Annotated in this window: 54 protein-coding genes (1 of these 54 running past the window's edge); 29 read left to right on the top strand and 25 right to left on the bottom strand. The window is 71.5% G+C overall.

Features of this window, described 5'->3' with window-relative positions; genetic code table 11:
- From VGX25_RS22170 to VGX25_RS22145, 6 genes are all read right to left on the bottom strand, one after another.
- On the bottom strand, nucleotides 1–1,407 hold the 5' portion of the coding sequence (locus VGX25_RS22170) for an APC family permease (protein WP_326919783.1). 9 nt of this gene lie to the left of the window's left edge; the window shows 1,407 of its 1,416 coding nt (coding positions 1–1,407); its start codon is at nucleotides 1,405–1,407; its stop codon lies off the left edge, out of view.
- Between the two features lie 41 nt (nucleotides 1,408–1,448).
- A complete protein-coding gene (locus VGX25_RS22165) occupies nucleotides 1,449–2,627 on the bottom strand; it encodes a THUMP-like domain-containing protein (RefSeq protein ID WP_326919782.1) in 1,179 nt (392 codons plus the stop codon).
- Nucleotides 2,624–3,580, bottom strand: a complete 957-nt coding sequence (locus VGX25_RS22160) for a class I SAM-dependent methyltransferase (RefSeq protein WP_326919781.1) — start codon at nucleotides 3,578–3,580, stop codon at nucleotides 2,624–2,626. Before VGX25_RS22160 ends, VGX25_RS22165 begins: the two co-directional genes overlap by 4 nt.
- The gene (locus tag VGX25_RS22155; protein ID WP_326919780.1) at nucleotides 3,570–4,349 is read right to left on the bottom strand and encodes an enoyl-CoA hydratase/isomerase family protein; all 780 of its coding nucleotides are present in this window, start codon (nucleotides 4,347–4,349) and stop codon (nucleotides 3,570–3,572) included. The genes VGX25_RS22160 and VGX25_RS22155 overlap by 11 nt, the downstream gene beginning before the upstream one ends.
- Nucleotides 4,350–4,378: 29 nt before the next feature.
- Nucleotides 4,379–5,152, bottom strand: a complete 774-nt coding sequence (locus VGX25_RS22150) for an ABC transporter ATP-binding protein (protein WP_326919832.1) — start codon at nucleotides 5,150–5,152, stop codon at nucleotides 4,379–4,381.
- Between the two features lie 81 nt (nucleotides 5,153–5,233).
- Nucleotides 5,234–7,438, bottom strand: coding sequence for an ATP-binding domain-containing protein (locus VGX25_RS22145; RefSeq protein WP_326919779.1), 2,205 nt, complete (start codon nucleotides 7,436–7,438; stop codon nucleotides 5,234–5,236).
- Between the two features lie 199 nt (nucleotides 7,439–7,637).
- Here VGX25_RS22145 and VGX25_RS22140 point away from each other — a divergent pair, with 199 nt between their 5' ends.
- The 7 genes from VGX25_RS22140 (at nucleotide 7,638) to VGX25_RS22110 (ending at nucleotide 14,393) form a co-directional block, all read left to right on the top strand.
- Nucleotides 7,638–8,009 carry a hypothetical protein gene (locus VGX25_RS22140; protein WP_326919778.1) on the top strand — a complete coding sequence of 124 codons (372 nt, stop codon included), beginning with the start codon at nucleotides 7,638–7,640 and terminating at the stop codon, nucleotides 8,007–8,009.
- 5 nt (nucleotides 8,010–8,014) lie between these two features.
- A complete protein-coding gene (locus tag VGX25_RS22135) occupies nucleotides 8,015–9,286 on the top strand; it encodes a hypothetical protein (RefSeq protein ID WP_326919777.1) in 1,272 nt (423 codons plus the stop codon).
- 4 nt (nucleotides 9,287–9,290) lie between these two features.
- Nucleotides 9,291–9,893 carry a hypothetical protein gene (locus VGX25_RS22130; protein ID WP_326919776.1) on the top strand — a complete coding sequence of 201 codons (603 nt, stop codon included), beginning with the start codon at nucleotides 9,291–9,293 and terminating at the stop codon, nucleotides 9,891–9,893.
- Nucleotides 9,894–9,903: 10 nt separating this feature from the next.
- Nucleotides 9,904–12,021, top strand: a complete 2,118-nt coding sequence (glgX, locus tag VGX25_RS22125; protein WP_326919775.1) for a glycogen debranching protein GlgX — start codon at nucleotides 9,904–9,906, stop codon at nucleotides 12,019–12,021.
- A 168-nt stretch (nucleotides 12,022–12,189) separates the two neighbouring features.
- Nucleotides 12,190–12,696, top strand: a complete 507-nt coding sequence (locus VGX25_RS22120; protein ID WP_326919774.1) for a cysteine dioxygenase family protein — start codon at nucleotides 12,190–12,192, stop codon at nucleotides 12,694–12,696.
- Complete coding sequence (locus VGX25_RS22115) at nucleotides 12,693–13,091, top strand: rhodanese-like domain-containing protein (protein WP_326919773.1); 399 nt, start codon at nucleotides 12,693–12,695, stop codon at nucleotides 13,089–13,091. Before VGX25_RS22120 ends, VGX25_RS22115 begins: the two co-directional genes overlap by 4 nt.
- Nucleotides 13,092–13,247: 156 nt before the next feature.
- Entirely contained in the window at nucleotides 13,248–14,393 is a 1,146-nt protein-coding gene (locus tag VGX25_RS22110) for a hypothetical protein (protein ID WP_326919772.1), read from the top strand.
- Here VGX25_RS22110 and glgP read toward each other — a convergent pair.
- Nucleotides 14,390–16,960 carry an alpha-glucan family phosphorylase gene (gene glgP, locus VGX25_RS22105; RefSeq protein ID WP_326919771.1) on the bottom strand — a complete coding sequence of 857 codons (2,571 nt, stop codon included), beginning with the start codon at nucleotides 16,958–16,960 and terminating at the stop codon, nucleotides 14,390–14,392. The two genes, VGX25_RS22110 and glgP, sit on opposite strands and share 4 nt — an antisense overlap.
- 132 nt (nucleotides 16,961–17,092) lie before the next feature.
- Between glgP and VGX25_RS22100 the strand changes: the two genes are divergently transcribed.
- Nucleotides 17,093–19,060 (top strand): alpha-1,4-glucan--maltose-1-phosphate maltosyltransferase, encoded by a 1,968-nt coding sequence (locus VGX25_RS22100; protein ID WP_326919770.1) that lies wholly within the window; start codon nucleotides 17,093–17,095, stop codon nucleotides 19,058–19,060.
- A 3-nt stretch (nucleotides 19,061–19,063) separates the two neighbouring features.
- Here VGX25_RS22100 and VGX25_RS22095 read toward each other — a convergent pair whose 3' ends face one another.
- Together VGX25_RS22095 and VGX25_RS22090 are read right to left on the bottom strand one after the other, a co-directional pair.
- Complete coding sequence (locus tag VGX25_RS22095; protein ID WP_414635912.1) at nucleotides 19,064–20,257, bottom strand: cytochrome P450; 1,194 nt, start codon at nucleotides 20,255–20,257, stop codon at nucleotides 19,064–19,066.
- Between the two features lie 66 nt (nucleotides 20,258–20,323).
- Nucleotides 20,324–21,517 (bottom strand): cytochrome P450, encoded by a 1,194-nt coding sequence (locus tag VGX25_RS22090; protein WP_326919769.1) that lies wholly within the window; start codon nucleotides 21,515–21,517, stop codon nucleotides 20,324–20,326.
- Between the two features lie 244 nt (nucleotides 21,518–21,761).
- On the opposite strand from VGX25_RS22090, the gene treS reads away from it, so the two are divergent.
- Genes treS through VGX25_RS22060 form a run of 6 tightly spaced genes read left to right on the top strand, consistent with a single transcriptional unit; the run spans nucleotide 21,762 to nucleotide 30,591 of the window.
- Entirely contained in the window at nucleotides 21,762–23,579 is a 1,818-nt protein-coding gene (gene treS / locus VGX25_RS22085; RefSeq protein WP_326919768.1) for a maltose alpha-D-glucosyltransferase, read from the top strand.
- 5 nt (nucleotides 23,580–23,584) lie between these two features.
- On the top strand, nucleotides 23,585–24,928 hold the full coding sequence (locus tag VGX25_RS22080; protein WP_326919767.1) for a maltokinase N-terminal cap-like domain-containing protein: 1,344 nt from the start codon (nucleotides 23,585–23,587) through the stop codon (nucleotides 24,926–24,928).
- Nucleotides 24,929–24,985: 57 nt separating this feature from the next.
- Nucleotides 24,986–25,414, top strand: coding sequence for a CBS domain-containing protein (locus VGX25_RS22075; RefSeq protein ID WP_326919766.1), 429 nt, complete (start codon nucleotides 24,986–24,988; stop codon nucleotides 25,412–25,414).
- Between the two features lie 52 nt (nucleotides 25,415–25,466).
- Nucleotides 25,467–27,674 (top strand): 1,4-alpha-glucan branching protein GlgB, encoded by a 2,208-nt coding sequence (gene glgB / locus VGX25_RS22070; RefSeq protein ID WP_326919765.1) that lies wholly within the window; start codon nucleotides 25,467–25,469, stop codon nucleotides 27,672–27,674.
- A gap of 27 nt (nucleotides 27,675–27,701) precedes the next feature.
- Nucleotides 27,702–29,081, top strand: a complete 1,380-nt coding sequence (locus VGX25_RS22065; protein ID WP_326919764.1) for a neutral zinc metallopeptidase — start codon at nucleotides 27,702–27,704, stop codon at nucleotides 29,079–29,081.
- Nucleotides 29,082–29,124: 43 nt separating this feature from the next.
- Nucleotides 29,125–30,591: a neutral zinc metallopeptidase gene (locus VGX25_RS22060; RefSeq protein WP_326919763.1), complete on the top strand. Its 1,467-nt coding sequence runs from the start codon at nucleotides 29,125–29,127 to the stop codon at nucleotides 30,589–30,591.
- Between the two features lie 171 nt (nucleotides 30,592–30,762).
- Here VGX25_RS22060 and VGX25_RS22055 read toward each other — a convergent pair whose 3' ends face one another.
- The 5 genes from VGX25_RS22055 to VGX25_RS22035 form a co-directional block, all read right to left on the bottom strand.
- The gene (locus tag VGX25_RS22055) at nucleotides 30,763–31,713 is read right to left on the bottom strand and encodes a tetratricopeptide repeat protein (protein ID WP_326919762.1); all 951 of its coding nucleotides are present in this window, start codon (nucleotides 31,711–31,713) and stop codon (nucleotides 30,763–30,765) included.
- Between the two features lie 46 nt (nucleotides 31,714–31,759).
- Entirely contained in the window at nucleotides 31,760–32,179 is a 420-nt protein-coding gene (locus VGX25_RS22050; protein WP_326919761.1) for a hypothetical protein, read from the bottom strand.
- 13 nt (nucleotides 32,180–32,192) lie between these two features.
- Nucleotides 32,193–32,333 carry a hypothetical protein gene (locus VGX25_RS22045; RefSeq protein WP_326919760.1) on the bottom strand — a complete coding sequence of 47 codons (141 nt, stop codon included), beginning with the start codon at nucleotides 32,331–32,333 and terminating at the stop codon, nucleotides 32,193–32,195.
- A 65-nt stretch (nucleotides 32,334–32,398) separates the two neighbouring features.
- Nucleotides 32,399–33,292: an SCO6745 family protein gene (locus VGX25_RS22040; protein WP_326919759.1), complete on the bottom strand. Its 894-nt coding sequence runs from the start codon at nucleotides 33,290–33,292 to the stop codon at nucleotides 32,399–32,401.
- Nucleotides 33,289–33,588: an MTH1187 family thiamine-binding protein gene (locus VGX25_RS22035; RefSeq protein ID WP_326919758.1), complete on the bottom strand. Its 300-nt coding sequence runs from the start codon at nucleotides 33,586–33,588 to the stop codon at nucleotides 33,289–33,291. The genes VGX25_RS22040 and VGX25_RS22035 overlap by 4 nt, the downstream gene beginning before the upstream one ends.
- A gap of 41 nt (nucleotides 33,589–33,629) precedes the next feature.
- Here VGX25_RS22035 and VGX25_RS22030 point away from each other — a divergent pair, with 41 nt between their 5' ends.
- Both VGX25_RS22030 and VGX25_RS22025 read left to right on the top strand, forming a co-directional pair.
- Complete coding sequence (locus VGX25_RS22030) at nucleotides 33,630–34,133, top strand: MarR family transcriptional regulator (RefSeq protein WP_326919757.1); 504 nt, start codon at nucleotides 33,630–33,632, stop codon at nucleotides 34,131–34,133.
- A gap of 119 nt (nucleotides 34,134–34,252) precedes the next feature.
- The gene (locus VGX25_RS22025; protein ID WP_326919756.1) at nucleotides 34,253–35,398 is read left to right on the top strand and encodes a hypothetical protein; all 1,146 of its coding nucleotides are present in this window, start codon (nucleotides 34,253–34,255) and stop codon (nucleotides 35,396–35,398) included.
- Here VGX25_RS22025 and VGX25_RS22020 read toward each other — a convergent pair whose 3' ends face one another.
- Genes VGX25_RS22020 through VGX25_RS22010 form a run of 3 tightly spaced genes read right to left on the bottom strand, consistent with a single transcriptional unit; the run spans nucleotide 35,399 to nucleotide 38,828 of the window.
- Nucleotides 35,399–36,445 (bottom strand): ABC transporter permease, encoded by a 1,047-nt coding sequence (locus VGX25_RS22020; protein WP_326919755.1) that lies wholly within the window; start codon nucleotides 36,443–36,445, stop codon nucleotides 35,399–35,401.
- A complete protein-coding gene (locus tag VGX25_RS22015; protein WP_326919754.1) occupies nucleotides 36,442–37,356 on the bottom strand; it encodes an ABC transporter ATP-binding protein in 915 nt (304 codons plus the stop codon). Before VGX25_RS22015 ends, VGX25_RS22020 begins: the two co-directional genes overlap by 4 nt.
- A 20-nt stretch (nucleotides 37,357–37,376) precedes the next feature.
- Nucleotides 37,377–38,828 carry a glycoside hydrolase family 47 protein gene (locus VGX25_RS22010; protein ID WP_326919753.1) on the bottom strand — a complete coding sequence of 484 codons (1,452 nt, stop codon included), beginning with the start codon at nucleotides 38,826–38,828 and terminating at the stop codon, nucleotides 37,377–37,379.
- Nucleotides 38,829–39,033: 205 nt separating this feature from the next.
- On the opposite strand from VGX25_RS22010, the gene VGX25_RS22005 reads away from it, so the two are divergent.
- From VGX25_RS22005 to VGX25_RS21985, 5 genes are all read left to right on the top strand, one after another.
- Complete coding sequence (locus tag VGX25_RS22005; protein WP_326919830.1) at nucleotides 39,034–40,017, top strand: LacI family DNA-binding transcriptional regulator; 984 nt, start codon at nucleotides 39,034–39,036, stop codon at nucleotides 40,015–40,017.
- 100 nt (nucleotides 40,018–40,117) lie between these two features.
- Nucleotides 40,118–41,116 (top strand): class I mannose-6-phosphate isomerase, encoded by a 999-nt coding sequence (locus tag VGX25_RS22000; RefSeq protein ID WP_326919752.1) that lies wholly within the window; start codon nucleotides 40,118–40,120, stop codon nucleotides 41,114–41,116.
- The gene (locus tag VGX25_RS21995) at nucleotides 41,109–41,876 is read left to right on the top strand and encodes an ATP-binding cassette domain-containing protein (protein ID WP_326919751.1); all 768 of its coding nucleotides are present in this window, start codon (nucleotides 41,109–41,111) and stop codon (nucleotides 41,874–41,876) included. The genes VGX25_RS22000 and VGX25_RS21995 overlap by 8 nt, the downstream gene beginning before the upstream one ends.
- Nucleotides 41,873–42,967 carry an ABC transporter permease gene (locus tag VGX25_RS21990; protein ID WP_414635910.1) on the top strand — a complete coding sequence of 365 codons (1,095 nt, stop codon included), beginning with the start codon at nucleotides 41,873–41,875 and terminating at the stop codon, nucleotides 42,965–42,967. Before VGX25_RS21995 ends, VGX25_RS21990 begins: the two co-directional genes overlap by 4 nt.
- 38 nt (nucleotides 42,968–43,005) lie before the next feature.
- On the top strand, nucleotides 43,006–44,007 hold the full coding sequence (locus VGX25_RS21985) for an ABC transporter substrate-binding protein (protein WP_326919750.1): 1,002 nt from the start codon (nucleotides 43,006–43,008) through the stop codon (nucleotides 44,005–44,007).
- Here the strand turns inward: VGX25_RS21985 and VGX25_RS21980 are convergent.
- The 3 genes from VGX25_RS21980 to VGX25_RS21970 form a co-directional block, all read right to left on the bottom strand.
- Nucleotides 43,989–44,453, bottom strand: coding sequence for a hypothetical protein (locus VGX25_RS21980; RefSeq protein ID WP_326919749.1), 465 nt, complete (start codon nucleotides 44,451–44,453; stop codon nucleotides 43,989–43,991). The two genes, VGX25_RS21985 and VGX25_RS21980, sit on opposite strands and share 19 nt — an antisense overlap.
- A gap of 77 nt (nucleotides 44,454–44,530) precedes the next feature.
- Nucleotides 44,531–45,493 carry a methylmalonyl Co-A mutase-associated GTPase MeaB gene (meaB, locus tag VGX25_RS21975; RefSeq protein WP_326919748.1) on the bottom strand — a complete coding sequence of 321 codons (963 nt, stop codon included), beginning with the start codon at nucleotides 45,491–45,493 and terminating at the stop codon, nucleotides 44,531–44,533.
- Nucleotides 45,493–46,680, bottom strand: coding sequence for an acetyl-CoA C-acetyltransferase (locus tag VGX25_RS21970; protein ID WP_326919747.1), 1,188 nt, complete (start codon nucleotides 46,678–46,680; stop codon nucleotides 45,493–45,495). The genes meaB and VGX25_RS21970 overlap by 1 nt, the downstream gene beginning before the upstream one ends.
- Nucleotides 46,681–46,813: 133 nt before the next feature.
- Between VGX25_RS21970 and mce the strand changes: the two genes are divergently transcribed.
- Nucleotides 46,814–47,272 (top strand): methylmalonyl-CoA epimerase, encoded by a 459-nt coding sequence (mce, locus tag VGX25_RS21965; protein ID WP_326919746.1) that lies wholly within the window; start codon nucleotides 46,814–46,816, stop codon nucleotides 47,270–47,272.
- Here mce and VGX25_RS21960 read toward each other — a convergent pair.
- Nucleotides 47,226–47,837: a TetR/AcrR family transcriptional regulator gene (locus VGX25_RS21960; RefSeq protein ID WP_326919745.1), complete on the bottom strand. Its 612-nt coding sequence runs from the start codon at nucleotides 47,835–47,837 to the stop codon at nucleotides 47,226–47,228. The genes mce and VGX25_RS21960 overlap by 47 nt on opposite strands.
- 97 nt (nucleotides 47,838–47,934) lie before the next feature.
- Entirely contained in the window at nucleotides 47,935–48,312 is a 378-nt protein-coding gene (locus VGX25_RS21955; RefSeq protein ID WP_326919744.1) for an SPW repeat protein, read from the bottom strand.
- A gap of 170 nt (nucleotides 48,313–48,482) precedes the next feature.
- Here VGX25_RS21955 and ccrA point away from each other — a divergent pair, with 170 nt between their 5' ends.
- Both ccrA and VGX25_RS21945 read left to right on the top strand, forming a co-directional pair.
- Entirely contained in the window at nucleotides 48,483–49,814 is a 1,332-nt protein-coding gene (ccrA, locus tag VGX25_RS21950) for a crotonyl-CoA carboxylase/reductase (protein ID WP_326919828.1), read from the top strand.
- Nucleotides 49,815–49,850: 36 nt separating this feature from the next.
- Nucleotides 49,851–50,972 (top strand): chromosome segregation protein, encoded by a 1,122-nt coding sequence (locus VGX25_RS21945; protein ID WP_326919743.1) that lies wholly within the window; start codon nucleotides 49,851–49,853, stop codon nucleotides 50,970–50,972.
- 7 nt (nucleotides 50,973–50,979) lie between these two features.
- Here VGX25_RS21945 and VGX25_RS21940 read toward each other — a convergent pair whose 3' ends face one another.
- Nucleotides 50,980–51,426: a nucleoside deaminase gene (locus VGX25_RS21940; protein ID WP_326919742.1), complete on the bottom strand. Its 447-nt coding sequence runs from the start codon at nucleotides 51,424–51,426 to the stop codon at nucleotides 50,980–50,982.
- 43 nt (nucleotides 51,427–51,469) lie between these two features.
- On the opposite strand from VGX25_RS21940, the gene VGX25_RS21935 reads away from it, so the two are divergent.
- Nucleotides 51,470–51,922: a universal stress protein gene (locus VGX25_RS21935; protein WP_326919741.1), complete on the top strand. Its 453-nt coding sequence runs from the start codon at nucleotides 51,470–51,472 to the stop codon at nucleotides 51,920–51,922.
- Nucleotides 51,919–52,920 (top strand): adenylate/guanylate cyclase domain-containing protein, encoded by a 1,002-nt coding sequence (locus VGX25_RS21930; RefSeq protein ID WP_326919740.1) that lies wholly within the window; start codon nucleotides 51,919–51,921, stop codon nucleotides 52,918–52,920. Before VGX25_RS21935 ends, VGX25_RS21930 begins: the two co-directional genes overlap by 4 nt.
- Here VGX25_RS21930 and VGX25_RS21925 read toward each other — a convergent pair.
- A complete protein-coding gene (locus VGX25_RS21925) occupies nucleotides 52,897–53,667 on the bottom strand; it encodes an alpha/beta hydrolase (RefSeq protein WP_326919739.1) in 771 nt (256 codons plus the stop codon). The two genes, VGX25_RS21930 and VGX25_RS21925, sit on opposite strands and share 24 nt — an antisense overlap.
- Nucleotides 53,667–54,428 carry an alpha/beta hydrolase gene (locus tag VGX25_RS21920; protein WP_326919738.1) on the bottom strand — a complete coding sequence of 254 codons (762 nt, stop codon included), beginning with the start codon at nucleotides 54,426–54,428 and terminating at the stop codon, nucleotides 53,667–53,669. Before VGX25_RS21920 ends, VGX25_RS21925 begins: the two co-directional genes overlap by 1 nt.
- Before the next feature lie 40 nt (nucleotides 54,429–54,468).
- Between VGX25_RS21920 and hisC the strand changes: the two genes are divergently transcribed.
- Genes hisC through VGX25_RS21905 form a run of 3 tightly spaced genes read left to right on the top strand, consistent with a single transcriptional unit; the run spans nucleotide 54,469 to nucleotide 56,301 of the window.
- A complete protein-coding gene (hisC, locus tag VGX25_RS21915; protein ID WP_326919737.1) occupies nucleotides 54,469–55,524 on the top strand; it encodes a histidinol-phosphate transaminase in 1,056 nt (351 codons plus the stop codon).
- Nucleotides 55,521–56,084, top strand: coding sequence for a class I SAM-dependent methyltransferase (locus VGX25_RS21910; RefSeq protein WP_326919736.1), 564 nt, complete (start codon nucleotides 55,521–55,523; stop codon nucleotides 56,082–56,084). The genes hisC and VGX25_RS21910 overlap by 4 nt, the downstream gene beginning before the upstream one ends.
- 4 nt (nucleotides 56,085–56,088) lie before the next feature.
- Nucleotides 56,089–56,301: a zinc ribbon domain-containing protein gene (locus VGX25_RS21905; protein ID WP_326919735.1), complete on the top strand. Its 213-nt coding sequence runs from the start codon at nucleotides 56,089–56,091 to the stop codon at nucleotides 56,299–56,301.
- Nucleotides 56,302–56,480 lie beyond the last annotated feature (179 nt).

The raw sequence follows: 56,480 nt of genomic DNA, 5'->3' as shown, positions 1-56,480 counted from the left end.
CTCCTTCACCGGAGCGGTGGGCTCGGCCGGTGGCTCGGTCGGCTGGGCCAGCGTCGGCGTCCGGCCGGCAAGCACCAGTCCGATCATGACGACGATCCCGATGCCGAGCCAGCTCAGCCCGACCACCTGCGCCGCGACCTTGGCCTTGATCACGACGTAGCCGAGGATCACCAGACCGCACACCGGAACCAGCAGGTGGCGAACGTAGTCCCGGCTGCGGTTGCGCACCAGGTAGTGCACGATCACGGACAGGTGCAGCAGCAGGAACGCGGTGAGCGCGCCGAAGTTCACCAGCGCGGTGAGCGTGGTCAGCCCGTAGTCGTCCCGGAAGGTGAGGCCGACGCCGACCCCGACCGAGATCACCGCGACGACGAACGTGGCGTACTCCGGCACCCGGTAGGTCTCGTGCACCTTGGCGAGGAACCGCGGCAGCTGGCGGTCGCGGGCCATCGAGTAGAGCACCCGCGACGTCGCCGCCTGCGCGACGAGGGCGTCGGCGAACCCCCACGCGATCGCGGTCGCCACGGCGGTGAGCACATACAGCCAGTGCCCGCCGGCATGCTCGGCGGCCTCGTAGAACGCCGTGCCCCCGGGATCGCCCTCGTTGAGCAGCTTCGCCCGGTCCGGCACCAGCAGCGCCGCGACCCAGGTCTGGACGATGAACAGCACGGCGACGACGAGCAGCGACGCGACCGTCGCGCGGGCCACCTGCCGGCTGCCCTCACGGTTCTCCTCGGACAGCGTCGAGATCGCGTCGAAGCCGAGGAAGCTCAGCGCCGCAAGGGAAACCGCGCCGAAGATCAGGCCGACGGAGAACGTGTCGGAGTTGTACAGCGGCGAGAAGAAGTCGCCGGTGCCCTTGCCGCCGGCCAGCGCGATAACGCCGATCAGCAGGAAGACCGCGAGCACGATCAGCTCGCCGACCAGCATGACCCGGTTGGCTCGCGCGGTGAGCTCGATGCCGAAGTAGTTGATGGCCGTGTTCAGCACGATGAACCCGACCACCCACAGCCACACCGGGATGGCCGGCACGAAACTGTGCATCGCGATCCCGGAGACGATGTAGAGCAGCGCCGGGATCAGGATGTAGTCGAGCAGGATCTGCCAGCCGGCGATGAACCCGACCGGCGGGGCGATCCCCCGCCCCGCGTACGAGTACACCGACCCGGCGAGCGGGAACGCCTTGGCCATCTGGGCGTAGGAGATCGCGGTGAACACCATGCCCACCGCGCCGATCGCGTACGCCAGCGCGACCATCCCGCCCGACGCGTTGAACACGCCGCCGAAGATCCCGAACGGCGCGATCGGCACCATGAAGATCAGGCCGTAGATCAGCAGGTCCCAGAACGACAGGGAGCGCTTGAGCTCCTGCCGGTAGCCGAACTGCTCGATGTTCTGCTCGGACATGGCCGGCATTAGAGCACTCGGCCCGCCCCCGGGGAAGACTCTTAGGTAGGACGTTCAGACCACGGAAAATTCGCCGGAATGCGTACGGCTGCGCAGACGAACGCCGTTGGCGTGTGGCCGACGCGGGTGAGCACGGCGGTGGCTTCGGCCGGGCCGCCGAGCTTGAGCCGCGGGCGCAGCGTGTTGGGGTCGATGTCCAGGCCGCGCACCAGGATCTCCAGCCGGCCGACGCCGAGGCGGCGCAGCGTCGCCCGCAGCGCCTTCTCCGAGTAGTGGCCGTGCTCGAGAACGCGGAAGGCGCGGACGCCGGGCGGCGGGGTGTCGCCGGTCAGGTAGGCGATCCGCTCGTCGAGCTGGCCGAGGCCGTGCCGGGCGGCGTAGTGGCGGACGAGGCCGGCGCGCACGACGGCGCCGTCCGGGTCGACGATCCACTGTCCCGGCGGCCGCACCGGGCAGTCGTCCGGCTCGGCGTCGGTGACCGTCCACGCCGGACCGCCGGTGCGCAGGACGGTGGCCCGCCGGCCGGCGGTGGCAAGGGAACCCGACCACAGGCAGGCCTCGCGCACCTGGCCGTCCAGCGAGACCAGCTCGACCTCGCCGGCCCACGGGATGTCGATGCCCGGCGCACACTTCACCGCCAGATCCCGACCGCGGTAGGCCTCCGCCAGCGCGTCCAGCGGCGGGGTGAAGTCCGACGGGCGCCAGCGCCGCCGGCCGGCCGCGTCCCGCCGGCCGGGGTCGGCGAACACCGCGGTGCCACGGCTCACCGGCCGCAGGGCGTCCGCCCGCACCAGCGCAGCCGCGCAGTTGTGCCGGGCCATCGCCAGGCGCACCGGATCGAGGTCGGATCCCAGGCAGCGCGCGGCCACCGCGGCGAGAGCCGCGAGATCAACCCCCACCGAGCACGTCACGTCGTGCACATCCCGCCCGGCGAACCGCTCCGCCCGGTGCCGGGCCACCGGCATCGGAGTGGCCTGCTGCAACGCCGCGTCGGTGAGCAACCAGCGACCCGGATCGTCCACCTTGGACACCGCTTTCCGGCGCAACAGCACGGTCTCCAGCACCGCACCGGCCCGGTCCCCCACGATGCCGCGAGCGGTACGCACATCGGCCAGGTACGACGCGCCGGTCAAGGCCAGCCGGTCGACCTGGGCGACCGCCGCCACCCCGGCCGGCGAGGTCAGGAAGGCGACGTCGGCAAGGCTGAACTCGTAGCTCACACGGGTTTGGTTCCGGTGATCATGACGTTGTAGAACAGTTGGCGTGGGGTGATGCGGCGGAGGATGTGCTCGTCGAGCCAGGAGAGGCGGAGCCAGGATTTGTAGGCGAAGAACTTCCAGCGTAGGCCGAGTTTCTCGGGTGGGACGGCGGCTTCGAAGGTGCGGACCGGCCAGCCGAACAGGGCGGCGGTGAGCTCTTCGGTGCGGGCGTGGACCTCGGCCGCGCCGGCGTCGCGGGCCAGGCGTTCGAGTGCGGTCGGGTCGAAGGTGTGGAGGTCGACGACGGCCTCGAGGGCGGCGGCTCGGGAGGACTCGTCCAGCTCGGCTTGCGGGCGGCGCCAGTCGCGCAGCGGGCCGAGGCGGGTGAGGTTGGTGGTGAGCCACCAGACGGCGCGGCCGAGGCGGCGGGCGTACCAGTCGCCGATCTTGGTGGGTTCGCCGGCGAAGACGAACCGGCCGCCGGGCTTGAGAACGCGGAGGATCTCGCGGAACGCGGCGGGCAGGTCGGGGATGTGGTGCAGCACGGCGTGGCCGACGACGAGGTCGAACGTGTCGTCGTCGTAGGGAATCCGCTCGGCGTCGGCGACCCGGCCGTCGACGTCGAGCCCGAGCTGCGCCGCGTTGCGCAGCGCGACGTCGACCATGCCCGGCGACAGGTCGGTCACCGAGCCCTTCTTGATCACGCCGCCCTGCATGAGGTTCAGCAGGAAGAACCCGGTGCCGCAGCCCAGCTCCATGGCCCGCTCGTAGGGCCAGTCCCGCTCCCCCGCGACGGCGCGGAACCGCCCGACGGCGTAGTCGATGCACCGCTCGTCGTAGGAGATCGACCACTTCTCGTCGTAGGTGCCGGCCTCCCAGTCGTGGTACAGCACGTTGGCCAGCTTGGGATCCGAGCGCGCGGCCTCGACCTCCTCGGCCGTCGCATGTGGATTCGGCGCGGGATCACTTGCCACTGAACGTCGCCTTCCCCGGCCCGTTCTCGATGAACGACCGCATCCCGGTCTTCTGGTCCTCGGTGGCGAACAGCGCCGCGAAGATCTGGCTCTCCACCTTGAGCCCGTCGGCCAGCGAGCCGTTCAGCCCGATGTCGATGGCCGCCTTGGCCGCGGCGAGCGCCCTTGCCGGACCGTTGACGAACTGCTGGGCCCACCGGGTCGCCGCCTGGTAGACGTCGTCCGGGGCGACCACCTCGTCGACGAGGCCGAGCGAGAGCGCCTCGCCGGCCTCCACGAACCGTCCCGTGTAGACGATGTCCTTCGCCTTGCTCGGGCCGACGAGCCGGGCGAGGCGCTGGGTGCCGCCGGCGCCGGGGATGACGCCGAGCAGGATCTCCGGCTGGCCCACCTTGGCGTTGTCGCCGGCGATCCGGCGGTCGCAGCACAGCGCCAGCTCCAGCCCGCCGCCGAGCGCGTAGCCGGTGACCGCGGCCACGGTCGGCTTCGGGATGTCGGCGACCGAGCTGAACGCCGAGGACAGCGCACCGGCCCTGGCCGCCATGTCCACATAGGACATGTCGGCCATCTCCTTGATGTCGGCGCCGGCCGCGAACACCTTCTGTCCACCGTAGACGATCACCGCGCGGACGTCGGCGCGCTCGCCCGCCTCGACCGCGGCGGCCCGGATCTCCTCCTGCACCTGCTTGTTGAGCGCGTTCATCGGCGGGCGGTCCAGCCGAATCGTGCCGACGCCGGCTTCCACCTCGAGCCGAACGAACTCACCCACGACGCCTCCCTCGAGTCTGGACTGGCAGGTTACCCGGCGGTACGGCGGCGGGCGAAGTAGCGGTCGCCGGAGCGCTGCACCTGGAGCTCCGCCCCGAACGTGGCGGACAGGTTCTCGCTGGTCAGCACGTCGTCCAGCAGCCCATGAGCGACCACGGCCCCGTCCCGCAGCAGCATCAGGTGGGTGAAGCCGGGCGGGATCTCCTCGACGTGGTGGGTGACCAGGATCGTGGTCGGCGCGTCCGGGTCGAGCGCCAGCTCGGTCAGGCGGGCCACCAGGTCCTCCCGGCCGCCGAGGTCCAGCCCGGCCGCGGGCTCGTCGAGCAGCAGCAGCTCCGGGTCGGTCATCAGCGCGCGGGCGATCAGCGCGCGCTTGCGCTCCCCCTCGGACAGCGTGCCGAACGGCCGGTCCCCGAGGTGCGCGACGCCCAGCGCCTTCATCAGCTCGGCGGCCCGCGCGGTGTCGGTGGACTCGTAGGCCTCCCGCCAGCGGCCGAGCACCGCGTATCCGGCGCTGACCACCAGGTCGCCGACCTTCTCCTCGCCGGGGACGCGGGACAGCAGCGCCGCGGAGCAGAAGCCGATCCGGGTGCGCAGCTCGAACACGTCCACCCGGCCCAGCCGCTCGCCGAGCACGTGCACCGTGCCGGTGGTCGGGTGCAGCTCGGCCGCGGCCAGCCGGAGCAGGGTGGTCTTGCCCGCCCCGTTCGCGCCGAGGATGACCCAGCGCTCGTCCAGCTCGACCTGCCAGTCCAGCCCGGTGAGCAGGTGGGTCGCGCCGCGGCGGACGCCCACGTTCGCCATGCGCACGACAAGGTCGTCATCAACGGCCACAGCGCTATTCAACACAGTGTTGGATCCGATGTGCGGGCGAGGCCGGTAGTACTACTCGCCGTTGTCGGCCGGCGGCCGGCACACACCGACCCCTCGGCGGACCTCCGGCCCGGCCTCGGCGCCGGTAAGCCCGCACAGGTGCCGCGGCAGCTCCGTGGTGTGCAGCACCCCGAGCCGCCGGGTCGCCCTGGTGAGCGCCACGTAGAGATCGGCCGGGCTCTCCACGAGACCCGGCTCGACCACGATGACCTCGTCGAACTCCAAACCCTTTGCGGCACGCGGCGTCAGCACGGTTGCCGGCACGTCCAGCCGCACCTTCTCCGGGGCGATCACGGCGACCGTGCCGTCGCCGGCGGCCTCGACCGCGCGCCGCACCGCACCGGCCAGCTCGACCTGCGCGACCCGGCGGAACCACGGGCGCTCCCCGGTCCAGCGCACCGACTCCGGCGCCTGGACGCCCGGCAGCACCCGCGCCGCGACCTCCATGATCTCGGCCGGGGTGCGGTAGTTGATCGTGAGCCGGCGGTGCGCCCACCGGTCCGCCACGAACGGCTCGAGCATCGCGCCCCATGAGCGCGCGCCGGCCGGCGACTCGCGCTGGGCGAGGTCGCCGACGATCGTGATCGACCGGCTCGGGCAGCGCCGCATCAGCACCCGCCAGTCCATTTCGGACAGCTCCTGCGCCTCGTCGACGACGATGTGCCCGTAGGCCCACTTCCGGTCCGCGGCGGCGCGCTCGGCCAGCGTGCGGTGGTCGAGCTCGACGTGCCGCTCGGCCAGCCGCTCGGCGGTGAGCACGTCGACCGCGCGCAGCAGCTCGGAGTCCGGGTCCTCGTCGGTGTCGAGTATCTCCAGCACGCCCTCGGCGTACTCGACCGGGTCCTGCTCGGGCGCCCGCTCCGCCCGCTGCACCGGGCCGAGCAGCTCGGCGGCCTCGTCGAGCAGGGCCACGTCGGACACCGTCCAGGCGTCGCCGGCCGGCCGGTACAGCGCCGAGCCGGCCATGGCCACGGCCAGCCGCGCCGGGGAGCTGAACAGATCGGCGAGCAGTCGCTCCGGGGTCAGCGCCGGCCACAGCCGCTCCACCGCGGCCGCCAGCTGCGGGTGCTTGGCCAGCTCGGCACGGATGTCCGGGCCGAGGATGTCGTACAGGTCGGCGTCCCCGTCGGCCAGCGGGTCCGCGGCCAGCTGGGCCTGGATCTCCGGGTCGAGGATGTCGTACTGCTCGGGGTCGATGCGGTCCACCGCCTGCCGGGTCAGCGCCTCGACCACGGCGTCGGCGAACACGGCCCTGGCCTGGTTGTGCCGCAGCCCGGTGGCCCGCGCCTCGTCCCTGGCCTTCGCGGCGAGGAACCAGTCGATCGACACGGTGACGTCGTCGAGCTCGATGGAGATCGGGTCCATCGGCAGCTCCTGGCGGTCGGCGACCGCGGCGGCGAGCACGTCGACCATCGCCACGGAACCCTTGAGCCGCTTGATCTCCGGCGACTCCTCGGCCGTGACCGACAGCCCCGGCCACAGCTCGCCGGGCGTGGCGAACACCACGTCGGTCTCGCCGAGCGAGGGCAGCACGTCGCCGATGTAGCGCAGGAAGCCGGCGTTGGGCCCGACGATCAGCACGCCGGCGTGCGACAGCCGGTCCCGCTGGTGGTACAGCAGGTAGGCGACCCGGTGCAGGGCCACCGCGGTCTTGCCGGTGCCGGGCCCGCCGTCGATCACCACCACACCGGCGTGCGCCAGCCGGATGATCTCGTCCTGCTCGGCCTGGATCGTGGCCACGATGTCGCGCATGGTGCCGTCGCGCGGCGCGGCCAGCGCGGCCAGCAGCGACGTGTCGGCCCCGTCGGCGGCCGCCACGTCGAGCAGATCGTCGTGGAAATCGATGATCCGGCGCCCGCTGGTGCGAAAATGCCGGCGCCGCACCAGGCCCTCCGGCCGCGCGCCGGTGGCGCAGTAGAACGGGCGCGAGGCGGGCGCGCGCCAGTCCACCAGCAGCGGCTCGTAGTCGTTCTCGGCGTCGAACAGCCCGATTCGGCCGATATACGCGCGGCCGCCGTCCCGGCCGTCGATGCGGCCGAAGCACAGCCCGCTCTCCGCCACCCGCAACCGGTTCACCTGGGTCGAGAGGGTCCGCACCCGAACGTCCCGCTGCCAGCGCGCCTCCGGGTCGGTGGCCGAGCTGTCCCGCAGCGCCCGGTCGAGCTCGGCCCGGAGCACACCGCGCTCGGCATCCAAACGCTCATAGAGAAAACTCACGTATTCGCGCTCGGCAGGCAATTCCGAGTTTGTCAAGAGCCCCTCACCTGTGGTATCCTCAAGCAACCTTCGCGGCGTTATCGGAATTGTCGGTAGCGCCGATTTTCTATTATGAACGCATTGTCAAGCCGCGCAGCGGCCTTGCCCGGCCGTGCAACACGGCTGTCGGCGCGCCCTGGCCGGCCGGTCTACTGGGCGCATGGGACAGGGTTATGTGGCCGACACGGACGCGCTGGCGATCCGGGTCGGGGAGCTGCGGGCGGTGGCCGGAGAGGTCGAGGGGGCGTGCTCGGCGTTGGAGATCGCCGGGTGCGACCTCGGCCCGGGAGAGCTCAACGCGGCCGTCGCGGAGGTCGTCGGGCAGTGGCGGGACAACCTCGTGGCGATGACGGACAAGATCAACACGATCGCCGGCAACGTGAGCAGTGCCTGCGCGAACTATGCGACGCTGGAGCAGCAGGGCGCGGACGCCATGCGGGCACTGGCCGAGGGCAAGGTGGTCGAGTCCCAGCTTGACGTGCTGCGCGGGGCGGCCGCGGTCGTGCTGGCTCGGCAGCGGGTGGGGGGCTGATCGCGATGGGGCGCAGCTTCCCGGCGCTGGGTTTCGACCCGGCGGAGGGCGACAAGGGGTCGGTGCAGGCCGTGTTGCTGTCGATCGCCACGGCCCTTGAGACGATCAACGCGACGCTGCCGCGGCTGGAGGAGGCCGCGACCATCACCGACGACGCGGACTGGGGCGGCAGCGCGGCCGAGGAGTTCAGCGACCACGGCGACGACCTGCCCATGGCGCTCGGCTCCGGGGCCGAGTCGATGAGCGCGGCGGCCGAGGGGCTGAGCACCTGGGCCGGGCAGCTCGCGGCCAACCAGGCGCGCGCCGACGAGCTGGAGCGTAAGGCCAAGGAGCTCAAGGAAAGGATCAAGCAGGCCGAGGCCGAGCTGGCCGACGCGGCCGGCGCCATCCCGCGCGACGCGAGCAACCCGCAGTACCAGGCCCGGTACGACGCGTACCTGGGCGCGGTCGACAAGTGCGCGCGGCTCGACGACGCGCTGCGGAAGGTGATCGACGACGCGACCCGGCTGAAGGCCAGGCACCTCCGGCAGGCCACCGAGGCCGCCGACAAGATCCGCAGCGGGCCGGACGACGCGTTCGAGCCGGAGAACGACACGTGGTACGTCCAGACGCTCGACGGCGTGTCCAAGGTGTCCGGCATCGTCTCGGCGGCGACCGGGGCGGCGGCCGCCGGGCTCGCGCTGACCGGGGTCGGCGCCCCGGCGGCCGCGGTGCTCGGCACGGTCTCCGCCGGCACGGGCGCCGTCAACGCGCTGTCCGGGATCGGGCAACGCATCGCCGGCTCGAAGAACGCCCCGGGCAACCTCGACCTACTGCTCAGCGCCATCCCGGGCCGTACGGTCACGTCGGGCGCGATCGGGGGAATCAAGGGCCTGGCCCGGCCCACCATCGGGGCGAGCCGGGCGCGCAACGGGCTCCGCGGGCTGCGCGAGGGCGCCGCCGACGGCTTCACCTCCGGCGGCTACCCGGCGATCGTCAAGGACCTGCGCGAGGTCCGGGACCTGGCCAGGAAGTACGGCTCGGTGGAGAAGGCGTTGCGGGCCAAGGCCGCGACCGATGGCGCGATCAAGGTGCTCAGCGGCGACGCGAAGCTGGCCGGCGAGGCGTTCGCGAAATCCGTCGACGCCACCGTCAAGACCATCGAGGCGTCCGGCACTCAGCTGACCCCGGCCCAGCGGCGCGAGCTGGAGCTGCTCAAGGTTCTGGCCAACCCGACCCAGAGCCAGCTGGAGAACGCGGCGATCAACACCGCGACCAACGCGGCCAAGGGGAAGTAGCACCATGCGACTCGCCATGCCGGACGCGGTGCACCGGCTCCCGATGGAAGCGCCGGAGCGGGCGGTCCAGGAGCTCGCGACGATCATCGGCCGGCTGCGGGACACGCCGGCCGGGACCGCGGCCGAGCGCGAGGCGGTGGCCAGGGAAGCGGTCGAGGCGGCCCGCGGCGAGGGGGCGTTCCTGATGGCCGTGGTGACTCCGCCGGACGCGGCGCCCGCCATCCTCACCGGGGTCGTGCTCGAGATCCCCCCGGCCTGGACCGACGACGTCGCCGAGCGGCTGCGCGACTCGCTGGAGGACGTCGGCGGGCCGGACGTCCGGGAGACGATCACGCTGGACACCGGGCTGGGGCCGGCGGTGATCGTGCAGCGGGTGCCCGGGGTGGAGCAGGCAAGGGAGCGCCGGCCGCTCAGCCTGCAGCTGCAGGCGTTCATCGCCGAGCCGGGCACCGACCGGATGCTGCTGTTGACGCTGGCCAGCCCGGCGACCGACGGGTGGGCGAGCCACCAGCTGCTGTTCGGCGAGCTGGTCGCGTCGGCGTCGGCCGCGGGCGGGTCGGTGGAAGAGGAAGAGTCTTTCGAGCATCACACGTACCGACTGGGGTAAACATGTACGGGTGTCCTCCCCGCTGCATATCCTGCCCGGCCGCCCGTTCCCCCTCGGCGCGCACTCCGAGGCCGGTGGGGTGCGCTTCGCGGTGAGCTCGTCGGTCGCCGAGGCGGTCGAGCTGTGCCTGATCTCCGAGGACGGCGACGAGCAGCGGATCGAGCTGACCGAGCGCACGTTCGGCATCTGGCACGGCCTGGTTCCCGGGGTGATCCCGGGGCAGCGGTACGGCTACCGGGTGCACGGGCCGTACGCCCCCCTGCACAGGGTGCGGTGCAACCCGGCCAAGATCCTGGTCGACCCGTACGCCCGGCGGATCACCGGCACCCTGCGCGAGCTGGATCCGGCGCTCGGCTACACCGGCGACCCGATGACCGGCCCACCGTCCGAAGTGGACTCACTGGGCAAGGTGCCGCTGTCCGTGGTCACCTCGCCGGGCGGCCCGGACACCGGGGTCAAGCCGGACGTGCCGTTCGAGGAGACGGTGATCTACGAGCTGCACGTCCGCGGGTTCACCAAGCGGCACCCGGACGTGCCCGAGCACCAGCGCGGCACCTACCTCGGCCTCACCCATCCGTCCGTTGTGGACTACCTGGTCCGGCTCGGTGTCACCGCGGTGGAGCTGATGCCGGTGCACGCGTTCGCCGACGAGCCGCCGCTGCTGCGCTCCGGCCGGCACAACTACTGGGGCTACTCGACGCTCGGATACTTCGCCCCGCACCCGGGCTACGCCAGCGAGCCCGGCCGGGAGCTGGCCGAGTTCCGCACGATGGTCGCCGCGATGCACGCCGCCGGCATCGAGGTGCTGCTGGACGTGGTGTTCAACCACACCTGCGAGGGCTCGGTGAGCGGGCCGACGCTGTCCCTGCGCGGCCTGGACGCGCCCGCGTACTACCTGCTGGACGCGCAGGGCCGGGACGTGGACCTGACCGGGTGCGGCAACACGCTCAACCCCGCGTCCCCCACCGTGGTCCGGATGGTCGTCGACTCGATGCGCTACTTCGCCACCGAGCTCGGCGTCGACGGATTCAGGCTCGACCTGGCCACCGCGCTCGGCCGGCCGCACGGCGGGGAGTTCGACCCGCACTCCCCCCTGTTCACCGCGATCACCTGCGATCCCGTGCTGGCCCAGTGCAAGCTGATCGCCGAGCCGTGGGACGCTACCGCGGCCGGCTACCGGATCGGGCAGTTCTCTCCACAGTGGACGGAATGGAACGGCATCTACCGGGACGGCGTCCGGGACTTCTGGCGCGGCGCGGTCGGGGTGCGCGACCTGGCCTACCGGCTGTCCGGCTCGGAGGACCTCTATGCGGCCAACACCCGCCGGCCGTGGGCGTCGATCAACTTCATCACCGCGCACGACGGGTACACGCTGCGCGACCTGGTTTCCTACCAGGACAAGCACAACGAGGCCAATGGGGAGCAGAACCGGGACGGCACCAATGATCACCGCTCGTGGAACTGCGGCGTCGAGGGCGAGACCGACGATCCCGCCGTGCTGTCCACCCGCGACCGGCAGGCCCGCAACCTGATGGCGACGCTGCTGCTGTCCACCGGCACGCCGATGATCTGCGCGGGCGACGAGCGGTGGCGCACCCAGCACGGCAACAACAACCCGTACGTGCTCGACGACGAGACGAACTGGGTCGACTGGACCCCGGCCGAGCGGGCCGAGGACATGCTGGCGTTCACCCGCCGGCTCACCCTGCTGCGCGCCGTGTCGCCGGCGCTGCGCCAGCCGGCGTTCTTCACCGGGCGGCCGACCCGCTCCGGCGAGCCGGACCTGGTGTGGTTCCGGCAGGACGGGCACCCGATGACCGACGGGGACTGGTTCGACGACGCGCGGCGCTTTCTCGGCATGTGGATCGACGGCTCGGAGTCGCTGTCCCGGGACCGGGCGGGCGAGCTGGTGCCGGACGACTCCTGGCTGGTGCTGCTGCACGCCGGTGATCGGCCGATCGACGTGACGCTGCCCGGTGTCCGGTACGGCAAGCGGTACGAGCCCGAGCTGGACACCACCTCCCGGCGCGGCACGCCGGCGTCGAGCATCCCCCTGGAGCCGGGCGACATCGTGGCCATGCCCGCTAGAGCGCTGCTGGTGTTCCGGGCGCCGCGTACCACCACTTGAGACGGCTGGTGGTGACTCGACCGGCATGTCACGGTAGCGCCATGGTCCGGTCGACGCCGCGCTTGCTCTGGCGTGACCGCACGGTCGATCTGCTCCTGGTGGCGTCGTGCGGGTGTACCGCCGCGCGCGCCTGACCACCACGACCATCCCGACACCCAGGAGCATCCGATGACGGCTTCTCTTGCCCTGCGCTCTGCCCGGCTGGACGACCTGCTCGCTCGCCGGGGTTCACCGTGGACACCGAGCCAGCTGCGCGACCTGACCTCGACCGTGGCGGCCGAGCTGTACGAGCCGCTGCTGGCCGAGCTGCGCTTCCGCAGCCCGGACCGGTGGTGGACCCGGCTGCGGCTGACCGACGAGGTCGAGCTCTGGCTGCTGTCCTGGCTTCCCGGCCAGGGCACCGTGCCGCACGACCACGGCGGCGCGGCCGGCGCGTTCACCGTCATGCTCGGCAACCTGGCCGAGACCTACCGGTACCCGTCCGGGCCGATCAACAACCAGCTGCGCGGCACCGGCTCGTCGATCGGCTTCGACCCGTGGCGGGCGCATATCGTGCAGAACCTCGGGCCCGACCGGGCGGCCAGCGTGCACGCCTACTCCCCGCCGCTGGTCCCGATGCGGGAGTACACCAGCCTGCGCGACATTCCGCCGGATCTGGTACCCATGGAGCCATGAGCGCGGTTGACGATCTTCTGGCCGAGGCAAGGGCCGAGCTGGATCGGGTGGAGCCGGCCGAGGCCGAGCGGCTGCGCGCGGCCGGCGACACGCTGCTGGTGGACATCCGGCCGTACGCGAACCGGGCCGCGGAGGGCGAGATCCCCGGCGCCGTGCCGGTCGAGCGCATCGTGCTGGAGTGGCGGCTGGACCCGCACGGCAGCCACCGGCTGCCCGGGTTCACCGAGGACAGCAGGGTGATCGTCGTCTGCAACGACGGCTACGCGTCCAGCCTGGCCGCCCGCGACCTGCGCCGGCTTGGCCTGCGCCGGGCGACCGACCTGGTCGGCGGCTTCCGCGCCTGGCGTGCGGCCGGCCTGCCGACGCAGGAGGGTGGCACTCCGGCGGTGCCCTAGGGGTTTCCTTGACCCGTCTGAAGACCCTGTCGCCTCGTTCCTCGGCGACAGGGCGGTGTTCGATGGTTCGCTCTGCAAGCTCCGCTCACCGGTCTTGCCCCTTTGGCCTCCCGCGGGGCCATGTGGGGAACTTGCGGACAGGCGTAGCGTCTGCTCGTGCGCACACTGCTGCGGCCCGGATGGCTGGTCGTCGTCGCCACCGTGGCGGCCATCGTGGCGATCGAGTGGTCGGTGTCGGGCGTGCTGGCCGGCCTGGCCGGCGCCGCGCTCGGCGTGCTCGCCGGGCTGGCGGCGCTGCAGCTCGGCCTGCTGGCCGGCGCGCTGGTCCTCGGCGTGCGGGTGGATCGCGTCGTCATCGGCATCGGCCCGCGGCTGCTCGAGTGGGGATCCACGGCCCGGACCCGGGTGCTGCGCACACTCCCGGTGCTGCTGTCGGTCAGCGTCGGTCCGGGCCGGGCCCCGGTGCGGCCGCGGATCTGGGGGGCGGCGCTGTGCTCGGCGATCGTCGGGGCGGCCGCGTCGGTGCTGGCCGTGCTCGCGGCGCTCGGCGGCGGCTCGGCGGTGCTGCACGGGCTGGCGATCACCTGCGGCCTGACCGTCGGCCACGCGCTGCTGCCGAGCAAGACCCCGATCTCCACCTCGACCGGCTGGATGCTGCTGCGGCTGCCCCGGCTCGGCGGCCGGCACCTGCAGCAGCTCGAGGCGGCGCCGCTGACCAGGGCGGCGATCGACAGCGCGCACACCGGAGACCTGGCCAAAGCCGAGAAGATCGCCGCGCAGCTGGCCGAGTCCTACCCGGAGCTGCGCACCGCGATCGCGGCCCGGATCGTGGTGCTCGAGGCGCGCGGCCGCTACGCCGAGGCGATGGTGCTCGCCGTGAAGCTGGCCTCCCAGCTCGACCAGGAGCCGCACGAGGCCGCGGTGTCGTTCGCCGCGCTCGCCGGCCTGGCCTGCGCCACGGTGGAGGCCGGCCAGCTCGACGCGGAGCTCGGCCTGTCCACCGCGAGCACCGCCATGTCCAACGCCGAGACCCTCGGCTTCCCCAGCCACCGCCTCAACGGCTCCCGCGCCCTGCTGGCCCTGCTGCGCGGCAACCTCGACCGCGCCATCTCCCTGGCCCGCCTGGCCGCCGGCGGCTGCGACGACGTCATCGCCCGCGCCGACGACCTCGCCACCCTCGCCCGCGCCCACATGGCCGCCGGCGACAACCGCACCGCCCGCCGCGTCCTCACCGAAGCCGAGCGCCTTGTCCCCTGGTGGCCCCGCGTCGCCGCGACCCGCAGCCGGCTGGAGGTCTGTTAGGCGAGCACCACCCGGCTGAGCTCGGCGGGGGAGGCGAGGAGCTCGTGGCGGGGTAGGACCCGGGCGGTGACGCCGAGGGAGCCGGTGTGGGGCAGGGGGAGTTGGGCGAGGTAGCGGCCGTCGTCGAGTTTGGTCATGGTGGCGGTGACGACGTCGGTCAGCTCGTCGGTGTCGCCGACGCGGCCGATTACGGCTTGGACCTCGACGTCGGAGGGGTCGAGGCCGGCCAGGTCGACCGTGGCGTGCACGCGGACCGGCTCGCCGAGCACGGCGGCGTGGCCGTCCTCGAAGCCGAGCTCGCAGTCGGTGATCCGGACGTGCGGCCAGGCGCCGGCCAGCCGGGCCCGGTAGGCGGCCAGATCCTTGGCGAGCTTGAAGCTGTCCGCCCTGGCCCGGCCGACCGCGGTGGCGGCGGGGGCGTAGTGGGACTCCACGTACTCGCGCACCATCCGCGAGGCCTGCACCTGCGGGCCGAGCGAGGCGAGGGTGTGCCGCACCCGGGCCAGCCACCTGGTGGGCACGCCGTCCACGCCGCGCTCGTAGAACAGCGGCGCCACCTGGGAGCCGAGCAGCTCGTAGAGCGCGGCGGCCTCCAGGTCGTCGCGGCGCACCGGGTCGTTGACGCCGTCGGCGGTGGGGATCGCCCAGCCGTTGCTGCCGTCGTACAGCTCGTCCCACCAACCGTCCCGAATGGACAGGTTGAGACCGCCGTTGAGCGCCGACTTCATCCCCGAGGTGCCGCAGGCCTCCAGCGGCCGCAACGGGTTGTTCAGCCAGACGTCGCAGCCCCAGTACAGGTAGCGGGCCATCGACATGTCGTAGTCGGGCAGGAACACGATCCGGTGCCGCACGTCGGGGTCGTCGGCGAACTTGACGATCTGCTGGATCAGCGCCTTGCCGCCGTCGTCGGCCGGGTGCGACTTGCCGGCCACCACCAGCTGCACCGGCCGCTCCGGGTGCAGCAGCAGCGACTTGAGCCGCTCGTGGTCGCGCAGCATCAGCGTGAGCCGCTTGTAGGTCGGGACCCGGCGGGCGAAGCCGACGGTGAGCACATCCGGGTCGAAGATCTTGTCGGTCCAGCCCAGCTCGAGGTCGGACGCGCCGCGCTGCAGCCAGGCCGAGCGGACCCGGCGGCGCACCTCGCGGACCAGCCGGTCGCGCAGCCCGCAGCGCAGCTCCCACAGCACCGCGTCGGGCAGCGGCTGCAACCCGCCCGACCCGATCTCCAGGATGTGACTGTCCAAATCGGACTCACCGTGCAGCAGGCTGGTCATCTCCCGAGCCGCCCAGGTGGGCCCGTGCACCCCGTTGGTGACCGAGGTGATCGGCACCTCCGCGGTGTCGAAGCCGCGCCACAGCCCGCCGAACATCTCCCGGCTCACCTGGCCGTGCAACCGGGAGACCCCGTTGGCGCGCTGGGCCAGCCGCAACCCCATGTGCGCCATGTTGAACATGCCCGGGTTGTCCTCGGCGCCCAGCTCGAGCACCCGGCGCAGCTCGATGCCCGGCAGCAGCGTGCCGTCGCCGAAGTAGTGCTGCACGAGGTCGACGGGGAACCGGTCGATCCCGGCCGGAACCGGGGTGTGCGTGGTGAACACCGTGCCCGCGCGGACCGCCGACAGCGCCTGGTCGAAGTCCAGCTGCTCGCCGGACACCAGCTCGCGCACCCGCTCGAGGCCGAGGAACCCGGCGTGGCCCTCGTTGGTGTGGAACACCTCCGGCTGCGGGTGCCCGGTCAGCTCGCAGTAGGTACGCACCGCCCGCACCCCGCCGATTCCGGCCAGGATCTCCTGGCGGATGCGGTGATCCTGGTCGCCGCCGTAGAGCCGGTCGGTGACGCTGCGCAGGTCGTCGGGGTTGTCCTCGATGTCGGAGTCCAGCAGCAGCAACGGAACCCGGCCGACGCCGGCCTTCCAGATCCGGGCCCGAAGCACCCGGCCGCCGGGCATAGCGACGTGCACGAGGATCGGGGCCCCGGACGGCTCCACCAGCAGCTCCAGCGGCAGCGCGTTCGGGTCGATCACCGGGTAGTGCTCGATCTGCCAGCCGTCCAGCGACAGCGACTGGCGGAAGTATCCGGACCGGTAGAGCAGGCCGACCCCGATCAGCGGCACGCCGAGGTCCGACGCCGCCTTGAGGTGGTCGCCGGCGAGCACCCCGAGGCCGCCGGAGTAGTTCGGCAGCGCCTCGGTCACGCCGAACTCCATGGAGAAGTACGCCACCGCGTCCGGCATCCGCGCGCCGTCCGGGCCGTGCCCGGCCACCTCGTCGCGCCGCCGCTGGTACCACCGCGGGCCGCTGAGGTACCGCCGCAGGTCGTCGGAGACCGCGCCGGCCCTTGCCAGGAACGGCGCGTCGGCGGCCAGCTGCTCGAGGCGCTCGGCGGGAACCTCGGCCAGCAGCCGCAGCGGGTCGCCGAGCCGCTCCCATGCCTCGGGGTCGACCGCGGCGAACAGGTCCTGTGTGGGCGGATGCCAGGTCCAGCGCAGGTTGGTGGCGAGCGTTCCCAACTCGGCCAACGGTTCCGGCAACCCGGCACGAACGGTGAAGCGGCGTACTGCTTTCATCCTGGCGACCTTAGACGACGGCCGGCGGGCCCCGACCCACCCACCTGGATCGTGCAAGGGAGCTCGTCATGTAGGCGTAAGACCGGCCGGGCAGACTTGACGGTGGGATCACGAGACGGGAGGTCCGAGCCGGTGAGCGGGCGCCTTGGCATCGACGACGTCGCACCTGTGGTCAGCTGTGGTCGCTACCCCGCCAAGGCCGTGGTGGGCGAGCACGTTCCGGTGTACGCGGCGGTGTGGCGGGAGGGGCACGACGCGGTGGCCGCCACGGTGTCCTGGCGCGGGCCGGGCGACAAGGCCGACCGGCACACCCGGATGGTTCCGCACGGCATCGGGCTGGACCAGTGGGTCGCCACGATCGTGCCGGACGCCGAGGGCCGGTGGACGTTCCGGGTGGACGCCTGGGCCGACCCGTGGACCACCTGGCGGCACACCGTCGAGGTCAAGGTCGGCGCGGCGCAGGGCCCCGACGAGCTGGCCAACGACCTGGAGACCGGCGCCCGGCTGCTGGAGCGGGCCGCCGACGCCGGTCACGGCGACCGCGTCCTGCTGCGGTCGGCCGCGGCGGCGCTGCGCGACACGACCCGGCCGCTGCCCGCGCGGATCGCCGACGCGCTCGGCGAGCCGGTGCACAAGATCATGCACGGCACGCCGATCCGCGAGCTGGTCACCAAGGGCAAGAAGTACGAGATCTGGGTGGACCGGCCGCGCGCGCTGTTCGGCTCCTGGTACGAGCTGTTCCCGCGCTCCACCGGCGGTGTCGACGAGTCCGGCAAGCCGGTGCACGGCACGTTCACCACCGCGGCCAAGGACCTGGACCGGGTCGCGCGGATGGGCTTCGACGTGGTGTACCTGCCGCCGATCCACCCGATCGGCCGGGTCAACCGCAAGGGGCCGAACAACAGCGTGATCTCCGTGCCCGAGGACGTCGGCTCGCCGTGGGCCATCGGGTCGGCCGAGGGCGGGCACGACGCGATCCACCCCGACCTTGGCACGCTGGCCGACTTCAAGGCGTTCGTGGCGCGGGCGCAGGAGCTGGGCATGGAGGTGGCGCTGGACTTCGCGCTGCAGTGCGCGCCGGACCACCCGTGGGTCACCGAGCATCCGGAGTGGTTCACCACCCGCCCGGACGGCACGATCGCCTACGCGGAGAACCCGCCCAAGAAGTACCAGGACATCTACCCGCTCAACTTCGACAACGACCCGAAGGGCCTCTACGCGGAGTGCCTGCGGATCGTGCTGCACTGGGTGGCGCAGGGCGTGCGGATCTTCCGGGTGGACAACCCGCACACCAAGCCGCCGGACTTCTGGCACTGGCTGATCGGCAAGGTCAAGGCGCAGGAGCCGGACGTGCTGTTCCTGTCCGAGGCGTTCACCCGGCCGGCCCGGCTGTACGGCTTGGCCCGCCTGGGTTTCACCCAGTCCTACACCTACTTCACCTGGCGCACCTTCAAGCACGAGCTGATCGAGTTCGGGGTGGACCTGGTGGCGCACTGCCACGAGGCGCGGCCCAACCTGTTCGTCAACACCCCGGACATCCTGCACGTCTCGCTGCAGACCGGCGGGCCGGCGATGTTCGCGCTGCGCGCCGCGCTGGCCGCCACGATGTCGCCGACCTGGGGCGTCTACTCCGGCTACGAGCTGTACGAGTGGGAGCCGGTCCGGGAGGGCAGCGAGGAGTACCTCAACTCGGAGAAGTACGAGCTGCGGCCCCGCGACTACGCCACCGCGCTGGCCGACGGCCGGTCCCTCGAGCCGTGGATCACCCGGCTCAACGCCATCCGCCGCGCCCACCCCGCCCTGCAGCAGCTGCGCACCCTGCACTTCCACGACGTCAGCAACGACGCCCTGATCGCCTACTCCAAGACCGACCCGGGCAGCGGCGACAAGGTGATCACGGTGATCAACCTCGACTCCTACCACGCCCAGGAGGGCACCCTCTGGCTCGACCTCCCGGCGCTGGGGCTCGACTGGACCGACCGGTTCGCCGTGCGCGACGAGGTGTCCGGGGAGACCTGGGAGTGGGGGCAGGCCAACTACGTCAAGCTCGAGCCCTGGAACCGGGTGGCCCACATCGTGAGCATCGAGGGCCGGCGCTGAGCCTCACCACCCGACCGGCAGCACCCGCGGACCGCGGATGAGCATCCCGGTCTTCCACTCGACCTCGCCGGCCAGGTGCAACCCCGGCAGCCGGGCCAGCAGCACCCACAGCGACTCCTGCAGCTCCACCCTGGCCAGCTGCGCGCCGAGGCAGTGGTGCGCGCCGTGGCCGAACCCCAGGTGCGAGTTGTCCCTCCGGGCGAGCCGCACCTCGTCGGGCGCGTCGAACCGGGCGGCGTCGCGGTTGGCCGCGGCGAGCGCCACCAGCACCGGCTCGCCGGCCCGCACCAGGGTGTCGCCGACCGCGACGTCCTCGGTGGCGTAGCGGACGAAGCTGCCGGCCGTGCCGAGCGGCAGGAAGCGCAGCAGCTCCTCGATCGCGCTCGGGACCAGCTCCGGGTCGTCGCGCAGCCGGGCCCACCGGTGCGGCTCGGTGAGCAGCGTGTAGACGATGCTGGACAGCTGCGTCTCGGTGGTCTCCAGGCCGGACATGAGCAGCATCAGGCACAGGTCGATCAGCTCCCGCTCGGAGAGCCGGCCGTGCTCGTCGCGGGCCTCGATGAGCGCCGTCATCAGGTCGTCGGCCGGCTCGGCCCGGCGGATCTCGATCATCCCGTGCAGGTAGTCGCGCAGCTCCTCGCGGGCGGTCAGCACCTCATCGAGGGTCACCCGGGTGCCGGCCATCATGGTGTCGCTCCACACCTGGAACTGCGGCCGGTCGGAGGCGGGCACGCCGAGCATCTCGCAGATCACCGAACCCGGGATCGGGCGCGTGTAGTGCTCGACGAGGTCGGCCGGCGCGCCGGCCGCGACCAGCTCGTCGGCCAACCCTTCGGCCAGCTCGCGCACCCGCGGCCGCAGCCGGGCGACGCGGTGCATGGTGAACGCCTTGGCCACCAGCGTGCGCAGCCGGGTGTGCTCCGGCGGGTCCAAGGTGAACATCTGGCCGGGCTCCTCGCGGGCCTCGGTCAGCCGCGGCCCGTCCCGCTCGGTCGCCATGGCCCGGCTGAACCGCGGGTCGCTGAGCACCAGCCGGGCGTCGGCGTACCGCGTGACCAGCCAGACCGGTTCACCGTAGGGAAGCCGGACCCGGATCATCCCGGCCGCGCGGGCCACCGCGTACGCGTCGTCCACGTCGAGCCCGGCCGGATCGTCGAACGGGTAGGCGACGGGCTCGCTGTCCTTCAAGGTGGTCACCCAGGTATGGTGCCCGCGATCCGTGTCCCCGTAAGGAAATTGCGCACGCGGGGAGAACCCTGGGGCTCACCACCCTACCGGCATCATCCGGGGCGCGCGCATGATCATTCCAGTCTTCCACTCGATCTCCCCGGCCACGTGCAGCCCGGGCAGCCGGGCGAGCAGCACCCGCAGGGCCTCCTGCAGCTCCACCCTGGCCAGCTGCGCGCCGAGGCAGTGGTGCGCACCGTGCCCGAAACCGACGTGCTGGTTCTCCCCGCGGTCGAACCGCAGCTCGTCGGGCGCGTCGAACTGCTCGCCGTCGCGGTTCGCCGAGCTGACCGCGGCGAGCACCGGCTCACCCGCGCGCACCAGGACTCCCCCGACCTCGACGTCCTCCGTGGCGTAGCGGGCGAAGGCCGACCCGACACCGAGCGGCACGAAGCGCATCAGCTCCTCGACGGCGGCCGGGATCAGGTCCGGGTCCTTCTGCAGCTCGGCCCACTTGTCCGGGTTGCGGAGCAGGACGTAGACGAAGTTGGGGAGCTGGGACGCGGTGGTCTCGTGCCCGGCGACCAGCAGCCCCCAGCACAGGTCGACCAGCTCCAGCTCGGAGAGCCGGTCGTGCTCGTCCCTGGCCTCGATCAGCGCGGTCATCAGGTCGTCGGCCGGCTCGGCGCGGCGGATCGCGATCAGCCCCGCCATGTAGGCGCGGGTCTCCTCCCGGGTGGCCTCGAACTCCTCGGCGGTCAGCCGGGTGGTCGACAGCATGGCGTCGCTCCACACCCGGAACTTGGGCCGGTCGGTCGTCGGCACGCCGAGCAGCTCGCAGATCACCGCCACCGGGAGAGGCAGCGCGAACCGCTCCACCAGATCGGCGGGCGGGCCGAGCGACACCATCTCGTCGAGGGAGGTCTCGGCCAGCTCGCGCACCCGCGGGCGCAGCCGTTCGATGCGGCGCATGGTGAACGCCTTGGCCACCAGCTTGCGCAGCCGGGTGTGCTCGGGCGGGTCCATGGCCAGGATTCCCATCGACACCCGCCCCGGGGACGTCCGCGGCTCGTCGCGCCGGATCGCCTCGGCGCGGCTGAACCGCCGGTCGCCTAGCACCTGCCGCACGTCGGCGTAGCGGGTGGCGAGCCAGGCCGGTTCGCCGTACGGCAGCCGGACCCGGATCAGGCCGGCGTCGGCCCTTGCCGCGGCGTAGGCCTCGTGCAGCTCGAGACCGGCGGCGTCGTTGAAGGGATAGGAGACGGGTTCAACGTGTATTGACGTGCTCACAATTCGTGTATATCGGGTCGGCTAGCCCTACGTAAGCCCCTATCGACGCCTCGCGCCCGCCACAGAAGCTCAACATCCGGCGGCAAGGACACCCGGGTCGCCTACCGCGTGACCTAAGTGGACTCTCGGCGGATCGGGGTGATCACGATGTCGCCCCGGTCCAGCCACGTTGTCCTGCGAAACCGGCCCGACGTGATAACCATGGAGTAGACCAACGACGGCCGCGTAGGAAATGGGTCCAACCATGACCGAACCCCTGGATGAACCACGCCCCGACGCGGCACTCGGGCTCCACGGCGTGCCGCACACCGGGGAGGCGGTCACCGCCGACGGCCACCTGGTCGAACCACAGGCAGGGGATTTCGCGCATGCCCGCTCCGCGCCCGCCGAGCCGCAGTGGTACAAAACCGCCGTCTTCTACGAGGTGCTGGTCCGCGCGTTCAACGACTCGGACAACGACGGCACCGGTGACCTGCGCGGCCTTGCCGACAAGCTGGACTACCTGGAGTGGCTCGGCATCGACTGCCTGTGGCTGCCGCCGTTCTACGCCTCCCCGCTGCGCGACGGCGGCTACGACATCAGCGACTTCCGGGCCGTGCTGCCCGAGTTCGGCGACGTCGACGACTTCGTCTACCTGCTCGACCAGGCGCACCGCCGGGGCATCCGGGTGATCACCGACCTGGTGCTCAACCACACCTCCGAGGCGCACCCGTGGTTCCAGGAGTCGCGCAACCACCCGGACGGCCCGTACGGCGACTTCTACGTCTGGGCCGACACCGACACCGGCTACCCCAAGGCGCGGATCATCTTCGTCGACACCGAGACGTCGAACTGGACCTACGACCCGGTGCGCGGCCAGTTCTACTGGCACCGGTTCTTCTCCCACCAGCCCGACCTCAACTACGCCAACCCCGAAGTCCAGGAAGCGATGCTGGACGTCATCCGGTTCTGGCTGGACCTCGGCATCGACGGCTACCGGTTGGACGCGGTGCCGTACCTGTTCGAGGAGGAGGGCACCAACTGCGAGAACCTCCCGCGCACGCACGAGTTCCTCAAGCGGTGCCGCAAGGTGGTCGACGACGAGTACCCGGGCCGGGTGCTGCTGGCCGAGGCCAACCAGTGGCCGGCCGACGTGGTGGAGTACTTCGGCGATCCCGCGGTCGGCGGTGACGAATGCCACATGGCCTTCCACTTTCCGTTGATGCCGCGCATCTTCATGGCGGTGCGCCGCGAATCCCGGTTCCCGATCTCGGAGATCCTGGCCCAGACGCCGCCGATCCCGTCCGGCTGCCAGTGGGGCATCTTCCTGCGCAACCACGACGAGCTGACCCTGGAGATGGTCACCGACGACGAGCGCGACTACATGTGGGCCGAGTACGCCAAGGATCCCCGGATGAAGGCGAACATCGGCATCCGGCGCCGGCTGGCCCCGCTGCTGGACAACGACCGCAACCAGCAGGAGCTGTTCACCGCGCTGCTGCTGTCCCTGCCCGGCTCGCCGGTGCTCTACTACGGCGACGAGATCGGGATGGGCGACAACATCTGGCTCGGCGACCGCGACGGCGTGCGCACCCCGATGCAGTGGACCCCGGACCGCAACGCCGGCTTCTCCCGCTGCGACCCCGGCCGGCTGTACCTGCCGGTGATCATGGACCCGATCTACGGCTACCAGGGCGTCAACGTCGAGGCACAGTCCAACAGCACGTCCTCGCTGCTGCACTGGACGAGGCGGATGCTGCAGGTTCGCCGCCAGCACACGGCGTTCGGGCTCGGCGACTTCATCGAGCTCGGCTCGTCCAACCCCAGCGTGCTGGCCTACCTGCGCCGCTGGGTCGACCCGAGCGGCGAGGAGGACCTGGTGGTGTGCGTGAACAACCTCTCCCGCTTCCCGCAGCCGGTGGAGCTCGACCTGTCCGACCACGCGGGGTGCACCCCGGTCGAGTTGACCGGCGGCGTACCGTTCCCACCCATCGGTGAGCTGTCCTACTTGCTGACCCTCCCTGGCCACGGCTTCTACTGGTTCCAGATCACCTCGCAGGGGGAGGAAGGCGAGACACCGTGACGTGCATGCAACCGACCACGCTGGTGGGCGACCTGACCGAGCCGATCCGGCAGTGGCTGCCGGGTCAGCGGTGGTTCGCGGCCAAGCGCAAGGGCGCCGCGGTCGTCGAGGTACGGCACGCGGCCACGATCATCGACGGCGACCCGGGCCTGGTGCAGGCGCTGGTGAGCGTGGACGGCGAGGCCTACCACCTGCTTCTCGGGGTCCGCTCGGAGCTGGTCGACCACATCGGGCACGCGGTCATCGGGCAGGTGCACGGCGTGCACGTGTACGACGCGCCGCACGACGCCGAGCTGATGGGGCAGCTGCTCGAGCTGCTCGCCGGCAACGCCGACCGCGGCGGGCTGCGGTTCCGGCACGAGCCGTGGACGACGCTGGAGCGCGGGCTGCGGGCCCGGCCGATCGGGGCCGAGCAGAGCAACACCTCGGTGATCTACGGCCAGAACTACATCCTGAAGCTGTTCCGCCGCCCCTCGCCCGGACCCAACCGGGACGTCGAGCTGCACCGGGCGCTGCACGACGCCGGGAGCACCCACATCGCCGAGCCGCTCGGCACCATCGAGGGCGAGGGCACGACGTTCGGCTTCCTGCAGCAGTTCCTGCCGGACGCCGTCGAGGGCTGGGCCACCGCGACCGCCAGCGTGCGCGACCTGCTGGCCGAGGCCGATCTGCACGCCGACGAGGTGGGCGGCGACTTCGCCGGCGAGGCCAACCGGCTCGGGGTCGCCGTGGCCGAGGTGCACGCCGACCTGGCCGCGACGCTGGGCACGGAGATCGTCCAGCCGGAGGACATCGGCAACCGGGTGGAGGCCATGCACGGCCGGCTGGACGCGGTGCTGGCCGAGGTGCCCGAGCTGCGCGAGCACGAGGGCCTGCTGCGCGCGGCGTTCGACGCCGTCCGCGGGCTCGACACGCCGGTCGAGGTCCAGCACGTGCACGGCGACCTGCATCTCGGGCAGGTGCTGCGCAGCACGGCCGGCTGGGTGCTGATCGACTTCGAGGGCGAGCCGGACGCCGACGTCGAGCACCGGCGGGCACTGCGCTCGCCGCTGCGGGACATCGCCGGGATGCTGCGCTCGTTCGAGTACGCGGCGTTCCACCTGCTCGCCGGCGGCGAGGACGACCGGCAGCTGCTGGCCAGGGCCGCCGAGTGGGCCGACCGCAACCAGGCGGCGTTCTGCGAGGGGTACGCCAAGGTGGCCTTCGACCCGCGCAGCCAGCCGCTGCTCCTGCGGGCGCTCGAGCTGGACAAGGCCGTCTACGAGGTGGCCCTCGAGCACCACTACCGGCCGGACTGGCTGGCCATCCCGCTGGCGACTTTCCGAAGGCGCCCGAGCTGGCTAACCTGATCGACATCGGGGATTTACTCGGAGTAGCTGCGACTCGGACAGGATCGGGGTGTCCAGATGCGGATCTCGGATGTGCTGCGCGGCAAGGGCGACGCCGTGGCCACGGTCGACCCGGCGACCACGGTCGGCGGGCTGATCGGTGAGCTGGCCCGGCACAACGTGGGCGCCATGGTCGTGGTGGACAACGACGCCGTGGTCGGCATCGTGTCCGAGCGCGACATCGTCCGCCGGCTCAACGAGCGCGGCGCCGAGCTGCTCAACGACCCGGTGTCGCAGATCATGACCACCTCGGTGGTGACCTGCACGCCCGCCGACAGCGTGGACAGCCTGGCCGCGACCATGACCGAGCGCCGGATCCGGCACATGCCGGTGATCGTGGACGGCCGCCTCGCCGGCATCGTCAGCATCGGCGACGTGGTCAAGAGCCGCATCACCGAGCTGGAGAGCGACCGAGAGCAGCTCGCCTCGTACATCTCCGGCAGCTGACCAGGCGCGGTGGCGTTCGGCGAGGCTCGGGCTCTGCGGCGAGAATGAACCAGTGGAAAAGCAGAAGCTACAGAGGCTACGACCGGTACTGCCCCCGTCCGCGGACCTCGAGCGCCTGCTGGCCGGCGCGCACCACGACCCGCACTCCCTGCTGGGCGTGCATTCCGACCATGCCGGCACCACGGTGGCCCGCGCGCTGCGGCCGGGCGCCAGGAGCGTCACGCTGATCGCCGGGGAGAACCGGTTCCCGCTCGACGAGCTGGCCGACGGGCTGTTCGCCGGGCAGCTGCCCGAGCCGCCCAACGAGTACCTGCTCGAGGTCGACTACGGCCACGGCGCGGTCGTCGTGGACGACCCGTACCGGTGGCTGCCCACGCTCGGCGAGATCGACCTGCACCTGATCGGCGAGGGCCGGCACGAGCGGCTGTGGGAGGCACTCGGCGCGCACGTGCGGTCGTACGAGACCGTGAGCGGCGTGGTGACCGGCACCTCGTTCGCCGTCTGGGCGCCCAACGCGCTCGGCGTCCGGGTGGCCGGCGACTTCGACGGCTGGGACGGCCGGGCCAACCCGATGCGCTCACTCGGCTCGTCCGGGGTGTGGGAGCTGTTCATCCCCGGCCTGCCGCCCGGCACCCGGTACAAGTTCCGCATCCACGGACCGGACGGCCGCTGGCACGAGAAGGCCGACCCGCTGGCGTTCGCCACCGAGGTCCCGCCGGCCACCGCGTCCGTAGTGTCCATTTCGGACTACACGTGGGGGGACGACGCCTGGCTGGCCAAGCGCAGGGCGACCGACTGGACCGCGGCGCCGATGAGCGTCTACGAGGTGCACCTCGGCTCGTGGCGGCCGGGCCTCGGCTACCGGGAGCTGGCCGATCAGCTGGCCGACTACCTCGACGACAACGGGTTCACCCACGTCGAGCTGCTGCCCGTGGCCGAGCACCCGTTCGGCGGCTCATGGGGCTACCAGGTCACCTCCTACTACGCGCCGACCGCCCGGTTCGGCCCGCCGGACGAGTTCCGCTACTTCGTCGACACGCTGCACCAGCGCGGCATCGGCGTGCTCATGGACTGGGTGCCGGCGCACTTCCCGCGCGACATCTGGGCGCTGGCCCGGTTCGACGGAACCCCGCTCTACGAGCACTCCGACCCGCACCGCGGCGAGCACCCCGACTGGGGCACGCTGGTGTTCGACTTCGGGCGCAACGAGGTGCGCAACTTCCTGGTGGCCAACGCGCTGTACTGGATCGACCAGTTCCACGTCGACGGGCTGCGGGTGGACGCCGTCGCCTCGATGCTGTACCTGGACTACTCCCGCAAGCCGGGCCAGTGGACGCCGAATGTCCACGGTGGACGGGAGAACCTGGACGCGGTGCGGTTCCTGCAGGAGCTCAACGCGACCGTCTACAAGCACCACCCGGGCGTCATCATGGTGGCCGAGGAGTCCACGGCCTGGCCGGGCGTGTCCCGGCCGACGCACGTGGGCGGGCTCGGCTTCGGCTTCAAGTGGAACATGGGCTGGATGCACGACACCCTGCGCTACGTCGGCCACGACCCGGTGCACCGCTCGTACCACCACAACGAGCTGACGTTCTCCCTGATGTACGCCTGGAGCGAGAACTACGTGCTGCCGCTGTCGCACGACGAGGTGGTGCACGGCAAGGGCTCGCTGTGGACCCGGATGCCCGGCGACGACTGGAACAAGGCCGCAGGGCTGCGTGCCCTGCTGACCTACATGTGGGCCCATCCCGGAAAGCAGCTGCTGTTCATGGGCGGGGAGTTCGGCCAGATCGGCGAGTGGTCCGAGAGCCGCTCGCTGGAGTGGGAGCTGCTCGGCGACCCGCGGCACGCCGGCATCCGCGCGCTGGTCGCCGACCTCAACGCCGCCTACCGCGCGCATCCCGCGCTGTACGCCGCCGACACCCGCCCGGAGGGCTTCTCCTGGATCGACGCCAACGACTCGGCCGGCAACGTGGTCAGCTTCCTGCGCCTGGCCCCGGACCGGCCGGAGGCCGTGCTTGCCTGCGTGGCCAACTTCGCCGGCATGCCGCACCACAACTACCGGGTGGGGCTGCCACGGGCCGGCCGCTGGCTGGAGATTCTCAACACCGACGCGCAGGCCTACGGCGGCTCCGGCGTCGGCAACATGGGCGCGATCGAGGCGCAGGACCGGCCATGGCACGGGCGTCCGGCGTCGGCGCTGCTGCAACTGCCGCCGCAGGGCGTGATCTGGCTGGTTCCGGACGAATCACCGATGTAGGCCATGGGATCGGGGCACACTGAAGGGGTGCACACCGTCCGGGTCGCCGTGCTCCTCGTGGTCGCCGCCGTCGCGCTCGCCTGCACCAGCAACGTGCCCGGCAGCCCGGTCGCCGGGGGATCGGTCACCAAGACCGATCCGAACACGCCCGGGGTGGATCCCTCGTTCGTGAAGAACACCGACGGCGGCGAGATCGATGTGCTGGCCGCCACGGTCGTCACGGATCTGCTGACGTTCTGGCGGGAGAGCTTTCCGGCCACGTTCGACAAGCCGTGGAAGGACCTCGCCGGTGGGTTCTACTCGGTGGACACCGCCGACGAGACCAGCCCGGCGCCGCCGTGCGTGCGGATCTCGTCGGACGTGGAGGGCAACGCGTTCTACTGCCCCACCGAGGACGTGATCGCCTGGGACCGGTCGGCGCTGCTGCCGGTGCTCAAGGACCGGTTCGGCGAGGCCGCGGTCATGCTCGTGCTGTCCCACGAGATGGGCCACGCGGTGCAGCGGCGGGCCGGGCTCACCGTCGCCGAGCAGCGCCGCAACCCGGACAAGTACCCGACGATCCTGATCGAGGCGCAGGCCGACTGCTACGCCGGCGCGTTCGTGCGCTGGGTGGCCGACGGCAAGGGGGCGCATCTGCAGGCCGGCATGGACCGGCTGGACTCCGCGCTGCAGTCGCTGACCACGTTCCGCGATCCGATCGGCACCGAGCAGACCGACAAGGGCGCGCACGGCGACGCGTTCGACCGGGTGTCGGCGTTCCTGGACGGCTACGACAAGGGCGCCCCGCTGTGCGCCGCGATGAGCGTGGACAACCGGACGTTCACGCTGCGCGGCTTCCTGTCCGCCGACGATCAGGAGCGCGGCGGCAACCTGCCGTTCGACCAGCTGCTTGAGTCGATGACCGACGACCTGAACACCTACTTCGGTGCGGTCGTCGCCGAGCGCGGCAAGCAGTGGGCCAAGCCGGCGCTGCGTCCCATCGAGGACAACCCGAAGTGCGCCGGCGACCAGGGGCCGATCGCGTTCTGCCCGGGCGGCGGGGAGATCGACATCGCCACCCGGGGCACGCTGCCCGAGCTGCACGCCGACATCGGCGACTACGCCACCGGCACGATCCTGGCCAGCCGGTTCGGCATGGCGGCCATATCCATCCTCGGCAAGCCGCTCGACGGCGCCGACGCCCAGCGCCAGGTGCTGTGCCTGGCCGGCTCCTACACCGGCACCCTGATCAGCCGCCAGACCGGCTTCGCGCTGTCCCCCGGCGACCTCGACGAGGCCATCGCCGTCCTGCTCCGCTACGACTACGCCGGCCGCGACAACGCCGGCCGCGCCCTGCCCACCGGCTTCGAACGGGTGTCGGTGTTCCGGGCCGGCACCCTGCAGGGCGCCAAGGCCTGCAACCTGTAGATGTCCCCACGCCGGCCGTCCCCGGCAAGTAAGGTGCCGAACTGTGCAGATAGTCAGGGGGCGCCTGGTACGCGCGGGGATCGGGCTGGCCGCGGCCGTGCTCATGATCGCACAGCTCGGTGGCTGCGCCGGCACGCCGGTCGCCGGCAAGGCCCGCGCGGTCGGGGAGATCGACACGAAGACCGTCGGGGGCAAACCGCTCACCGACGGCCCGAGCGGACCGCGCGAAGGGGTCCCCGACGCCCAGCTCGAGGTCGAGAACGGCGACGGGAGCGAGATGGACCGCCTCGCCATCAACGCCGTGTCCGACCTCTACGACTACTGGGGCGAGCGGCTGCCGGCCGACTTCGACGAGCAGTTCGAGCCCCTCAAACGGCTGGTGTCCTACGACTCGGACGGCACGCCCATCCGGGTCTGCGGCGAGAGCACCGCGGGCCTGGTCAACGCGTTCTACTGCGGCCGCGACGACAGCATCTCCTGGGACCGCGGCGTCCTGCTTCCCTTCCTGGACAAGCAGTTCGGCCCGATGGCGGTGGTCACCGTGCTGGCCCACGAGATGGGCCACGCCATCCAGTTCCGGCTGCTGGAGAAGAGCAACATCAGCCAAAGCACTCCGACCATCGTCAAGGAGCAGCAGGCGGACTGCTACGCCGGCAACTTCTTCGCCCACGTCGCCGAGGGCAAGTCCAAGCACTTCCAGATCAACACCGGCGAAGGCCTGAACAAGGTCCTCGCCACGATGTTCTTCATCCGCGACCCGGCCGGCCTGTCCGCCAACACCCGCGGCGCCCACGGCCTCGCCTTCGACCGCGTCTTCGCCTTCCAGGAGGGCTACACCAAAGGCCCGAAACGCTGCGCCCAGATGGACCCCAAGGAGATCAACGACCGCATCGCCGAGAAAGAACGCTCCGAGGACGACGAGAAGACCCAGGGCGAAGCCGACATCACCGACCCTCGCGTCCTCGAGCTCTTCAAGCAGAGCCTCGACGAGGCCTTCAAGGACAACGGCGCCACCCCACCCGAGCTCAACAACGACGGCGCCCGATGCGACAGCGGCGACGCCACCTCCCCCGTCGCCTTCTGCCCGGACGAGAACGTCGTCGCCATGGATCTCCCCAAGCTCAAGGAGATCGCCACCCCACCCAAGCGCACCGCCCCACCCGGCGCCGATAGCACCGGCATCGGCGACTTCGCCGCCTTCGCCGAAGTCGCCTCCCGCTACGCCCTGGCGATCCAGAAGTCCATCGGCGCCCCCCTCGAAGGCGAAGACGTCGGCCTCCGCACCGCCTGCCTCACCGGCGCCTGGGCCGGCTTCGTCGACAAACCCGGCCCCGCCCTCCGCCTCGCCGTCGGCGACCTCGACGAAGCCGTCGCCGAGCTGTTGCAGGACAACAGCCTCATCGCAGCCGACGTCAAAGGCACCGCAACCAAGGTCGGCTTCGCCCGGGTGGAGGCGTTCCGGGTCGGCTACTTCGAAGGCTCCGGCCGCTGCACCGAGATCGGCAACTGAGCAGCACCCATCGGAACTGCGGCCGCCCACTCAACTCGACCACCACCCAAAGCCCGGCGCCCCACCCCGCAGCCGCCGCCCCTGGGACCGCCACCCGCCAACGGCACCCAGCCGCCCAGCCAAAGCATCACGCCCCCACCCTGGGGCCCCACCCCGGCCCCGGCGCCGCCCTCAGAACAGCGCGCTCGCCAGCTCCCGCCTGGCCTTGGCCACCCGCGGGTCCTCCGGGGAGAACAGCTCGAACAGCCCGACCAGGTGCGTGCGGGCCCGGTCCCGGTCCTCGCCCGAGGTCCGCCGTACGGCGCCCAGCAGCCGGGCGAAGGCCTGCTCGACGCGCTGCTCGGCCAGCTCGATGTCGGCGGCGGCGAGTTGCGCATCGAGATCGTCGGGCGAGGTGTCGGCGCGCACGACGACCGACGGATCGGTGGCCGATGCGCGGGCCACGAAGCGGACCAGGGCGAGGGCGCTCTTGGCCTGCTCGTTGTTGGGTTCGGTGGCGAGGATCTGCTCGTAGGCGGCTTCGGCCTTGGTGAAGTCGCCGTCCTTGAAGGCCTTCTCGGCGGCGGTGAACCGCGGGTCCTCGGGCGGGGGCTCGGACATGGCGCCGTTCTCGGCAGCGCGGATGCCGGGCAGCCGGTCGCGCAGCGCGTCGAGCAGGCCGTCGAGCCACTGCCGGATCTGCGGCTCCGGCCGGGCCCCGGCGAACGCCTCGACCGGTTGGCCGCCGGCGATGGCCACCACCATCGGGATGGACTGGACCCCGAACAGCTGCGCGATCCTGGGGTTGGCGTCGACGTCGATCCGCGCCAGCACCCAGGCCCCGCCCCCGGCGTTGGCCAGCTTCTCGAGGACGGGCGAGAGCTGCTTGCATGGTCCACACCACTCCGCCCAGAGGTCGACGACCACGGGGACCTGCAGCGATCGCTCGATCACCTCGGCCTGGAAGGTGGCCTCGGTGACGTCGACGACATAGTTGCCGGGCTGCACGGCGCCCTGCCCGGAAGCCGATCGACTCGCCTGGGCGCCGGCGGCCTCGGCCCTGGCTTTGAGCGCGGACAGATCGACCGCTCCGGACAGGGCAGCGGACAGTGCCGCGGTTTGACGTGGATCAGGCCGTGTCACATATCCATCCTGACACGCCAGTCCGAGCGGCACGCAGCGACCTTCTTCAGAACTGACCCCGGATCCCCAGCCCGATGTAGAAGTCGCCGGAGAAGCCCTGCGCGCTGGCCTCACCGTTGAGCTTGATCGTGAAGATGCCGTCCATGCTGATCAGCGGCCGGCGCAGCAGGTGCTCGATGAGCTGGGTGTCGGCCGACATCTGCCCGCTGCCGCCGTCTGCCAGGCTGTAGCTGATCCCGGCCTGCAGCGACTGCTCGAGGAACGTCGTGCTGCGCAGCCGCCAGTTGCTTTGCACAACCTGGGTGGCGACGCCGATCTGGAACTCGTCCCAGTTCGACGGGAACTGGACCTGGGCCTCGTCGAACAGGCGCAGCTCCCCGAGCTGCTCGAACGTCCACCCGGCACCGATCCCGGTCAGGGTGAGGGTCATCTCCTCGTCGTTGAACGTCACGCGGGGTGGTGTCATCGCCGTGCCTCCCCTACGCCACGTTCACGTCGTCGGCGCCGAACTCGATGCCCTCGAGCGGCAGGTCGACGCGCTCGCTGATCTCTCCGCCGAACTCGATCATGCTGCCGGCGAGCCAGTCGTCGCCGGACTCGGTCTCGGATGTCGCTTCCATGCCGATCACCGTGGCCGACCGTGGCCGATCTCGGCCATCGACGGCCGTGTGGCAGATCGGGCAGCTCAGCCTGCCCTCTCGGCCATCAGCCCGGACAGCTCGGCCACGGGCGACAGGCCAAGCGGGTTGACGGCCATGGCCTCGTTGCGCTCGGCGATGCGCAGGGCGATCGGGGTGAGCAGCTCGGCGACCCGCTCGGTCGCCTCCCGGCCGATGGCCAGCCACGGGACGGCGGCCCCGGCGTCGGTCCGCTCCTCGACCCAGGCGCGCAGCGCCGCGCCCTCGGCGGTCGGCTCGCCGCCTTCGGTCAGCAGTCCCCGGTCGACCAGCCGGGCCTGCGCCCGCTCCCACTCCCGCGCCGACCAGCCGCGGGCGACCTGCAGGTAGCCGGCGTCCAGCCCGCGGTCGGCGCCGAACATCACCAGCGTCTCGCACGGGTCGAGGCCGGCGGCGACCAGCGCCGCCACGTGCCCGTCGCCGCGGGACTCGCGCAGCCGGGTGGTGGCGTGCCACAGCGCCAGGTGCGGCTCGGCCGGCCACTCCAGCGCGGCGTTGGCGGCGGCCAGCGGGCGGCCGGCGATCGGCGCGTGCTCCGCGGCGGTGCGCAGCAGGGCCGCCGCCTCGGCCAGCTGTTCGCCCTCGAGCACCTCGGGCGGCAGCATCCGGCGCAGCGCACCGTCCACTCCGGACAGTCGGGTGCGCAGGAAGTCCTCCGGCGAGGCGATCTCCCAGGCGTCGGGGATCGCCCTTGCCACCCGGTCCGGGTGGAAGTTGTAGAACACCGCGGTGATCAGCTCCGGGGATGCCGCCCCGAGCGGGGCGGCCCGCATGCCGAAGTAGCCCATCCACCCGCCCTTGCAGCCGAGCGCGTCGGTGGCCGCCCGCGACTCCGGGGTGAAGTAGGTGACGTCGTGGTAGGTCTCGAACCTGATCCACATCGCCCGCGGGTCGATCGTCATGTCGCGAGGTGCTCCTCGACCCGGTCCACCTTGGCCTTCAGCTGCCCGCGGTAGCCGGGGCGGATGTCCGCCTTGAGCACCAGGCTGACCCGCGGGGCATGCGCGGCGACCGCGTCGACGGCGCGCTTCACCACCGCCATGAGCTCATCCCAGTCCTCGCCCTCCACCGTGGTGAACATCGCCGAGGTCTCGTTGGGCAGACCGGACTCGCGGACCACCCGGACGGCGTCCGCGACCGCCTTGCCGACGCTGTCGGACTCGCCGCCGAGCGGGCTGACACTGAACGCGATGAGCATGGACGCACCCTTCCGGATACCCACTGGTAGCTTCAAGCCCCATGAGATCTCGACCGCTGCCGTTCGACCCGATCGTCCGCGCGGCCGAGCTGTGGGCGGAGCGGATCGGCCCGTCCGGCACGATGGCCGCCGTGACCAGCATCATGCGGGTGCAGCAGATCCTGCAGTCCGCGGTGGACGGTGCGCTGCGGCCGTACGGGCTGACCTTCGCCCGCTACGAGGCGCTCGTGCTGCTCACCTTCGCCAAGCGGGGCAGCCTGCCGATGCGGGTGATGGGCGAGCGCCTGCAACTGCACCCGACCAGCGTCACCAACATCGTGGATCGCCTGGAGGCCGACGGCCTGGTCAAGCGCATCCCGCACCCGACGGACCGGCGCACCACGCTGGCCGAGATCACCGAGTCCGGCCGGGAGCGCCGGGCGCAGGCCACCGAGGCGGTCACCGCGGTCGACTTCGGCCTGCGCGGCCTGACCGAGCGGGAGACCGAGCAGCTCACCGCGCTGCTTGCCAAGGTGCGCAAGGCAACCGGGGACTTCATCGGCTGACAGTCACGTTCGGCCAACCGGATGATGACCGTTGACCCGCAGTTATCGGCAGCGCACTCTAGGTGAGAAAGTCCCTGGAGGCAGCCTTGGGTAGCAACCAAGCGGGCCGGGATCGCTCGGTGGATATCGACGAGGAACGGACACGCTCGCTGCTGCACCAAGCGGTGTTCCTCATCGGTTTCGTCGCCCTGCTGGTCATCCTCGCCGTACTCACCATCACTATTCGAGCAACCGCCGCGTTCGGCGTCGCCATGCTCGTCGCAATGGCGGCAATGGTGAGCGGCGGTCTGCTCGGCTTTCTGTTCGGAATTCCCAGGAGCCTGCAGGCCAACCGGGATCCCGCGGATACGGACTCGGAGCCGGTGAGCCCGAACACGAATCTGGAGCAGATCTCCGACTGGTTGACCAAAATCCTGGTCGGCGTCGGTCTCGTCCAACTCGGCACCATCGGTTCCGCGGTGGGCAAATTGATCGGCAATGTGTCCACCGCGTTCGAACCCGCCCCCGAGGCCAAGGTCATCGCGGGCTCGCTGCTCGTGCTGCCGAGCGTGGGCGGGTTCATGATCGGCTATATCGGCACCCGGACCTGGTTGTTCAAGCTGTTCACCGTGTTCGCTCCGGGGTTCACCTCGTTCGTCCGGCACGAGGTGCGGCGCGCGGTGGAACCGGTCAGGGCGGAAGTGCAGCAGGTCCAGCAGGACCAGGAGACCCTGCGCGAGCTGTTCGCCGTGCTCGACGACCAGCTCGATCCACGGGCACCCGAGCCCGAGCACGCGTCGTTGAAAGAGCTGCTGGACAATGCCGACTCGGCGCAGCGTGACCAAGCCTTCCAGACCGCCAAACGAGCACGGCGGTCGGCGTTGACCGATCAGCCCACCATCCGCAGAACCATTCCGGTATTCCAGGCGTTGGTCGAGGTGGCTCCCGACCGGTACGTGTACCAGGCCGAGCTCGCCGCCGCGCTCGCCGACATCGGGGATTACTCCGCGGCACTCGCCGCATCGGACAAGGCGGTCGAGCTGCGCGGCGCGCCGACCCGCTACGACTGGTTCGAGTTCACCCGGGCAAGGGCGCGTGCCGGTCTGATCGACGCCGGCGCCACGCCGGACGAAGAAACGGCGAAGTCGCTGCGCGAGGACCTCGCCGTCGCGTGGCACAAGCCAAGTTTCCGCGCCTACGTGAAACGAATCCTCGACGCCCACGAGGAAAACAATCCCGAATACCAGGAGCTTGCCCGTCTGCGCGCGTATCTCCCGAGCGACTAGCTACTTGTCGTCCCACTGGAACACCCTGGCCGCGATCACACCGAGCACCAGCGTGAAGCCGACCAGGACCAGGCAGGGCACCAGCAGCGCGCCGGCCGCCTTGCCGCGCACCAGGAAGTCCATGATCCCGTCGTTCATGTGCCGCAGCGGGAACACCTTCGACACGTTCTGCAGCCACGCGGGCGCCGCGTCGATCGGGAAGAACGTGCCGGAAAGGAACGCCATCGGCAGCACCACGATGTTGGCCGCCGCGGTGGCCGCCTCCTCGGTCTTGGCGAACGCGCCGACCAGCATGCCGATCGCGAAGAACGCCAGGATGCCCAGCAGGAACACCGGGATCGCCAGCCACCAGGTGCCGGTCAGCTTCAGCCCGAAGAGGGGGAGCAGGCCGATCCCGATGAAGATCAGGGCCTGCAGGATGGCCACCCCGATCGTCACCACGATCCGGGCGCTGAGCACCGACCCGACGGCCACCGGCGCCAGCCGGATCCGCCGCAGCACCTGCTTGCGGCGCCAGCTCACCAGGGTCAGCGCCGCGCCGAACACCGCGGTGACGGCGACGCCCCAGGACATGATCCCCGGCGTGATGAACTGGATCGGCTCGAGCGAGGAGTCCTCCACCTGCGCGGCCTGCACGTCGAAGCGCGGCGGCTGCCCGGTCGCGGCCTGGTTGATGCGGCCGACGACACCCTCCACGATCCCGCGCACGGTGCCCGCCGCGGTCTGGTCGCTCGCCGCGAACCGCAGGGTGATCGTGTTGCCCTGCTCGGCGACCATCGCGGGCAGGTCACCGTCGCGCACCTTCCGCACGGCCGTGTCCAGGTCGGCGAGGCGCTCCAGCTCGACCGCGCCGGTCTGCTCGAGCGTGGTGAGCACCACGCCGTCGCCGACCGCGGCGATCTTGATCGGCTCGCTGCCGGCGTCCCGGAAGATCAGCCCGAACACCACGAGGAACATCAACGGGAACAGAAACGTGAAGAACAGCGTGACCTTGTCCCGGTAGAACCCCTTGAGCATGGCCACCGACAGGCTCTTGAACGCGGTCATGCCCGGTACTCCCGTCCGGTCAGCTGCAGGAAGACGTCCTCGAGGGTGGCGGTGCGCACCTGCAGGCCGTCCAGGCTGCCCAGCTCGGCCAGCGCGGACAGCACCTTGCCCGGCTCGCGGGTGGAGATCGTCAGCGACACCTCGTCGGTGACCACCTCGTCCGCGCCGGGCAGCTCCCTGGCGGTGTCCGGCGGCAGCGCGCCCCGCTCCAGCAGCACCCTCGTCGGCGCCTCCAGCCCGCGCACCAGCGTGGCCGGCGCGTCCAGCGCGAGGATCCGGCCGTGATCCATGATCGCCACCCGGTCGCAGAGAATCTCCGCTTCGTCCAGGTAGTGCGTGGTGTACACGATCGTCTTGCCGCGCTGTTGAATGGCCCGCAACACGTCCCACAGGTTCCGCCGGGCCTGCGGATCCAGCGCCGCCGTCGGCTCGTCGAGGAACACCACGTCCGGGTCGTGCACCAGCGCGCAGGCGATCGACAGCCGCTGCCGCTGCCCGCCGGACAGCCGGTCCTCCCGTGTGTCCGCCTTGTCGGCCAGCCCGACCAGCTCGAGCATCTCGTGCGCGGTCGCCGCGCCGACCCCGTACAGCGAGCCGAACGTCTCCAACTGCTCGCGCGCGGTCAGCTTCTCGAAGAACGACGACGCCTGCAGCTGCACCCCGATCCTGGGCAGCAGCGAAAGCTTGCGCGGCCACGGCGACTCGCCGAGCAACCGCACCGATCCCGAGTCCGGCTCGCGCAACCCCTCGACGATCTCCAGGATCGTCGTCTTCCCCGCCCCGTTCGGCCCGAGGATCCCGAAGAACTCCCCTTCGGACACGGCGAACGACACGCCGTCGACGGCCCGGACATCCCCGTACGACTTACGCACGTCCTCGGCCACGACGGCCGCTCCCCCTGAGTAGCTCACCGGCGCAACCTAGCAGCAGTTCACCGTCGAGCGCCCCGGAACATGTTGCCCTCGGTGGACAGATAGTTGTCGGCGTAGTCGAAGCGGCGGGCGTTGCCGAAGATGAGCCAGTAGTACTTGAGCTGCTCGGACCACCAGTAGCCGGGGCAGAAGTCGCCCTGGGTCTTGGGGGTGGTGGTGACGTCGGTGAGGATGGTGTAGCCGAAGCGGGCCCGCGAGGTGAGCTTCATCTGCCGGTAGTGGGTCAGGGCGCGGTGGCGGAACAGCTCGTCGCGGGTGGCCAGCCACAGCGCGAACGCGGAGTCGGCGAACTCGGGGCGGAGCTGGTTGCCGCGGCTGGTGGCGGCCAGCGTCGTGTAGTCGATGCCCTCGGGGAGCACGCCGTACCGGTTCTGCACGGCGTTCCACGAGTCGTGGTAGGCGCGGCCGCGGCGCAGGTCGCCGGACTCGCCCAGCAGGCCGGCGTAGAACGACGCCAGCTCGCTCTGGCCGCGGTTGACCACCCGGCCGTTGAACGCGTCGACCTGGGCGAACCACAGGCGGCCGTCGACGATCTCGGCCTGCCGCCGCACGATCGCCGCGGTCAGCAGGTCGTACCAGGACTTGAGCTCGGCGTCGCCGAACAGCTTCCAGCCGTCGAACAGGTACTCGTAGAACGAGTCGGCCGGCGGCCCGATGGTCGCCGTGCGGTTGAGGAACGCCCCGGTCTCGGCGTGGATGGCGAACGGGAGCAGGTCCAGCCGGGTCCGGCGCTCGACGGTGACCTGGAACGCGCGCTTGGCGGCGTCGTAGTAGCGGCGGTCGCCGGTCAGCCGGGAGAGGAACCCGAACTCGGTGATGTAGGTGCCGGTCTCGGCCAGGTTGGTCTCCGGGTTGCTGACCGCGCCGGTGCGCAGGTTGACGAAGCGGTACGGGATGCCGGTCGGCGACTTGGTGAACGCCACGAGCAGGCGGTCGCCGAGGTCGACCGCGAGGTCGAGCAGGCGCCGCTCGCCGACGCAGTGGAAGGCCGACAGCAGCCCGCCGAGCATCCTGATGTTGGTCTCGAACACCTGGAACGGCGCGTCGACGTCGAACGACAGGTTGTTGCGGACCCAGGCCAGGCCCTGCTCCAGCTCGGCGTCGAGCTCCATCAGCCACAGCGTGTCGAGCGCCTCCACGATGGTCAGGCCCATCGGGCGGCCCGGCACGAAGAACTCCTCGAAGCCGCCGGACACCGGCTTGATCTGGTCGTGGCCGAACGCCCTTGCCACGTAGTTGCGCCAGGCGAACCGGGTCTCGTTGCGCACATCGGCGGCCACGGCGGCCCAGTCGACCGGCGCGGTGACCTCGGCAAGCGGCGCCGGCGCCGGCGCGCCGGCGCCGTCCGGCGGAGGCGCGGGCGGTGACGGTGGGACGGCCAGCGCGGCCGGGGCGGCCATGGTGGTCAACCCGGTGGCGCCGAGGAATCCGAGCATGCTTCTTCTGGTCATGGACATGGCGAGCTCCACTGATCGCGTCCTGACAACCTTGTCGGTGGTGATTGTCCGCCCGACCCACCCTGGTGCGGCCGATCCACGCGGTCAACCCCTGCCCGGAGAACCTGTCCGGTTGACAATCGGCGGGCCCGGGCGTTGGATCGCCTGCATCATGACAACGTTGTCCAACCGGGCGGGCGGCCGGGTGCGCCGGGCGACCATGAGCGACGTCGCCCGGCTGGCGGGGGTCAGCATCAAGACCGTATCGCGGGTCGTCAACGACGAGCCGGGCGTGCACGTCGACACGGCCGAACGCGTCCTTGCCGCGATCGAACGGCTGGGCTTCCGGCGCAACGTGGGCGCGCTCAACCTCCGCCGCGGCTCCTCGACCGGCACGATCGGCCTGGTCCTCGAGGACGTGGCCAACCCGTTCTACTCCGGGCTGACCCGCGCGGTGGAGGAGGTGGCTCGAGGCTACGGCCGGCAGGTGCTCACCGGCTCGTCCGACGAGGACGCCGGGCGGGAGCGGGAGCTGGCGCTGGAGTTCTGCGCCCGGCGGGTGGACGGCCTGATCGTCGTCCCGGCCGGGCTGCGGCACGGCTACCTGATGCCGGAGATCGCCTCGGGCACCCCGGTGGTGTTCGTCGACCGCCCGCCGGGCGACGTGCTGGCCGACACCGTGCTGGTGGACAACATCGAGGGCGCGTCCGCGGCCGTGGTCCACCTCGCCGCGCACGGCCACCGCCGGGTGGCCTTCCTCGGCGACGCGCCGGACATCTTCACCGCGACCGAGCGGCTGCGCGGGTTCCGGGAGGGCTGCGCGAAGGCCGGTATCCCGTACGAGGAGCGGTTCGTGGCCATGGGGCCGCACACCGAGGCCAGCGTGGCGGCGACGCTGCGGCGCATCCTCGGCGGACGCCACCCGGCCACCGCGCTGCTGACCGGCAACAACCGAATCACCGTGCACGTGCTGCGCGCCATCGCGGGGATCAGGCGCCGGCCGGCGCTGGTCGGCTTCGACGACTTCGAGCTGGCCGACCTGCTCGACCCGCCGGTCAGCGTGGTCGCGCTGGACCCCGGCACGCTCGGCAAGTCCGCGGCCGAGCTGCTGTTCGCCCGCCTCGACGGGGACACCACACCACCACGCCGAATCGTGCTGCCGGTGCGCCTCGTGCCGCGCGGTTCGGGAGAGGTAGGCCCATGAGCGGATCTTGCGGAGCGAGTCGTTCGACGCTGCCCCGTCGCCGTGGGACGAGCGAACTTTCGGCTGGGTTCTGCCGGCTACCGAGCTTGCGAGGTGATGGATGAAAGCGATACGGCTGCCGGCCAACCAGCCACCCCGGTTCTACCGCGGCGGCGCGGCGATCGCGGCGCTGCGCGGCACCGAGCCCGTCGAGTACGGGCCGGAGGACTGGGTCGCGTCGTGCACCACGCTGTACGGCGAGACCGTCGCCGGGCTGTCCGCGCTGCCGGACGGGCGCTGGCTGCGCGACGCGGTCCGCGCCGATCCGGAGCACTGGCTGGGCCCTGGGCGCGGCGCGGATCCGGCGCTGCTGGTGAAGCTGCTGGACGCCGGTCAGCGGCTGCCGGTGCACTGCCATCCCTCGGACGGCTTCGCCAAGGCGCATCTGGACTCCCGCTACGGCAAGACCGAGGCGTGGATCGTGGTGGGCACCACCGGACCGAGCCCCACCGTCCACATCGGATTCCGAGAGGACCGGGACGAGGGCACCGTGGCCGACTGGGTCGCCGCGCAGGACACCGGCGCGCTGCTCGGCGCGCTGAACGAGGTCGCGGTCCGGCCCGGGGACGCGGTGTTCGTGCCGGCCGGGGTGCCGCACGCGATCGGGGCCGGCGTGTTCATCGTGGAGCTTCAGCAGCCGACCGACCTGTCGATCATGTTGGAGTGGAAGGGTTTCCTGGACAGCGAGGCGGCCGGCCATCTCGGGCTCGGCTACCCTGCCGCGCTCGGCTGCGTCGACCGGTCGGGCTATGCCGGGCGGCTCGACGAGCTGGTGCGCCGGCCGGACGGCGGCGAGGTCGTCGACCTGTTCGGCCCGGCCGCCGAGGGTTTCTTCCGGGCGCAGCGGCTCGCCATCCGCTCGGCGGAGGTGGAGCTCGAGCCCGGCTACGCGGTGCTGGTCGTCCTGTCCGGCGCCGGCCAACTGACCACGGGGGACGGTGAGATGCTGGCGCTGGCCAAGGGAGACACCGTGGTCGTGCCGTACGCCGCCGGATCGACGACGATCGGCGGCGAGCTGGTCGCGATCCGCTGCGCGCCGCCGGGGGTCGCCGGTGGCTGACGACGTCGTGCTCGAGGCCGTGAACATCGTCAAGCACTACGGCTCGGTCGAGGCGCTGCGCGGCGCCTCGTTCTCCGCCACGGCCGGCGAGGTGGTCGCTCTGATCGGGGACAACGGCGCCGGGAAGTCCACTTTGGTCAAATGCATGGTGGGCGCCGAGCAGCCGACGTCCGGCCTGATCCGGTTCGAGGGCCGAGACGTGCACTTCGACTCCCCGACCGAGGCGCGGACCGTCGGCATCGAGACGGTGTACCAGGATCTGGCCGTCGCGCCGGAGCTGGACCCGGCGGCGAACCTGTTCCTCGGCCGGGAGCTGCGCCGGCCGGGGATCCTCGGCATGCTCGGGATGCTCGACAAGGCCCGGATGCGCCAGCGCGCGGTCAAGGAGTTCGACCGGCTCGGCATCACGCTGCAGAGCATGGACGTTCCGATCGGCTCGCTGTCCGGCGGGCAGCGGCAGAGCGTCGCCGTGGCCAGGTCGGTGGTGTGGGCCAGCAAGGTCGTGTTCATGGACGAGCCGACCGCGGCGCTTGGCGTGGTGCAGCGCGAGCGGGTGCTCGACGTGATCCGCCGGGTGCGCGACGAGGGCATCGCCGTCGTGCTGATCAGCCACAACATGCCGGAGGTGCTCGCGGTGTCCGACCGGGTCGAGGTGCTGCGGCTGGGCCGCCGGGTGGCCCGGTTCCGGGCGGCCGACGCGACCCTGGAGGACCTGGTTGGCGCCATGACCGGCGCCCTGACCCACGAGGATGCGGCATGAGCGGGCCGGCGGTGTCTGGACCGACGAGCAGCGCAGGGAGCGAGGACCCAGCGACCGAGCAGCGCAGGAGGGAAGACACCGCGCATAGGCCCGCTCACGCGCGCGGAGCGCGCAAGATATACACAGCCAACACGTTCTGGATCGCGCTGGTGCTGCTGGCCCTGATCGTGATCTTCGGTGCGCTCGCGCCGGACTCGTTCCTCACCGTGTTCAACTTCCAGCGACTGGCCATCGAGACCGCGGTGCTGCTGGTGCTGTCCGTCGGCATGACCTTCGTGATCATTACCGGCGGCATCGACCTGTCCGTCGGCTCCGTGCTGATCTTCTCCGGCATGGTGTCGGCGAAGGTGATGAACTCGTTGTCCCCCAACGACAGCGCCATCAACGCCGGCTGGGGTGTGATCACCGTGGGGCTGCTCGTGGCGCTGGCGTCCGGCGTGCTCTGGGGGTTCGTCAACGGCTGGCTGACCGCCAGGGCGAAGATCCCGCCGCTGATCGTCACGCTCGGCTCGCTCGGCGCCGCGCTCGGGGCGGCCAGCCTGATCAACGACGGCTCGGACATCCGCAGCGTGCCGAACGCGCTGAAGCGGGCGCTGGGCTCGGGCACGTCGTTCGGCGGGATCCCGAACCTGGTGATCGTCGCCGCGGTGATCACGATCGTCGCCGCCTGGCTGCTGCACACCACCCGGTTCGGCCGCTACACGTTCGCGGTCGGCTCCAACGCCGAGGCCGCGCGCCGGGCCGGCATCAACGTGACCGCGCACCTGGTCAAGGTGTACCTGCTGACCGGCTTCCTGGCCGGCGCCGCGGGGTTCATGTCGCTGGCGTACTACAGCACCACCGGGATCGCCGCGCACACCACGGACAACCTCAACGCGATCGCCGCCGTGGTGATGGGCGGCACCAGCCTGTTCGGCGGGATCGGCACCATGCTCGGCACGGTGATCGGGGTGTTCATCCCGGCCGTGCTCAAGAAGGGCTTCAACATCGTCGACGTCCAGGACTACTGGCAGATGATCGCGGTCGGCGCGGTTCTGGTCGCCGCCGTGTGGTTCGACCAGCAGCGGCGCCGGGCCCGGAGTCAGTTGTAAATGCGAAAGTCTATGAACACCAACGGAGGTGTCGGTAGATGGTGACAACACGACGCGCGCTGGCGCTCGGCGCCGCCATGGCGGCCGCGACGGTGCTCGCCGCGTGCGGCTCCGGGCAGGTCGGGGAGGCACCCAACCAGGGGGGTCAGACCGGCGCCCAGGGCGGCAACAAGAAGCTCGCCCTCGTGCCGGGCGTGCAGAACGAGCCGTTCTACATCTCCATGCAGTGCGGCGCCGAGGAAGAGGCCCGCGGCGCCGGCTACGAGCTGCAGACCAACGCGCCGCAGCAGTTCGACGCGACCCTGCAGGAGCCGATCGTCACCGGCCTTGCGGCCACCAAGCCGGCCGCGCTGCTGATCGCGCCCACCGACGACGTGGCCATGACCGAGCCGATCAAGCAGGTCAAGAACCTCGGCGTGGTCGTGGTGGAGGTCGACACCGCGCTCAAGGACACCTCGGTGGCCGTCTCCACCATCACGTCCAACAACGAGCAGGGCGGCCGCCTTGCCGCCGAGACGATGTCCAAGCTGGCCAACGGCAAGTCGGGCTCGGTGCTCGTGCTCGACACCAAGGCGGGCACCTCGACCACCAACGCAAGGGCCAAGGGCTTCGAGGACGAGCTCAAGAAGTACCCCAACCTCAAGTCGGCCGGCGTCGAGTTCACCCAGAACGAGCCGGACGTGGCCGCGTCCAAGGTGACCGCGGCGCTGTCGTCCAAACCTGACCTGATCGGCATCTTCGCCACCAACCTCAACTCCGGTGAGGGCGCGGCGACCGGCCTGCGCAACGCCGGCAAGATCGGCGCGGTCAACCTGATCGGCTTCGACGCCTCCCCAAGCGAGGTGGAGGGCCTCAAGGCCGGCGAGTTCCAGGCCCTCATCGCCCAGGACCCCGCCACCATCGGCAAGGAGGGCGTCAAGCAGGCCATCGCCAAGCTCGACGGCAAGGACGTCAAGCGCAACATCGAGGCGCCACTGATCGCCATCACCAAGGAGAACATGAGCGCCAACGAGAAGTACTTCTACAAGACCAAGTGCTGACTCCCCGGGGGGCCAGGGCGCACTGGCACCACACCGGACGCCAGTGCGCCCGTCCGCGCCGCATGCTCGAGCTCGCGCAGCGGATGCTCCCCGAGCCCGTAGCCGACGAACACCACCACGGCATGCTCGTCGTCGGCGACCCTGCGCCAGCCGCCGGGAAGATCCAGCGGGACGTGCTCGAGCAACGGACGGAACCGCGGCCACTCCAGGGTCACCGCGCCGTCCGGGTCGATCCACACCCACCAGCCCGGAATCGGCCGCGGGTCGAGATGCTCGAGATCGGTCGTCAGATGCAGCCCGCGCCCAAGCACCGCCCGGTACAACGCATCGACCGTCACCCCGCCACCGTTGGCCCGGTCCGCCGCCTCCCCTTCCATACACAGCACCGCGCGGCTGCCGCCATGGTTGCCCCAGACGCCGGCCTGCACATGCAACGTGCCGCTCATAACACCAATTCTCATTGGTGAAACTCGGTTACGACAGCCGTGACCGGGCCCAGTTTCCCTTGGTGGGGCAGAAATACCTAAGGGTCCGGCCGCAGCCCGGCGCACCACCGGTCGGCGGCGGTGTAGGGGTCGAGCTCGCCGGCGACGACCTGTTTGGACAGTCGGTCGAGGGTCTCGTCGCCGCGGACGTGGCCGAGGCGCTCGCGGAGCGTGCGCAGGGCGATGGCCTCGATCTCGTCGGCCGCGCGGCGGGTCCGGCGAGCCTCGAGCTCACCGTGGGAGACCAGCCAGTCGTGGTGGGCGTCGACGGCGGACACGAGCTCGTCGACGCCGTCGCCGGTGGTGGCGACGGTGCGGACGACCCGGGGGCGCCAGTGCGGGCCGGGGATCTCCCGGCGGCCGAGGGAGATCATGTGGATGAGGTCGCGGACCGTGGCGTCGGCGCCGTCGCGGTCGGCCTTGTTGACCACGAACACGTCGGCCACCTCGAGGATGCCGGCCTTGGCGGCCTGGATGCCGTCGCCCATGCCGGGGGCGAGCAGCACCAGCGTGGTGTCGGCGAGCGACACGATGTCCACTTCGGACTGTCCAACACCGACGGTCTCGACCAGGACCAGGTCGTAGCCCGCCGCGTCCAGCACGCGTAGCGCCTGCGGGGTCGCCAGGGACAGGCCGCCGAGGTGGCCCCTGGTGGCCATCGATCGGATGAACACGTCCGGGTCGGTGGTGTGGTCGTGCATCCGGATCCGGTCGCCGAGCAGCGCGCCGCCGGAGAACGGCGAGGACGGGTCGATGGCCAGCACGCCGATCCGCCGGCCCCTGCGGCGCAGCGCGGCGATCAACGCCGAGGTGACGGTCGACTTGCCGACCCCGGGCGGCCCGGTAAGGCCGAGCACCCGCGCGCGACCGGTGTGCGGGGCGAGCGCCGCCGCGACGTCCCGCAGCCGCGGGCTGGCGTCCTCGACGAGGGAGATCAGCCGGGCGACGGCGCGGGCCTCGCCGGCCCGCGCCCGGTCGACCAGCCCGGCAAGATCGACCATCAGCCCTTCGGCACGCGGATGATCAGGGCGTCACCCTGCCCGCCGCCGCCGCACAGGGCGGCCACGCCCACGCCGCCGCCCCGCCGGCGCAGCTCGTAGCTCAGGTGCACGACCAGGCGAGCGCCGGACGCCCCGATCGGGTGGCCGAGGGCGATCGCGCCGCCGTTGACGTTGACCTTCTCCGGGTCGAGCCCGAGCGCCTTGGTGGACACCACGCCCACCGCGGCGAACGCCTCGTTGATCTCCACGAGGTCGAGGTCGCCCGGCTTGAGGTTCTCCCTGGCCAGCGCCGCCTTGATCGCGTTGGACGGCTGCTCGTGCAGGCTGGCGTCCGGCCCGGCCACGACGCCGTGCGCGCCGACCTCGGCGATCCAGGGCAGGCCGAGCTCTTGCGCCTTCGCCTTCGACGCCACCACGACCGCGGCCGCGCCGTCAGAGATCTGCGACGACGAGCCGGCCGTGATCGTGCCGTCGGCGGCGAACGCGGCGCGCAGCTTGGCCAGCTCCTCCGGCGTGGTGTCCGGGCGGACGCCCTCGTCGGTGTCGAACACGATCGGCTCGCCCTTGCGCTGCGGGATCGTCACCGGGGCGATCTCCTCGGCGAACACGCCGTTGGCGATGGCCGCGGCCGCCCGCCGGTGCGAGGCCGCCGCGAACGCGTCCTGCTCGGCGCGGGTGACGCCGTAGCGGGTGTTGTACTTCTCCGTGGAGGCGCCCATGGCCACCTGGTCGAACGCGCAGAACAGGCCGTCGTAGGCCATGTGGTCGACCATCGAGACGTCGCCGTACTTGAACCCGGACCGCGACTTGGGCAGCAGGTGCGGCGCCTGCGTCATCGACTCCTGGCCGCCGGCGACCACGAGGTCGAACTCGCCCGCCCGGATCAGCTGGTCGGCCAGCGCGATCGCGTCGAGCCCGGACAGGCAGACCTTGTTGATGGTCAGCGCGGGGACGTCCATCGGGATGCCGGCGGCCACCGCGGCCTGGCGGGCGGGGATCTGGCCGGCGCCCGCGGTGAGCACCTGGCCCATGATCGTGTACTGCACCTGCTCCGGTCGCACCCCGGCGCGCTCCAGCGCCGCCTTGATGGCGACGCCGCCGAGCTGGGCGGCGGAGAAGTCCTTGAGCGAGCCGAGCAGCCGGCCGATCGGGGTACGCGCCCCGGCCAGGATCACGGAACCGGACACTTGGTGCCTCCACGGCAATGCGAACGGGCGTTAACGATGACGATACCGGGTGCGGGGCCCCGACCGAGCTCACTGTGTGAGAGGCCGCACAGGAGAATGCTACTGATCGGTAAACCTGGCCTATCCTCGGTGAATGAACGACGCCCTGAATCCGTTCGTGACCGCCGTCGACCACGTCGGGATCGCGGTGCCCGACCTGGACGAGGCGATCGCGTTCTATCGGGACGTGCTGGGTCTCGAGCTGACCCACGTCGAGACCAACGAGGGCCAGGGCGTGCGCGAGGCCATGATGCGCCCGCCCGGCGACGACGGCACGGGCACGGCCGTGCAGCTACTGGCGCCGCTCGCGCCGGACACCACCATCGGCAAGTTCCTCGACCGCAGGGGACCGGGCGTGCAGCAGGTCGCGGTGCGGGTCACCGACATCGAGGCGGCCACCGATGCCTTGCGCGCCAAGGGACTCCGCGTGGTCTTCGAGGACCCTCAGCCGGGCACCGAGAACAGCCTGACGAACTTCGTGCATCCCAAGGACGCCGGCGGCGTGCTCATCGAGCTTGTGGAGCCGGCGAGCGAACAAGCGCGCAGGCGATGAAGTCGACCTCGCGGTCCATGCAGTCGTCGTCGACGTCCCCTGCCCCACTGCCACCCTCGTGGCGGGCCACCGAATGGCGATAGCTGACCGCCAGCGCCAGCAACCCCGACGCGGCGTCCACATCGGCGACCGCCAACCCACCCGCGCCGGTCGCCAAGATCACCGCACGGACCTGATCGACGACCCGGCGAAACCGTTCCTGCAGCGCCTCCCGCACGGCGCGGTGCGTGTCGGCCTCGCGCCACAGCAGGTGCGACAGCAGCCGCGAGGCCCGCATCCGGGCGTCCAGCTCGGCGACGAGGCGGCGCAGGCTGGCCGCGACGTCGCCGGGCACCACGACCCGGGACGGCTCGATCCGCTCGTCCGGCAATCGCTCGACCAGGGCGGTGAGCAGGTTTTCCTTGCGCGGGAAGTAGTAGTGCACCAGCCCCTTGGGCACGCGGGCCCGGCTGGCGATCCGGGACGTCGGGGTCGCGTCGAAGCCGGACTCGGCGAACAACTCCTCGGCGGCGGCGAGGATCCGCTCGCGCGCGGAGGGATCGTCGGCACCGCCCCGAGACCGCACCCGGACCATCGTGGACCACCCTTCACCCACGGCACGAGGCCCATAACGTAACTCGCCGAGCGTTATGGGCCAACGTGCTTGCGGTGGGAGTGTGCCGTCAGTGCTGACCGGCCATGCCTCGGTGCGCGGCCTGCGCCACCGGGTACGCCACGGCGCCCACGATGACGGTGAGCACGCCGATGATCCAGGACGTCCAGGAGATGCCGGAGAACTCGGTGTAGCCCATCACCCATGGGGAGATGAACATGAGCACGCCGAGCACGATCTGGACCGCCTCGCCGTAGACCATCCCCGGCATCGCGAGCGAGAACAGCCCGTCGAGCGCGATGAGCGCACCGAGAATGATCATGGTCCACAGCGCGGCGTCGTTGGTGTCCATCCACAGGAACGACAGCAGCGCGACCAGGCCGAGAACGACCTCCGCCCAGTCGTGTGGCCTGGTCCAGGGGCGGACCGCGGACGACGACTGTGTCATGGCAAACCACCTCCAACTGTCATGAACCCTGCCGCTTCGAGTGTGCGCCTTGGTTGGCCGGCCGGTCAAGAACGACTGGGTGACGCGTCACACTGGCCTGGATCTGTACCGTTACCGGCCGGTAACGTCAGGTGTGAGTGAGCTGGCGTTAACCGCGGAGGCGCTTGGTGATGCAGAAGATCCTCGACGCGATCATGGCCGACGAGCTGGCCGAGGTCGGCGCCCTACCGGTGCCGGAGAGCTATCGCGGGATCACCGTGCGGGCCGACGAGGTCGACATGTTCGAGGGCCTGGACCCGGCCGACAAGGATCCGCGCAAGTCGCTGCACCTGGACGAGGTGGCCACCCCGGAGGTCGGGCCGGGCGAGGCGCTGGTGGCGGTGATGGCCAGCGCCATCAACTACAACACGGTGTGGACGTCGATCTTCGAGCCGCTGCCCACGTTCGGCTTCCTGCAGCGCTACGGCAAGACCTCGCCGCTGGCCAAGCGGCACGACCTGCCCTACCACGTGGTCGGCTCGGACCTGGCCGGCGTGGTGCTGCGCACCGGCGTCGGGGTCAACGCCTGGCAGCCCGGAGACGAGGTGGTCGCGCACTGCCTGTCGGTGGAGCTGGAGCACCCGGACGGGCACGACGACACGATGCTCGACCCCGAGCAGCGGATCTGGGGCTTCGAGACCAACTTCGGCGGGCTGGCCGAGCTGGCCCTGGTCAAGGCCAACCAGCTGATGCCCAAACCGGCCCACCTGACCTGGGAGGAGGCGGCCGCCCCCGGTCTGGTCAACTCCACGGCCTACCGCCAGCTCGTCACTCGCAACGGCGCCGCCATGAAGCAGGGTGACGTGGTGCTGATCTGGGGCGCGTCCGGGGGCCTCGGGTCCTACGCAACGCAGTTCGCCCTCAACGGTGGGGCCACCCCGGTGTGCGTGGTGTCCAGCCCGCAGAAGGCGGAGATCTGCCGGAGCATGGGCGCCGAGCTGATCATCGACCGCAAGGCCGAGGACTACCGGTTCTGGACCGACGAGCACACGCAGGATCCGCGCGAATGGAAGCGGTTCGGGGCCCGGATCCGGGAGCTGACCGGTGGCGACGACCCGGACATCGTGTTCGAGCACCCCGGCCGGGAGACCTTCGGCGCCAGCGTGTACGTGGCCCGGCGCGGCGGCACGATCGTCACCTGCGCATCGACCAGTGGCTTCCTGCACAGCTACGACAACCGCTACCTGTGGATGCACCTCAAGCGGATCATCGGCTCACACTTCGCCAACTACCGGGAAGCCTGGGAGGCCAACCGGCTCATCGCCCGCGGCAAGATCCATCCCACACTGTCCAAGGTGTACCCGTTGGCGCAGACCGGGCAGGCCGCCCACGACGTGCACCGCAACGTGCACCAGGGCAAGGTCGGCGTGCTGTGCCTGGCGCCGCGCGAGGGACTCGGCGTGCGTGATCATGAGCTGCGCAACAGACTTTTCGGTCAGATCAACCGATTCCGAGGTGTATGAGTTTCGCCCGCGCCGGGGAGCGGTAGCGTAGTGCACATGGCTTTGGGCGCGGATCACGATCTCGTACCGCTGGGGCCCGGCTTCGATGTCGCGAAGCGAGGCTACAACCGACTTCAGGTCGACGAGCATCTCGAACAGGTGCAGAACCAGCTCGACCTGCTGGCGGCCGATCGCGACAACGCCGTGGCGCAGGCGGACGACCTGGCACGGCAGCTGGAGGCCGCGCGGAGCCAGATCGACGAGCTGCGCGGCCAGGTTGAGCGGCTCTCGCTGCCGCCGACCACCCTCGAGGGGTTGAGCGAGCGCCTACAACGGATGCTGCGGCTGGCCCAGGACGAGGCGGGCGAGACCAAGGCAAGGGCCGAGGCGGAGGCCGGGCACATCCGGGCCAAGGCCGAGGCGGACGCGGGCGCGTTGCGGCAGAACTACGAGAAGCAGCTCGCCGAGCTGGACGCGCGCAAGGCCGAGATGGAGGCCGAGCACCGCGGCGTGCTGGAGAAGGCCCGCGACGAGGCGGACAAGATCCGTCGGGCGGCCGAGGACGAGCGGACCCGGCTCGACGCCGAGGCCCAGCAGCGGCGCGCCCAGGTCGAGGAGGACTTCGAGATCGCCATGGCCGCGCGGCGCACCGAGTCCATGCGCGCGCTCGCCGAGCAGGAGGCCACCAGCAAGGCCGAGGCCGAGCGCCGGGTCCGGGAGGCCACCGAGGAGGCGGCCAAGCGCCGGCACGAGGCGATCACAGAGGCGACCGCGCGGGTGCGGGAGGCGACCGAGGAGGCGCACCGCCGGGTGCGCGAGGCCACCGAGGAGGCCAACCGGCGGATCAGCCACGCGGCCCAGCGGGTCACCGCCCTGCGGCAGCTGCGCGCCAAGCTCGCCGAGCAGCTGCACGCCGCGCGCGGACTGCTGGCCGACGCGCACCTCGCCCTGGAGAACGCCGCCCCGGCCCTCGACCCGCTGCCCGAGGAGCACGCGCCCGAGCCCAAGCAGGTGCCGGCGCCCGCACCCAAGCCGGCCACCGAGACGGCCGACGCCCCCACCAAGACGATCAAGCCGGTCGGCGGCCCGCCCAAGGAGCACTGGGAACCCGACGTCGACGGCGACGAGCCGACCAAGCCCCGGGTGCGCCGCCCCACCCCCGGCCGCGCGAGGGGCTAGGGCACCCCTAACCGTCCGTTCCGATGTCCTCGAACCAGAGTTCGGGGTGCTCGGCGATGAAGGCGTTCATCATCGCCACGCACTCCGGGTCGTCCATGATCGTGATCTCGACGCCGTGCTCGGCGAGCCAGTCGTGGCCGCCGGAGAACGTGGTGGCCTCGCCGATGAGCACCCGGGAGATGCCGAACTGGCGCACCAACCCGCTGCAGTACCAGCACGGTGACAGCGTGGTGACCATGGTGCTGCCGCGGTAGCCGCGCCGCCGCCCGGCGTTGCGGAACGCGCTCGTCTCGCCGTGCATGGACGGGTCGCCGTCCTGCACGCGGCGGTTGCGGCCCCGGCCCCACAGCTCGCCGTCGGGTCCGAACAGCGCGGCGCCGATCGGGATGCCGCCCTCCGCGCGGCCGGCCCTGGCCTCCTCGCGGGCGACTTCCAACATGTCGGCGGCATCCATGCGCGGTAGATTACTCGCCAGTAGCGATCTACGCGGAGGAAAAATGGCCGCATATCAGACCATTGTCGTCGGCACGGACGGCTCGGACTCCTCGTTCCGCGCGGTCGACCGGGCCGCGCTGATCGCCGCGGACACCGGCGCCACGTTGGTGATCGTGAGCGCGTACCACCCGGCACGGGCCGAGGACCTCGCCCGGGTCCAGGACCAGCTCGGCCAGGACGTCGCCTACCAGGTGGTCGGCTCGACGCCGGCCGAGGAGGCGGTGCGCACGGCCAGCGAGCGGGCAAGGGCCGCGGGCGCCACCAAGGTCGACACGGTGGTCGTGGACGGCGAGCCGGTGCCGACGCTGGCCAGGGTGGTCGCCGAGCGGGCGGCGGACCTGCTGGTGGTCGGCAACCGCGGGCTCAACACGCTGGCCGGGCGCATCCTCGGGTCGGTGCCGTCGGAGGCGGCCCGCAAGTCCCGGGTGGACGTTCTCATCGTGCACACCACGTGACCGATCTCCCGCAGCGGCTCGAGGAGATCCTGCTCGGCGGCAAGCGGAGGTACACCCGCCTCGAGGTCGCCGCCAAGTCCGGGGTGCCGCTTGAGCGCGCCACCGAGCTGTGGCACTCGCTGGGGTTCGCCGCAGTGCCGGACGACGCCGTCGTGTTCACCGACGGCGACCTGGCGGCGCTGCGCACGGCCAACGAGCTGATCCAGGCCGGCATCACCGACCCGGCGCAGGCCAGCGCGCTGGCCAGGGTGATGGGTCAGCAGCTGGGGCGGCTGGCCGAGTCCCAGGTGGAGACGCTGCGCGACATCCTGGTCGCCGACCCCGAGCTGGCCGCCGACGAGCGGGCGCTGAGCCGGTTCATCGAGCGGCTGGTGCCCGACCTCGAGCGGCTGCAGTCGTTCTCCTGGCGCCGGCACCTGGCCGCGTACTCCGGCCGGGCGCTCGCGGCGCAGGGCGACGACACCGACGCGCGGCACGAGGTGGTCGGGTTCGCCGACATGGTCGGCTTCACCGCGTTCACCCGGCGCTCCAGCGAGGCCGAGCTGGTGTCCGTTGTGGACAGGTTCGACGCGGTCACCGCCGAGGTGGTCGCCGAGGCGCACGGCCGGATCGTGAAGATGATCGGAGACGAGGTGCTGTTCACGGCCGGCGGCCCGGAGCGGGGCGCGGAGATCGCGCTGACCCTGCTGGAGCGGGCCGAGGAGCTGGCGGAGCTGCCGCTGCTGCGCGCCGGGCTGGCCTACGGGCGGGTGCTCAACCGGTTCGGCGACGTCTACGGCTCGGTCGTCAACCTGGCCAGCCGGCTGGCCTCGATCGCCCGCCCCGGCACCGTGCTGATCGACCGCGAGCTGGCCGACGCGCTCGCCGACCACCCGTCCTACGTCATCCGCCACCGCCGGCCGGTGTCGGTGCGCGGCTACGCTCGGCTGCGCGCCTCGGTGCTGCGCCGCGCCGATGCGGTGCGGGTGCCGCGGCTACCGCTCGAACCCGAGGGGTAGGAAACCGCTGACCGCCGCGGTCAGCTCGGCGGGCACCTCGAGCGGCGGCAGGTGCCCGGTCTCGGGGAGCACCACCGCCTCGGTGCCGAGCAGCTCGGCCATGCCGTCGGCGGCCTCGGTCGGGATGAGGGCGTCCTGCTCGCCGTGCAGGATGAGCGCGGGGACGCCGGCCTCGCGCAGGGTGGCGCTGGAGTCGGGGCGGGCGGCCATGGCGCGCTGGGCCCAGGCGACCGACGCGGGCGGGGCCTCCTCGAGGAGGCGCCGGACGGTGTCGACGACGTCCGGGCGGCGCTCGAGGGTGGTCGGGCCGAGCAGCACCGGGAGCATCTGGTCGGCCAGCCAGCCGGCGACGCCCTCGCGCTCGGCCCGCTCGGCCATCGCGTACCGGTTCTCCTTGGCCTGCTGGACATCCGCGGCCGGCCTGGTGTCGATCAGCACGAGCCCGCCGACCCGTTCCGGAGCCAGGCGCAGCACGGCCATGGCCACGTAGCCGCCCATCGAGCAGCCGCCGAGCACGACCCGGTCCAGGGACAGCCGGTCGAGCAGCGCCACCACGTCGGCGGCGACCACGGCCAGATCGGGCTCGGCGTCGTCGAGCGGGGTGCGGCCGAAGCCGCGCGGGTCGGGCGTGATCACCCTGGCGTACTCGGCCAGCCCGGTGCGGGCGCGGTCCCACAGCCGGGAGTCGAACGGAAACGCCGGCAGCAGCACCAGCGGGATGCCGGTTCCGGTGTCTGAGAAGTGCATCAGCCGTCCACGATGGTGACTTTGCGGGTCTCGTATTCCCCCGCCCAGGTGCGCGGCAGCGGGGTCGGCAGGTCGGGCGCGACCGCGGCCACCACCGCGTCGAGCACCTCGTCGGCCTGGCCGACGAACAGGTGCTTGGCGCCCGGGAAATCGATCACCTTGGCCTGCGGGACGGCGGCGAACCGCTCGCGCGCCTCCGGCGGCCGCAGGAAGTCGTCCAGCTCGGGCACCAGGCAGACCACGGGCCGGCCGGACTCGCCCCAGGCCCGCAGGTGCTCCGGCCGGGCGCGCCTGAGCGGCGGCGAGATCAGCACCGCGCCCCGCACGAGCGGGTCGAGCCCGTACATCAGCGCCAGCTCGGAGCCGAACGACCAGCCCACCACCCACACCTCGGGCAGGCCGCGGGACCGGCAGAGGTCCAACGCCGCGGCGACGTCGAGGCGCTCGTCGCGCCCCTCGGAGAACCGGCCGTCGCTGCGCCCGGCCTCGCTGACGGTGCCCCTGGTGTTGAACCGCAGCACGGCGAGACCGGCCAGCGCGGGCAACCGGAAGGCGGCCTTGCGGATCAGGTGGGAGTCCATCATCCCGCCGTGCGTGGGCAGCGGGTGCAGGCAGACCAGCGTCGCGCGCGGGTCGGCGCCGGCGGGCAGGGCCAGCTCCCCGACCAACCGTAGACCGTCCGAAGTGGACAGCGTGAGCGGCTCGCGGCGGGCGGGCAGCGCCGTGTTGCCGCCGATGCGCACCGGTTGTGCTGAGGTCACGCCCAAGAGCGTATTCGCAGCCAATGGCATGATGCTGGACATGGCCATCACAGTGCGCGCAGACCTGGCCGGGATCCCCGACTACGTGCCCGGACGCAAGATCCCCGGCGCGGTCGTCCTGTCCAGCAACGAGGTGGCGACCCCGCCACCCGACTCGGTCGTCGCCGCGATCACCGAGGCGGCCGGCGAGGTCAACCGGTACCCGCTCTGGTCGTCGGACGATCTGCTGGCCCGGCTCGCCGGCGAGCTCGCCGTGGACGCCGGGCGGATCGCCATCGGCGCCGGCTCGGTCAGCCTGACCCAGCAGCTCATCCAGGCCCTGTGCATGCCGGGCGACGAGGTGGTCTTCCCGTGGCGCTCGTTCGAGGCGTACCCGATCCTCACCCAGATCGTCGGGGCCAGGGACGTGCGCGTGCCGCTCACCCCCGACCACGTGCAGGACACCGGCGCCCTGCTGGCCGCGATCACCGAGGCGACCCGGATCGTGTTCGTCTGCAACCCGAACAACCCCACCGGCACCGTCGTGCACGCCGCCGCGCTCGAGCGGTTCCTGGACGCGGTGCCCGACCACGTGCTGGTGGTGCTGGACGAGGCCTACCGGGAGTTCGTGACCGATCCCGAGGTGCCCGACGGCCTGCGGCTGGTCGACGAGCGGGACAACCTGGCGCTGCTGCGCACGTTCTCCAAGGCGTACGGCCTTGCCGGGGCGCGGGTCGGCTACTGCGTGGCGCCCGAGCACGTGGCCGCCGGCATGCGCAAGGTCGCGATCCCGTTCTCGGTCAGCCGGCTCGCCCAGGCCGCCGCGCTGGCCTCGCTGGACGTCGCCGACGAGCTGCGGGCGCGGTGCGCGGCCGTGGTCGCCGAGCGCCGGCGGGTCCGCGACGAGCTGCTCGCGCTGGGCTACGAGGTGCCCGGGTCGGAGGGCAACTTCGTCTGGCTGCCGCTCGGGGAGCGCACCATGGCGTTCAACGAGCACTGCGCCGACCACAAGGTCCTGGTCCGCTCGTTCGCCGGCGCCGGCAGCCGGGTCACGATCGGGCTGCGTGAGGAGAACGACGCCTTCCTGGCGGCCGCGCGCGCCTTCCCGCGCTCGTGAACTGGATCCACCGCCGGCTGTGCCGGTCCGCGTCCTGGGCCCGCGCGGTCGAGGACCAGCTGCTCCCCTGGGCGCTGCACGGCGTCGACCTCGGGGCGGACGTGCTCGAGATCGGGCCCGGCTTCGGGGTCACCACGGCGGTGCTGGCCCGCCGAACCGGGCGGCTGACGGCGCTCGAGGTGGATCCGGCCATGGTCAGCTACCTGGACGGGCGGTTCGCCGACCCGGTGCGCGTGGTGCACGGCGACGGCGCCCGGATGCCCCTGCCGGACAACGAGTTCAGCGCGGCGGTGTGCTTCACGATGCTGCACCACGTGCCGTCGCCGCAGTTGCAGGACCGGCTGTTCGCCGAGGCGTTCCGGGTGGTCCGGCCGGGCGGCGTGTTCGCGGGGATGGACAGCCTGCCGAGCCTGCGGTGGCGGGTGATCCACCTTGGCGACACATGCGTGCCGGTCGACCCGCGGACCCTGCCGGACCGGCTGCGGGCGGCCGGCTTCACCGACGTCGAGGTGCGTGCCGCCGCGCATCGCTTCCGCTTCCAGGCGCGTCGGGCACAATAAGGTCGTGCCGACCTACGAGTTCCGCTGCCGGGCATGCGGCGACACGTTCGACGTGAAGCGCCCGATGGCCGAGGCCTCCGCGCCCGCCACCTGTCCCTCCGGCCACGATGACACGGTGAAGCTGCTGTCCATGGTGTCGCTCGGCGGCCGGTCCGAGGGCGGCGCCCGACCATCAGCCGGCGGCTGCTGCGGCGGCACCTGCGGCTGCGGCGGCTAATAAGGCGTGTTTCGAAAGTGTCGCTGGGGTCGACCAATCTTTGGCGAGGGCGGCCGCCACACGACGACCAGGGCAGGGGCGAGGAACGAGCCCCTGCCCGCAGGCGTCGTCAGCCAACCACCCACAACACCCAACCCCCCACACCGGCCCGCAACCACCCACCCAACCCAACCCAGGCC

The sequence above is a fragment of the Actinophytocola sp. genome, from assembly GCF_035942955.1.
Taxonomy (GTDB): domain Bacteria; phylum Actinomycetota; class Actinomycetes; order Mycobacteriales; family Pseudonocardiaceae; genus DASYTH01.
This window is presented reverse-complemented; position numbering and strand designations above follow the sequence as displayed.

What these genes read in the sequence shown, in the direction of transcription:
- hisC (WP_326919737.1), top strand. Translation starts at nt 54,469, where the DNA reads ATGGCCATCACAGTGCGCGCAGACCTGGCCGGGATCCCCGACTACGTG.
- glgP (WP_326919771.1), bottom strand. Translation starts at nt 16,960, where the DNA reads ATGAAAGCAGTACGCCGCTTCACCGTTCGTGCCGGGTTGCCGGAACCG.
- treS (WP_326919768.1), top strand. Translation starts at nt 21,762, where the DNA reads ATGACCGAACCCCTGGATGAACCACGCCCCGACGCGGCACTCGGGCTC.
- VGX25_RS22000 (WP_326919752.1), top strand. Translation starts at nt 40,118, where the DNA reads ATGAAAGCGATACGGCTGCCGGCCAACCAGCCACCCCGGTTCTACCGC.
- VGX25_RS22030 (WP_326919757.1), top strand. Translation starts at nt 33,630, where the DNA reads ATGAGATCTCGACCGCTGCCGTTCGACCCGATCGTCCGCGCGGCCGAG.
- VGX25_RS22150 (WP_326919832.1), bottom strand. Translation starts at nt 5,152, where the DNA reads ATGGCGAACGTGGGCGTCCGCCGCGGCGCGACCCACCTGCTCACCGGG.
- ccrA (WP_326919828.1), top strand. Translation starts at nt 48,483, where the DNA reads ATGCAGAAGATCCTCGACGCGATCATGGCCGACGAGCTGGCCGAGGTC.
- VGX25_RS21935 (WP_326919741.1), top strand. Translation starts at nt 51,470, where the DNA reads ATGGCCGCATATCAGACCATTGTCGTCGGCACGGACGGCTCGGACTCC.
- VGX25_RS22120 (WP_326919774.1), top strand. Translation starts at nt 12,190, where the DNA reads ATGACGGCTTCTCTTGCCCTGCGCTCTGCCCGGCTGGACGACCTGCTC.
- VGX25_RS21980 (WP_326919749.1), bottom strand. Translation starts at nt 44,453, where the DNA reads ATGAGCGGCACGTTGCATGTGCAGGCCGGCGTCTGGGGCAACCATGGC.
- VGX25_RS22115 (WP_326919773.1), top strand. Translation starts at nt 12,693, where the DNA reads ATGAGCGCGGTTGACGATCTTCTGGCCGAGGCAAGGGCCGAGCTGGAT.
- VGX25_RS21945 (WP_326919743.1), top strand. Translation starts at nt 49,851, where the DNA reads ATGGCTTTGGGCGCGGATCACGATCTCGTACCGCTGGGGCCCGGCTTC.
- VGX25_RS22010 (WP_326919753.1), bottom strand. Translation starts at nt 38,828, where the DNA reads ATGACCAGAAGAAGCATGCTCGGATTCCTCGGCGCCACCGGGTTGACC.
- meaB (WP_326919748.1), bottom strand. Translation starts at nt 45,493, where the DNA reads ATGGTCGATCTTGCCGGGCTGGTCGACCGGGCGCGGGCCGGCGAGGCC.
- VGX25_RS21940 (WP_326919742.1), bottom strand. Translation starts at nt 51,426, where the DNA reads ATGGATGCCGCCGACATGTTGGAAGTCGCCCGCGAGGAGGCCAGGGCC.
- VGX25_RS22140 (WP_326919778.1), top strand. Translation starts at nt 7,638, where the DNA reads ATGGGACAGGGTTATGTGGCCGACACGGACGCGCTGGCGATCCGGGTC.
- VGX25_RS22075 (WP_326919766.1), top strand. Translation starts at nt 24,986, where the DNA reads ATGCGGATCTCGGATGTGCTGCGCGGCAAGGGCGACGCCGTGGCCACG.
- VGX25_RS22020 (WP_326919755.1), bottom strand. Translation starts at nt 36,445, where the DNA reads ATGACCGCGTTCAAGAGCCTGTCGGTGGCCATGCTCAAGGGGTTCTAC.
- VGX25_RS22130 (WP_326919776.1), top strand. Translation starts at nt 9,291, where the DNA reads ATGCGACTCGCCATGCCGGACGCGGTGCACCGGCTCCCGATGGAAGCG.
- VGX25_RS22005 (WP_326919830.1), top strand. Translation starts at nt 39,034, where the DNA reads ATGAGCGACGTCGCCCGGCTGGCGGGGGTCAGCATCAAGACCGTATCG.
- VGX25_RS21990 (WP_414635910.1), top strand. Translation starts at nt 41,873, where the DNA reads ATGAGCGGGCCGGCGGTGTCTGGACCGACGAGCAGCGCAGGGAGCGAG.
- VGX25_RS21925 (WP_326919739.1), bottom strand. Translation starts at nt 53,667, where the DNA reads ATGCACTTCTCAGACACCGGAACCGGCATCCCGCTGGTGCTGCTGCCG.
- VGX25_RS21955 (WP_326919744.1), bottom strand. Translation starts at nt 48,312, where the DNA reads ATGACACAGTCGTCGTCCGCGGTCCGCCCCTGGACCAGGCCACACGAC.
- mce (WP_326919746.1), top strand. Translation starts at nt 46,814, where the DNA reads ATGAACGACGCCCTGAATCCGTTCGTGACCGCCGTCGACCACGTCGGG.
- VGX25_RS22135 (WP_326919777.1), top strand. Translation starts at nt 8,015, where the DNA reads ATGGGGCGCAGCTTCCCGGCGCTGGGTTTCGACCCGGCGGAGGGCGAC.
- VGX25_RS22050 (WP_326919761.1), bottom strand. Translation starts at nt 32,179, where the DNA reads ATGACACCACCCCGCGTGACGTTCAACGACGAGGAGATGACCCTCACC.
- VGX25_RS22045 (WP_326919760.1), bottom strand. Translation starts at nt 32,333, where the DNA reads ATGGAAGCGACATCCGAGACCGAGTCCGGCGACGACTGGCTCGCCGGC.
- VGX25_RS22035 (WP_326919758.1), bottom strand. Translation starts at nt 33,588, where the DNA reads ATGCTCATCGCGTTCAGTGTCAGCCCGCTCGGCGGCGAGTCCGACAGC.
- VGX25_RS22040 (WP_326919759.1), bottom strand. Translation starts at nt 33,292, where the DNA reads ATGACGATCGACCCGCGGGCGATGTGGATCAGGTTCGAGACCTACCAC.
- VGX25_RS22080 (WP_326919767.1), top strand. Translation starts at nt 23,585, where the DNA reads ATGCAACCGACCACGCTGGTGGGCGACCTGACCGAGCCGATCCGGCAG.
- VGX25_RS21985 (WP_326919750.1), top strand. Translation starts at nt 43,006, where the DNA reads ATGGTGACAACACGACGCGCGCTGGCGCTCGGCGCCGCCATGGCGGCC.